A 56,804-nucleotide genomic window follows, 5' to 3' on the forward strand; every position below is an offset into this window, starting at 1 on the left:
GGCGCACGACAACATCGCGAAGCAGTCGGGCCCGTGTGCCTCGATATTGCGGCGGAAGCCTTCGGCGGCCCTGTCGAGCGCCTCCTCCCAGCTCGCCTCGCGCAGCACGCCGTCCTCACGCACCAGTGGACGGGTCAGGCGGTCATAGCTCATGATCCCTCCATTCTGTATACAGCCTACGGTATGAGACTTTCGTTGAGTAGGTCGCTCACCGCGTGGATCGCACGCAGGGTGGGCACCTCGGCCCCGGTCAGGTCGGCCAGTTCCACGACCGCGGCCAGCAGCACGTCCAGTTCGAGCGGCTTGCCCTTCTCCAGGTCCTGAAGGGTCGAGGTCTTGTGGTCTCCCGCCTTCTCCGCGCCCGCCAGGCGGCGCTCGACGGAGACGCCCGGGTCGCACCCGACCCGGCGCGCGACCTCGACGGTCTCGCGCATCATCGCCATGACCAGCTCGCGGGTGCCCTCGTGGCGGGCGATGCCGGCCATGGTGGCGCGGGCCAGTGCGCTGATCGGGTTGAAGGCGATGTTGCCCATCAGCTTGATCCACACGTCCTTGCGCAGGTCGGGCTCGACCGGGCACTTCAGCCCGCCCTCGACCATCGCCTCGGAGAACTCCCGGCACCTGTCCGTCGGCAGGCCGGTCGGCTCCCCGATGGAGAAGCGGGTGCCCTCCAGGTGGCGGATGACGCCGGGCTCTTCAATCTCGGTGGCCGCGTACACGACGCAGCCGATGGCGCGCTCCAGCGGCAGGGCGGCGGTCACCGTGCCGCCGGGGTCGACGCTCTCGATGCGGTAGCCCTCGTACGGCCCCGGCAGGCCGTGGAAGTACCACCAGGGGATGCCGTTCTGCGCGGCGATGATGCTCGTGGCCTCGTGCAGCAGCGGCTCGATCATGGGGCCGGCGGCGGCGTAGCCGTTCGCCTTCAGGCCCAGGAAGACGTGGTCCACCTGGCCGACCTGGGCTGGGTCGTCGGTGGCATGGGGGTGGGCGGTGAAATCGCCCCGGGGGCTGAGCACCCGCACACCGTGGCGGCGGATCGCCTCCAGGTGGTGGCCTCTGGCGATGAGATGTGTTTCGACTCCGGCCTGGTGCAGGGCGGCTCCCACGTACGCGCCGATGGCGCCGGCGCCAAGAACAGCGACCTTCATGCTGCGCTCCGTTCTCGCGTCGGATTGTGCATTCGGTATACAGTATGGAAAAATGCCGGTCAAGGAGTCGCCCATGACTGTTGTCGGGACTGGACTTGATACACGTCGGCTTCCGGCGGAGGCGTCGGCTGCGGGTCACGGCGAGCGCGCCGGGCCGTCTTCCGAGGTCCCGGCGGGTGCGCCCGCCGTGGAAGGGCACGCGATGTCATGGGCGGAGGCGAGGGAGGCCGCCGTCGCGGCCGGGGCCGCTCTGACGCCGGTCGCCGTGGAGGTGCCGCTCGCCGAGGCGTACGGCTGCCGCCTGGCCGCCCCGCTGCGCGCCCTCGTCGCGTTACCGGGCGTGGACGTGGCGGCGATGGACGGGTACGCCGTGGCGGGCGAGGGGCCCTGGCGGGTGGCCGGGCACGTGCTGGCCGGGGGCGAGCCGTACCAGAGGCCGCTGCCGCCGGGCGCCTGCGTCGAGATCGCCACGGGCGCCCCGGTGCCCCGCGGCGCCGACCGCGTCGTGCCGTACGAACACACGAGCCGCGGCGAGAACACCCACGACCAGGACGAGCCGGCCCACGACCGGCGTGACCAGGGCGAGGACCCGCGAGGTCGCCCGTTCCTGGGTGCTGTCGTAGGCGAGCGGGAGCCCTCGCGTCGCCCCCACATCCGCCGTCGCGGCGAGGACGTCGAGCGCGGCGCGGTGGTCCTGGGCGCAGGGGCCGAGGTCACGCCCGTGGTGCTGGCCCTGGCCGCCGGGCTCGGCCACGACACGCTGCCCGTCCGCCCGCGACCCAACGTCGCCGTGCTCGTCACCGGCGACGAGGTCGTGCACGAAGGCCTGCCACGCCACGGCAGGGTGCGCGACGCCATCGGCCCGTTCCTGCCCGGCCTCGTCGAGTGGGCGGGCGGCCGCGTCTCCGGCCGCCTGCGCCTGCCCGACGGGCGGGAGGCGCTGGCCAGGGCACTGACGGGCTGGGCGGTCAGGGGCGAGGGCCGCTGGGCGCCGAAGGAGGCCGACGTGCTCGTGGTCTGCGGCGCCTCCTCCAAGGGACCCGCCGACCATCTGCGCGCGGTGCTCGCGGAGCTCGGCGCCGAGGTGCTGGTCGACGGCGTGGCGGTGCGCCCGGGCCATCCCCAGCTCCTGGCCCGCCTGCCGGGGGCGGGTCCAGGGGCGGGCCCGTTCGTGGTGGGTCTGCCGGGCAATCCGTTCGCCGCTCTCGGCGCGGCGATGACCCTGCTCGTGCCGCTCCTGCGCGGCCCGTCCAGGCAGCTGTCCGCCCTGGCGGGACCGGTGCGGGCGCACGCGCGGGACACCCGGCTGGTCCCGGTGCGCAGGACGGGCCGTGGCGCGGTCCCGATCGGCCACGACGGCCCCGCCAGCCTGTGGGGAGCCGCCCTGGCGGACGCCCTGGCCGTGGTGCCTCCCGGCTGGGACGGCGAGCAGGCCGAGCTCCTCGAGTTGCCGAGAAAGGTCTAGACACGCGGTTCACATGAGGGTAACCATAGCCCTCATACGGTATGCAGTATGCGGAAGACAGAAGGGTCGCTCCCATGTCGGAAACCATCTCCGGTGGTCATCTCGTAGCCAAGGCCCTGAAGGCCGAGGGCGTGGACGTGATCTACACGCTCTGCGGCGGCCACATCATCGACATCTACGACGGTTGTGTGGACGAGGGGATCGAGGTCATCGACGTCCGCCACGAGCAGGTGGCCGCCCATGCGGCCGATGGGTACGCCCGCATCACCGGCAAACCCGGTTGCGCGGTGGTGACGGCGGGTCCTGGCACGACCGACGCCGTCACGGGCGTGGCCAACGCCTTCCGGGCCGAGAGCCCGATGTTGCTCATCGGCGGTCAGGGGGCGCTGAGCCAGCACAAGATGGGCTCGCTGCAGGACCTCCCGCACGTCGACATGATGACCCCGATCACCAAGTTCGCCGCCACCGTCCCGAGCACCGAGCGCATCGCCGACATCGTCTCCATGGCCTTCCGCGAGTGTTACCACGGCGCTCCCGGCCCGAGCTTCCTGGAGATCCCGCGCGACGTGCTCGACGCCAAGGTCCCGCTCGACAAGGCCCGCATCCCGCTCGCGGGCCAGTACCGGGCCTCCACCCGGCAGCAGGGCGACCCGCAGGCGATCGAGAAGCTGGCCGAGCTCCTGCAGCGCAGCGAGAAGCCGTGCATCCTGCTCGGCAGCCAGGTCTGGACCTGCCGCGCGACCGACGCCGCGATCGACTTCGTCAGGGGACTGAACGTCCCGGCCTACATGAACGGCTCAGGGCGCGGCACCCTGCCCCCCGGCGACCCCCACCACTTCCAGCTCAGCCGGCGCTACGCCTTCACCGAGGCCGACCTGATCATCATCGTCGGCACCCCGTTCGACTTCCGCATGGGGTACGGCAAGCGGCTCAGCCCGACGGCCAAGGTGGTCCAGATCGACCTCGACTACCGCACCGTCGGCAAGAACCGTGACATCGACCTGGGGATCGTCGGCGACGCCGGCCTCATCCTGTCGAGCGTCCTGCAGGCGTCGAAGGTCACCGACACCTTCGCCAAGCGCAAGGCCTGGATGGACGAGCTGCGCACGGTCGAGACCCAGTCCTACGACAAGCGCCTGCCGCGCCAGCTCTCCGACAGCAAGCCGATCGACCCCTACCGCCTGGTCCACGAGATCAACGAGTTCCTCACCGAGGACACGATCTACATCGGCGACGGCGGCGACATCGTCACCTTCTCCGGCCAGGTCGTGCAGCCCAAGTCGCCGGGCCACTGGATGGACCCGGGTCCGCTCGGCACGCTCGGCGTCGGCATGGCCTTCGCGATGGCCGCCAAGCAGGCCCGCCGCGACAAGGAGGTGCTGTGCCTGTTCGGCGACGGCGCCTTCAGCCTCACCGGCTGGGACTTCGAGACGATGGTCCGCTTCGACCTGCCGTTCATCGGCGTCATCGGCAACAACTCCTCGATGAACCAGATCAGGTACGGCCAGGCCGCCAAGTACGGCGAGGACCGGGCCCGCATCGGCAACACGCTGGGCGACATCCGCTACGGCGAGTTCGCCAAGCTGCTCGGCGGCTACGGCGAGGAGGTCGGCGACCCGGCCGAGATCGGCCCCGCGCTCCGGCGGGCTCGCGAGTCCGGCAAGCCGTCGCTGATCAACGTATGGGTGGACCCCGAGGTCTACGCGCCCGGCACCATGAACCAGACGATGTACAAGTAGGGGCCTTCCATGACAAAAGCCTTGGAAAACGTCCGAGTCCTCGACATGACCCACGTGCAGTCCGGCCCGAGCGCCACCCAGCTGCTCGGCTGGCTGGGCGCGGACGTCGTCAAGCTGGAGGCGCCCACCGGCGACATCACCCGCCAGCAGCTGCGCGACAAGCCGGGCGTCGACAGCCTCTACTTCACGATGCTCAACTGCAACAAGCGCAGCATCACCCTGAACATGAAGTCCGAGCGCGGCAAGGAGCTGTTCACCGAGCTGGTGAGGTCGGCCGACGTCCTGGTCGAGAACTTCGGGCCCGGGGCGGTCGACCGCATGGGCTTCACCTGGGAGCGCCTGCAGGAGATCAACCCCCGGCTCGTCTACGCCTCGATCAAGGGCTTCGGCGCCGGCAGGTACGCCAGGTTCAAGGCCTACGAGGTGATCGCGCAGGCCATGGGCGGCTCGATGGCCACCACCGGCTTCGAGGAGGGCCCGCCGCTGGCCACCGGCGCCCAGATCGGCGACTCCGGCACCGGCATCCACGCCGTGGCGGGCATCCTGGCCGCCCTCTACCAGCGCGAGTCCACCGGCCGGGGGCAGCGCGTGCAGGTCGCCATGCAGCACGCCGTGCTGAACCTGTGCCGCGTGAAGCTGCGCGACCAGCAGCGCCTGGCCCACGGGCCGCTGCGGGAGTACCCGAACAAGACCTTCGGCGCCGAGGTGCCCCGCAGCGGCAACGCCAGCGGCGGCGGCCAGCCCGGCTGGGCGGTGCGGTGCGCGCCCGGCGGTCCCAACGACTACATCTACGTGATCGTGCAGCCGGTCGGCTGGAAGCCCATCGCGACCATCATCGGCCGCCCCGAGCTGGCCGAGGACCCCGAGTGGGCGACCCCCGACGCGCGTCTGAACAAGCTGGACAAGATGTTCCAGCTGATCGAGGAGTGGACGCTCAACCACGACAAGTGGAGCGTGCTCGACCGTCTCAACGCCGAGAACATCCCGTGCGGCCCGATCCTGTCGACCAAGGAGCTGGCGGAGGACGAGAGCCTGCGCGACGAGGGCATCGTGGTCGCGGTCGACCACCCCGAGCGCGGCGAGTTCCTCACCGTCGGCAGCCCTCTGCAGCTGTCGGACTCGCCGGTCGAGGTCAGGACGCCGCCGCTGCTCGGCGAGCACAACACCGACATCTACGGCTCCCTCGGCGTGAGCGCCGAGGAGCTGGCCGAGCTGAAGACGAACGGAGTCATCTAGTGCGGGAGATCATCGAGAAGGCCCTGGCGGAGGGGCGCACCGCGCTGACCGCGCCCGAGGGGCGGGCGATCTGCCAGCAGTACGGCATCGCCACCCCGGGCGAGGGCCTGGCCACCTCCGCCGCCGAGGCCGAGGCGCTCGCCACCGAGCTGGGGCTGCCCGTCGTCCTGAAGATCGTCTCGCCCGACATCCTGCACAAGACCGACGCCGGCGGCGTCCTGGTCGGGCTCAGGACCGCCGAGGAGGTACGGCAGGGCTACGACACGATCCTGGCCAACGCCCGCGCCTACGACGCCGACGCCCGCATCGACGGCGTGCAGGTGCAGCAGCTCGTCGGCGGCGGCCACGAGGTCATCGTGGGCGCGGTCACCGATCCGACCTTCGGCAAGGTCGTCGCCTTCGGCCTCGGGGGTGTCCTGGTCGAAGTCCTGAAGGATGTGACCTTCCGACTTGCCCCGCTTTCGGGTGATGATGCCCTTGCGATGCTGGATGACATCAAAGCGGCAGAAGTGCTGCGTGGTGTCCGGGGCGCCGAGCCCGCGGACAGGAAGGCGCTCGCGGATCTGATCGAGCGCGTCGGCAGGCTGGTCGACGACCACCCGGAGATCATCGAGATCGACCTCAACCCCGTGTTCGCGAGCTCGAAGGGCGCCGTCGCGGCGGACGTGCGGATCATCGTCGGCGAGCGGCCCGCGCAAGGCGAGAGGCTGAGCAGGGACGTCATCCTCGGCCAGATGACCCGCATCTTCAAACCCCGCTCGATCGCCGTCATCGGCGCCTCCAACGAGCAGGGCAAGATCGGCAACTCGGTCATGCGCAACCTCATCAACGGCGGCTACCAGGGGCGGATCTTCCCGATCAACCCGAAGGCGCCCGAGATCATGGGGCTGCCCGCCTACGACTCGATCGCCGCGGTGCCCTACGACATCGACGTCGCCGTCTTCGCCATCCCCGCCGCCTTCGTCGCCGGGGCGCTGGAGCAGGCGGGGCAGAAGGGCGTGGCCGGGGCCATCATGATCCCGTCGGGCTTCGCCGAGACCGGCAACCACGAGGGCCAGGCCGAGATCGTCGCCATCGCCAGGAAGCACGGCGTGCGCATCCTGGGGCCCAACATCTACGGCTACTACTACACGCCCGAGAACCTGTGCGCGACGTTCTGCACGCCGTACGACGTCAAGGGCAGCGTGGCGCTGACCTCGCAGTCGGGCGGCATCGGCATGGCCATCCTGGGCTTCAGCCGTACCACCAAGATGGGCGTCTCGGCGATCGTGGGCGTCGGCAACAAGGCCGACGTCGACGAGGACGACCTGCTCACCTTCTTCGGCCAGGACGACAACACGCGCGCCATCGCCATGCACCTGGAGGACCTCAAGGACGGGCGCGGCTTCGTCGCGGCCGCCCGCGAGGTCGTGCCGCACAAGCCGATCATCGTGCTCAAGGCGGGACGCACCGCGCTCGGCGCGCGGGCGGCCGGCTCGCACACCGGCGCGCTGGCGGGCGACGACAAGGTCTACGACGACATCCTGCGCCAGGCGGGCGTCGTGCGCGCCCCCGGGCTCAACGACATGCTGGAGTACGCCAGGGCGCTGCCGCTGATGCCCACGCCCCAGGGCGAGAACGTCGTCATCATCACCGGCGCGGGCGGCTCAGGCGTGCTGCTCTCCGACGCGGTGGTCGACGCCGGGCTCTCCCTGATGGAGATCCCGCCGGACCTCGACGAGGCCTTCCGCGCCTACATCCCGCCGTTCGGCGCGGCGGGCAACCCGATCGACATCACCGGCGGCGAACCGCCGTCGACCTACGAGAACACGGTGCGGCTGGGCCTGACCGACGAGCGCATCCACGCGCTGGTCCTGGGCTACTGGCACACCATCGTCACCCCGCCCATGGTCTTCGCCGAACTGATCGCCCGCGTCGTGGGCGAGGAGCGGGCCAAGGGCAACCACAAGCCGGTCGTGGCCTCACTGGCCGGGGACACCGAGGTCGAGGAGGCCTGCGACTACCTGTTCGAGCATGGCGTCATCGCGTATCCGTACACGACAGAGAAGCCTGTGGCGGTGCTTGGCGCCAAGTACCGCTGGGCGAGGGCTGCTGGATTGCTGCGTTAGAGCCGTGACGCAGTGGGGGCGTAATTCGGGGAACCGCGCCGCAGAAGAACCAACCCCCCAGGAGGTCCGTAAGTGGACACGTCGAAAGAACCGGTGGTAGCGCCGCCGGTTGAAGCAGAACGAGTATGGAAAGCGGGCCGGCTGGAGCCGATGCCCATCAGGAAACTGCCAGACGCGCCGCCCTCCGTGCACATCCTGGGGCCGACCGTCTTCCTCGTCGCCCTCGGCGTGGGCATGGGCGAGTCGTACATGTGGCCCAGGCTCGTGCTGCTGTTCGGGCCGGAGATCCGCTGGCTGTTCCTGATCGGCGTCACCCTCCAGGCCGTGGTCATGCTGGAGATGGCCCGCTACGCCATGGCGACGGGGGAGAGCATCTTCTCCGGCGCGGCCAGAGTGTTCAAGCCGCTGATGTGGTTCTTCTTCGTCGTGGCGATCCTGGTCTACATCTGGCCGGGCCACCTGTCGGCGGGCGCGGCGGCGTTCGAGGAGATCACCGGCATACCGTGGACGGTCACGGCCGTCACGGGCCTGATCCTGGTGGGGGTGGTCTTCAGCCTCGCCAAGGTGATCTACAACGTTCTCGAGAACGTCCTGTCCCTGCTCATCGGCGCTCTCGTCCTGGGCACCGCGGTGGTCGCGGCCATGGTGGGCTCCTGGAGCGACGTGGTCACCACGATCACCGGCATGTTCTCCTTCGGCTACCTGCCGTCCGAGGCGCTGACGGCCGCGTGGTTCCCCGTCATCGTGGGCGCCTGCGCCTTCGCCGGCCCGTCGGGCATGCAGCAGATGTGGTACACCCTGCACCTGCGCGACTCCGGCGCCGGCATGGGCGTGCACATCCCCAAGGTGCGCGGCCTGAGGCACGCCGGCGAAGAGGAGGAGATGCCCTCCCGCGGCTTCATGTTCGACACCGAGGACCCGGCCGAGATGGCCAAGTGGAGGGGCTGGCGGCGCTGGGTCACCTTCGACGCCCTCCTGCTGTTCTGGGGCATCACCATGCTGGTCACGATCTCCTTCACGGTGATCGCGCAGGCGGCGGTGCGGCAGAACCCGGCCGTGCGCACCGCCATCCAGGGTGACGACCGCGAGGTCGCGCTGAGCGCCATGTCCGACGCCGTCGCCTCGGCGGGCAGCGCGGTGCTCGGCACGATCTTCCTCGGCTTCATCGCTCTGATCGGCCTCAACGCCACGCTGGGACTGTTCGACTCCTTCTCGCGTGGCCAGGCGGACATGACCCACAACTTCGTCCCCGGGGCGAAGAAGGTGAAGATGTCCTACCTGTACGCGGGCTTCCTGTGGGGCGTGATCATCTTCGGCATCCTGATCCTGCTGTTCGGCCCGGCCGACGGACCGAGCGGGATCCTGGACACGCTGGCGTTCCTGTCGACGTTCGCCATGGGCGCCTACTGCGTGACGCTGCTGCTGGTCAACAACCGCATGCTGCCCAAGCCGATCAGGCCGAAGTGGTGGACCAACGCCATCATCGGCTTCGGAGCGGTGTTCTACCTCGGCATGCTGTTCTACAGCCTGTTCGCCTTCGGCGTGGTCGTGGGCTGATGAACCTACGGCACAGCCTCGAACTCGCCCTTCCCGGGGTGCTGATCGGAGCCGTCGCCGGTGCCATCGCCGGTGGGCTGACCCTCCTCGTGGGGCAGCCCTCCGGCCTGGTGCTGGCCGTACCTCTCGCGATCTTCGGCGGCCTGTACGGCACGCTGCTCGGCAAGGGTTTCTTCCGCCCCGGCGCGTTCGGGCCCGCCGGGCTGTACTGGATGCTCGCCTTCCCCGTCGCCCGGCTCATCCAGGAGTCGCTGACGGGCCTGGGCATGCGCGACGGGGTCCTGCTCTTCCTGGCCTACCAGGCCCTGGTCAGCGTCGGCTTCGCGATCGGCTTCATCTGGATGCACGAGCGGATCATGCCGCACTGGCTGCTGCGCCGGGCAGGTGACAACCCCCGGGCGGCCGCGCTTCTCGATTCCTACGTACAGCAGGCAAGGAGGATCAGCCGTTGAACCTGCCCACCTGGATCTGGCTGGCCACGATCGGGGGGTTCTGCCTGATCCTGGCCCTGGACTTCTACCTGGTGGCCCGCAACCCCCACGAACCGTCGTTCAAGGAGTGCGTGGGCTGGGTCAGCTTCTACGTCGGCCTGGCGGTCGTCTTCGGCGTCGGCCTGCTGGTCCTGTCGGGACCGGCCCACGGCGGGGAGTTCTTCGCCGGTTGGATCACCGAATACTCGCTGTCGGTCGACAACCTCTTCGTCTTCCTGCTCATCATGAGCCGCTTCCAGGTGCCCAGGCAGTACCGCCAGAAGGTGCTGCTCATCGGGATCATCCTGGCGCTGGTGATGCGCGGGGCGTTCATCGCGGCGGGCTCGGAGGCCATCACCCGCTTCGACTGGCTCTTCTACCTCTTCGGCGCCTTCCTCATCTACACCGCGTGGAAGCTGATCGGGCACGAAGAGGAGGAGGCGGAGTTCTCCGAGAACATCGCGCTGCGCACCGTGCGCAGGGTGCTGCCGACCACCGACACCTACCACGGCGCCAAGCTGACGGTGCACCTCGGCCGGCGCATGGTCACCCCGATGCTGATCGTGATGGTCGCCATCGGCACCACCGACCTGCTGTTCGCGCTCGACTCCATCCCGGCCATCTTCGGCCTGACGAAGGAGCCCTACCTGGTCTTCACCGCCAACGCCTTCGCCCTGATGGGCCTGCGCCAGCTGTTCTTCCTGATCGGAGGGCTGCTGGACCGGCTGGTCTATCTCAGCAAGGGCCTGTCGGTGGTGCTGGCCTTCATCGGCGTCAAGCTCATCATGGAGGCGTTGCACCACGACGGCGTGTCGTGGGCGCCGGAGATCCCGATCGTGGTCTCGCTCGGGGTCATCGTCGGCACCCTGGCCGTCACCACGGTGCTCAGCCTGCTGAAGTCGCGCAAGGACAGGCAGGCACAGCCGGCCGAGCGTTGATCAGGCCGCGGGTGGGCGAGGAGTCGCCTGCCCGCGGCCTTCTGCCGCGGCGCTCCACACCTCCAGGTAGCGGTCGGCCTCCTCGGCCGAGTAGTGCTTGCGCAAGGCGGCGCTCAGACCCAGGCCCAGCGCCCGCCCGTCCGCGGGCGCACCGGCAGGATCGGAACGGAGAAATCTCAGTAAGGCATTCATGGATTCATTCTCTGCCCGAGGTGTTACGGGCCAATCTGGAGGACGTTAAATGCTGCGCGGCCTGCGGCGGCGCACCGGTTTCTGCACCGGCTCCACCGGCTCGCCCGCGCGTTGCTCCATGTAGGAGGAGCGGGTGTGCTCGGTGTGCTCGCGCATGATGTGCGCGGCCCGGTCGGCGTCACCCGCCTCGATGGCGGCGATGAGCGCCTGGTGCTCGTCCCATGAGGTCATGCCGCGCTGCCGTGCCACCGGCGTGTGGTACCACCGCACCCGGCGCGCCACCTGGGCGGCCAGCTCGGCCAGCACCTTGTTGCCGGACTGGAGGACCACCTGGGCGTGCAGCGCGGAGTTGGTCGCCACCGCGGCCTCCACGTCGTCGGCCTCCACGGCCGCGCGGCCGCGCAGGCACAGGTCGCGCAGCTCCTGCACGCCCTCGGGGCTGGCGTTGAGTGCGGCCAGGCGGGCCGATTCGGTCTCCAGGAGGGCGCGTACGGCCAGCAACTGGTCGGCCTCCTGCAACGTCGGCACGTGCACGAAGGCGCCCTGCCCTGGATGCAGATCGACCCAGCCCTCGCCACTGAGCTGCTGCAAGGCCTCGCGCACCGGCTGGCGTGAGACGCCGAGCAGTTCGGCCAGCTCGCTCTCCACCAGGTGCTGACCCGGCTTGAGCTGGCCGGAGACGATCAGCTCCTGGATGGCCTCGATGACGCTCTCGCGCAGCGTGGCCGGGCGGGGAATCTTGGCCTGGTCCGACACCAACATCACATGACCCCACTTAACGGTTTGTCGTCGACTGCCTACAGCATACAGTTTGTGAGAAACACTTGGCTGGTGAGGCTCGTCACACGGGAATCGTGGCAGGCAGACGCGGCGCGCGCAGCCGTACGCACGCAAGAAGCGCCACCGCGGCCAGTGCCCCGGCAGCCGGGAGCGCGCCGCCGGCGACCAGGGCCGCCGCCGCGAGCCCCGCGAGTGCCTTGGTGCTGTAGACGGTGGCGTGCAGGTGGCGGTCGCTGCCGAAGTAGTCGTGCGCCTGGCGGGCCACCAGCGGGTAGAACGCGCCGCCGCCCAGTCCGGCCAGGATCGTGCCCAGCCAGAGCGCCGCCCCGCCCGCCTCCGCGCCCGCGATCCCGGCGCCCAGCAGCGGCTGACCCGCCGCCAGGCAGACGAGCACGGCCCCGAGCACCCGGCGGCGGCCGAACCGCTCCGACACCCGCATGGCCACGGCGCGCCCGCCCCCGTTGAGCGTGATCAGCAGTACCAGCGCGCCCCACGACCCCGACCCGGCGACCACGACGACGTCGAACAGCGACACGGCGCCCGCGCACACCAGGATCAGCACCAGCTTGGCCAGCGTCGCCGAGCGCAGCGCCTGGGCGGGCGAGAACTGGCGGGCGGCGCTCGGGGTGCGGCGCAGGATCACCTTGTCCAGGGCGCGGGCGCGCGGGTCGACGGTCTGCGGCCACCACGACGCGGGAGGCAGGCGCAGGTGGCGCGCGGCCGCGGCGATCACCACGAGGGCCAGCAGCGCGGCGGCGGTGAAGGCGGCGGCGCCCGCGGCCGGATCGAGGCTCGCCCACCACACCAGCGGCGCGGCGCCGTAGGCGAAGGCGCCGGTCACCAGGCCCACCCGGGTGGCCGGGCGGTCGGGGTACCAGCAGGAGACGACCTCGGTGCACACGGCGTAGACCAGGCCGCCGCCCGCACCGCCGAGCACGCCGTATCCGGCGAGCACGATGAGCGAGGCGGCCCCCGGGTCCGCCGTCGAGAGGGCGAGGGCGCCCAGGCCCAGGCCGCTGAGCACGCTCCCGGCGGCCAGGGCGGCGCGCACGCTCACGGTGCCCCTGCGTACCAGCCGGAGCGCGGGCAGGGCGGTGGCCGCCTGGCAGATCACCCAGACGACCAGCGGAGTCATGGTCCCGCCCGCGAGCAGGGCGGCGTAGCCGTACTGGAGCGGCCCGACGGCGGCCATGGCAGCCCACGCGAGCCAGAACATGCGGCGGCGGTCGGCGGGGACGGGGCCGAGGAGGTAGGTACGGCCGCGCCAGTCCTTGATTGCATTCTCCATACTGTATGGAATAACCATCGGGCCTCTCCTTGTCGAGACCTAGACGGCGCATATTCCATACGGTATACCGTCTACAAAGGAGGCTTCGAATGGACCTGTTCGAGTACCAGGCGAAGGAACTCTTCCGGCGGCACGGCATCCCCGTCCCCGCCGGCGGCGTGGCCGTCACCGCCACGCAGGCGCAGGAGATCGCCGCATCGCTGAACGTACCCGTTGTGATCAAAGCCCAGGTGAAGACCGGTGGACGCGGCAAGGCGGGCGGCATCAGGACCGCCGCGGGCCCGGCCGGGGCCGCCGACGAGGCGGAACGTGTCCTCGGCATGGACATCAAGGGCCACATCGCCCGTGCCGTCCTGGTCGAGGAGGCGACCGTGCCCTTCGAGGAGCACTACGCCGCCTTCCTCGTGGACCGGGCCTCGGGCGGATTCCTGGCCATGCTATCCGCCCAGGGCGGTATGGAGATCGAGGAACTGGCCGTGAGCGACCCCGGCGCCCTGATCAGGGTGCCCGTCGACCCGGAGGCGGGAGTGGACGGCGCCGTGCTGGCCGCGGCGGCCGGGCTGCCCGAGGCCGCCGGCGAGGTGCTCGACCGCTTATGGGAGGTCATGGTCGCGGAGGATGCCCTGCTGGTGGAGGTGAACCCGCTGATCTCGACCGCCGACGGGCGCGTCGTCGCGCTCGACGGCAAGGTGAGCCTCGACGACAACGCCGCCTTCCGGCACTCGTGGCCGCAGCCGGAACCGGCCTCCTCCCTGGAGGACCGGGCCCGCTCGCGCGGCCTCAACTACGTCAAGCTGGAAGGCTCGGTCGGCGTCATCGGCAACGGCGCCGGGCTGGTCATGTCCACCCTCGACGTCGTCGCCCTGGCCGGAGCGGCGCCCGCCAACTTCCTCGACATCGGCGGCGGCGCCTCGGCCCGCATCATGGCCGACGGCCTGGAGATCATCCTGTCCGACCCCGACGTGCGCTCGGTGCTCGTCAACGTCTTCGGCGGCATCACCACCTGCGACGCCGTCGCCACCGGCATCGTCACGGCGCTCCACTCGCTGGGCGAGGTCACCAGGCCCATCGTGGTCCGGCTCGACGGCAACAACGCCGAGGTGGGACGGCGCATCCTCAGCGACGCCCGGCACCCCGCCGTACGGCAGGTCCCCACCATGGACGGCGCCGCCTCCCTGGCGGCCTCTCTGTCTGGAGGCTCGTGATGGCCATCTTCCTCACCAAGGACAGCCGCGTCCTCGTCCAGGGCATGACCGGCTCGGAGGGCGCCAGGCACACCGCCCGCATGCTGGCCGCGGGGACCGACGTGGTCGCCGGCGTCACCCCCGGCAAGGGCGGCCAGGTCGTCGACTTCGGCGAGCGCACCGTCCCCGTCCACTCCTCGGTCGCCGACGCCGTCGCCGAGACCGGAGCCGACGTCAGCGTGGTCTTCGTGCCGCCGCGCCACGTGCACGCCGCGGTCGCCGAGGCCGTGGCCGGCGCCATCCCGCTGTGCGTCGTCATCACCGAGGGCGTACCCGTGCAGGACACCATCCGCTTCCGCGCCCTGGCCACCGCCTCGGGCACGCGCATCATCGGGCCGAACTGCCCCGGGCTCATCTCACCCGGCCAGTCGTCGGCCGGCATCATCCCCGCCGACATCACCACCGCCGGGCGCATCGGCCTGGTCTCCAAGTCCGGCACGCTGACCTACCAGCTCATGTACGAGCTGCGCGACCTGGGCTTCTCCACCGCCGTCGGCATCGGCGGCGACCCCGTGGTCGGCACCAGCCACATCGACTGCCTCCAGGCCTTCCAGGACGACCCGGGCACCGACGCCATCGTCATGATCGGCGAGATCGGCGGCGACGCCGAGGAACGCGCCGCCGCCTACATCTCCTCCCACGTCACCAAGCCCGTCGTGGCCTACGTCGCCGGCTTCACCGCCCCCGAGGGCAAGACCATGGGGCACGCGGGGGCCATCGTCTCGGGCTCCTCCGGTACGGCCCAGGCCAAGAAGGAGGCGCTGGAGGCCGTCGGCGTCCGGGTCGGCGGCACCCCGTCGGAGACGGCCAGGCTGATGCGCTCGGTCCTCTCGGCGGCGGCCCGATGACAGGCCCGAAGTTCGACGTCAACCTCTCCATCCTCCTGACCCACCTGCCGCTCCTGGAACGCCCGCGCGCCGCCGCGGCGGCCGGGTTCGACGCCGTGGAGCTGTGGTGGCCCTTCGACGGTCCCGAGCCGCCCGACCGCGAGCTCGACGCCCTGCAGCGGGCCATCGAGGACGCCGGCGTGCGTCTGGTGGGACTCAACTTCGACGCCGGCGACATGGCCGCGGGCGAGCGCGGACTGCTGTCGGACCCGGCGAGCTCCAAACGGTTCACGGCCAACATCGACGTGGCGGTCGGCTGGGCGGAGCGGCTCGGCTGCCGGGTGCTCAACGCCCTGTACGGCAACGGGCCGGGCGCCGACCCCGAGCTCGCGCGGGAGAACCTCGCGGCGGCGGCCGACGCGGCCTCCGGGATCGGGGCGACGGTCGTCGTGGAGGCGCTCAACTCCCACGAGAACCCCCGCTACCCGATCACCTCCTCCGCCCAGGCCTTCGCGGTGATCGACGCGGCCGGGCGGCGGAACATCGCCTTCCTGGCCGACCTCTACCACCTGCACCGCATGGGCGAGGACGTGCTCGCCGTGCTGGAGCGGCACGCCGGGCGCATCGGGCACGTGCAGATCGCCGACGATCCGGGACGCGGGCAGCCGTTCAGCGGGCGCATGCCGTACCAGCAGATCCTCCGCGCCCTGGAGGGCTACGACGGCCACGTCGGCCTGGAGTACAAGGACACCTCTCCCGACCCGTTCAGCTGGAGGACACGATGAGCATCGCCTTCATCGGCCTCGGGATCATGGGCAGCCCGATGGCCGCCAACCTCGTCAGGGCCGGATACGACGTCACCGGGTACGACGTCACGCAGGACCGCGTCGACCAGCTGGTCGACCGGGGCGGCCACGCGGCACGGAGCGTGGCGGAGGCGGTCAAGGGCGCCGACACGGTGATCACGATGCTGCCCGACTCGCCCCAGGTCGAGCAGGTGGCGCCGACGATCGTCGACCACGGCGGCCCCGACCTGCTCTACATCGACATGAGCACGATCCGCCCCGACACCTCCCGCTGGATCGCGGGCCAGGGGATCCGATCGCTCGACGCGCCCGTCAGCGGCGGCGAGAAGGGCGCGATCGACGCCACCCTGTCGATCATGGTCGGCGGCGACCCGCAGGACTTCGAGCGGGCGCTGCCCCTGCTGAAGGCGGTGGGCAAGACCATCGTGCACGTCGGCCCCTCGGGCGCCGGGCAGACGGTCAAGGCCGCCAACCAGCTCGTGGTGGGCGGGATCTACGGCCTGGTCGCCGAGGCGATCGTGCTCCTCGAAGCCTCGGGCGTCGACCCCGGCAAGGGCCTCGACGTGCTCGCCGGCGGCCTGGCGGGCTCACGGATCCTGGAGCTGAAGCGCCGCAGCATGGTGGCGCGGGAGTTCGCCCCCGGCTTCCGCATCGACCTGCACCACAAGGACATGGGCATCGCGCTGGCCGCCGCCCGCGAGGCGGGCCTCGCGCTCCCGCTGACCGGCCAGGTCGCCCAGCTGGTGGCCGCCGCCCGCGCCCAGGGACACGGGGCGCTGGACCACTCCGCCCTGCTCAAGGTCATCGAGAGGCTCAACTCATGAACCGTATTCCCTGCATGGAAGCCGTCGTGAGGGTGCTGGAGTCGGAGGGGGTCGACACCGTCTTCGGCATCCCGGGGGCGGCGATCCTGCCGCTGTACGCGGCGCTCCAGCACAGCTCGATCAAGCACATCACCGTCCGCCACGAGGAGGGCGGCACGCATGCCGCCGACGGCTGGGCCAGGGCCACCGGCAACGTCGGGGTGACCATCGGCACCAGCGGACCGGCCGGCACCAACATGATCACCGGGCTGTACACCGCGATGGCCGACTCGATCCCGATGATCTGCGTCACCGGCCAGGCCGCCTCCGGCAAGCTGCACCAGGAGGCCTTCCAGGCGGTCGACATCGTGGAGATCGCCAAGCCGGTCACCAAGTGGGCGGTGCAGCTCAAGGAGCCGGGGCAGGCGCCGTGGATCTTCCGCGAGGCGTTCCGCGTCGCCAGGAGCGGACGGCCGGGGCCCGTCCTCATCGACCTGCCGATCGACGTGCAGCGCGGCACCTGCCTGTACGACCCGGAGCTGGACGCGCCGCTGCCCGTCGAGGAGCCCAGGCCGCTGGCCTCGGCGATCAGGCGGGCGGCCGAGATGGTGCAGCAGGCCCGCAGGCCGCTGATCCTCGCGGGCGGCGGCGTGATCATCGCCGACGCCGCGCAGGAGTTACGCGAGCTGGCCGAGGCGCTGCGGGTGCCCGTCCAGGTGACGCTCATGGGCAAGGGCGCCTTCCCGGAGGACCACGAGCTGTTCGCGGGCATGGCGGGGATCCAGACGCAGACCCGCTGGGGCAACGCCGCCTTCCTCGACAGCGACCTGGTGCTGGCCGTCGGCGCCCGCTTCGGCGACCGGCACACCGGCGATCTGGACGTCTACCGGCGCGGCAGGACGTTCATCCACGTCGACATCGAGCCCACCCAGATCGGCCGCGTCTTCGAGCCCGACCTGGGCGTCGTCGGCCACGCCCGCCCGGTCCTGGCCGAGCTGCGCAAGCACGCCGTGCCCGGCGACCGCGAGAAGTGGGTGCGGAAGATCGGCGAATACCGGCGCACCCTGCTGCGCCGCGACGACTTCGACGAGGTGCCGATCAAGCCGCCCAGGGTGTTCAGGGAGATCAACGAGTTCTTCGGGCGCGACACCACCTTCGTCACCGCCATCGGGCTCTACCAGATCTGGTCCGGCCAGTTCCAGACCACCTTCCTGCCCCGCCGCTACCTGGTGTGCGGCCAGGCGGGACCGCTCGGCTGGGAGATCCCCGCGGCGATGGGCGTCAAGTGCGCCCATCCCGAGCGCGAGGTGGTGGTCGTGGTCGGCGACTACTCCTTCCAGTTCCTCATGGAGGAGGTCGCGGTCGCCGCGCAGTACCGCATCCCGTTCGTCATCGTGATGATCAACAACGAGTACCTGGGCCTGATCCGCCAGGCGGAGATCCCCTACGACATGAACTACGCCGTGGACCTGCACTATGGAGAGGGCGGGATCGACCATGTCAAGGCGATGGAGGCCTTCGGCTGCCCGGCCCGCCGCGTGGACCTGCCGGGTGACATCGCCGGCGCGTTGTCGTGGGCGTCGGCCACGGCCCACCGCGAAGGGCTGCCGGTGCTGGTGGAGGTGATGGTCGAGCGCGAGGCCAACGCGGCCATGGGCGCCTCGCTCGACGCGATCAGGGAATTCGAGCCGCTGCCGGAACTCGTCACCGTCGATTGGTCGGACTGATGAACATCAAGCCAGGGTACGGCTGGCAGGACGCCTACGAGCGCTGCCGCGCGATCGCGCCGGAAGCCTTCCACGACGACCGAGTCCTCAACCACTGGGGCGGATTCTGGCAGCGCGACGGCCGCCCGGCGCCCGCCTTCTCCCCGGTCGACGGCACCGCCATCGCCGGGCCTCCCCGCCTCGACCGCTCCACCGCCGCGCGGGCCGTCGCCGCCGCGGCCGAGCAGCACGGCCAGTGGCGGCACGTGCCTCTCGACGAGCGCAAAGCCAGGGTAGGCGCGGCCGTCGGGGCCATGCGCGCCCATCGCGACCTGCTCGCGCTGCTGCTCATGTGGGAGATCGGCAAGCCGTGGAAGAGCGCCTGCGCCGACGTGGACCGGTGCCTCGACGGAGTGCTCTGGTATCTGGACGAGATCGACCCGATGCTCGCCGGCCGCGCGCCGCTGCACGGGCCGGTGAGCAACATCGCCAGCTGGAACTATCCGATGAGCGTGCTCATGCACGCCATGCTCGTCCAGGCGCTGGCCGGCAACGCGGTCATCGCCAAGACCCCCACCGACGGCGGCCTAGCCTGCCTCACGCTGGCCACCGCGCTGGCCGTCCACGAGGGCCTGCCCTTCACCCTGGTCAGCGGGTCCGGCTCCGAGTTGTCGCCGGTGCTGGTCGCCGGGCGCGAACTGGGCTGCGTCTCGTTCGTCGGCGGCCGTACGGCGGGCACGCAGGTGGCGGCCTCGCTGTCGGACCGCAGGCACGTGCTGGAGCAGGAAGGGCTCAACTGCTGGGGCGTGTGGGAGTACGCCGACTGGGACACGCTGTCCGGCCAGATCCGGGCCTCCTTCGAGTACGGCAAGCAGCGCTGCACCGCCTACCCGCGCTTCGTGGTGCAGCGGGGGCTGTTCCACGAGTTCCTGGAGGCCTACGGGGCGGCGGTGCGGGCGCTGAGCTTCGGCCATCCGCTCGCCGTGCACGATGACGCCGACCCGCTGCCCGAGCTGACCTTCGGCCCGCTGATCAACGCCTCCAAGGCCAAGGAGCTGGCCGACCAGGTCGACGCGGCGATCGCCGGGGGAGGGGTGCCGTTGTTCAGGGCGTCGCTCGACGACGGGCACTTCCTCCCGGGGCAGGATATGTCGGCCTACCTCCCGCCCACCGCCCTGCTCGACCCGCCCCGCTCCTCACCCCTGTTCCACGCCGAACCCTTCGGCCCGGTCGACACGATCGTCCTGGTCGACACCGAGGCCGAGCTGCTGGCCGCGATGAACGCCAGCAACGGCGCCCTGGTCGCCACCCTGTCGTGCACCTCGCAGGCGACCTTCGAACGCCTCGCGCCCGAGGTGCGCGCCTTCAAGGTCGGCCACAACCGGCCCCGCTCCAGGGGCGACCGCGAGGAGCTGTTCGGCGGCCTGGGCGCCTCGTGGCGCGGCGCGTTCGTCGGCGGCGAGCTCCTGGTCCGCTCCGTCACCGAGGGCGCGCCAGGGGAGCGGCTGCCGGGCAACTTCCCCGCCTACACGCTGCTGCCCTGAATGCCCCTAGGGTGAAGCGGCATGTACCGCATCGTCCCGTTGACACCCGAGCTGATCCCCGCCTGGCACGAGGTCGTGGCCGCCACAGCGGCGCACGACCTGCCCGGCGAGCCCCTGCCGACCCCGGAGCAGGTGCACGCCCAGCTGACCACCCCCGGGCTGAACAGCCGCCGGGCGGCGTGGCTGGCGCTGACGCCCGGCGGCGACGCGGCCGGGGTGGCGGCCCTGCGCCTGTTCGACGCCGAAGGGCAGGCGCACCTGTGCGAGCTCGAGGTGCGCGTGCGGCCGGAACGGCGGCGTGAGGGCGCGGGCTCGCTGCTGCTGGAGGCGGCCGTCTCCGCCGCCGACGGCGAGCGGCGCCGCAGCATGATCGGGGTGGCCGCCGACCCGGGTCCCGGCGCGGAGTTCTGCGCGGCGCGCGGCTTCGACCGGGTGCTGACCTTCAGCAACCTGCTGCTCGACGTGACCGGAGCCGACCTCGACGTGGCCGCGCCCGAGGGCTACGAGGCCGTCATGTGGCAGGGCACCGTCCCGGACGAGCTCGCCGAGGCCTTCGCGGCGGCCAAGAACGCCATGAACGACATGCCGACCGGCAAGATGGACTACGGCGTGCAGCGCTGGGACGCCGACCGCGTGCGCTCGATGGCGAAGGTGCTGGCCGACCGCGGCGACACGCTGCTGACGGTGGCGGCACGGCGCGGCGGGGAGCTGGCCGGCTTCACCGAGATCGTCATCCGCTCGGGCGAGACCCGCCGCGCCCTGCAGTACGACACCGTGGTCGTGCCCGCGCACCGCGGGCACGGGGTCGGGCTGTGGCTCAAGGCCGAGATGGTCGGGTGGCTGCGCGCGGAGCGCCCCGGCATCGCCGAGGTCGAGACCGACAACGCCGACGACAACACGCACATGCTCGCGGTGAACAACAGGCTCGGCTTCCGCCTCCACCGCCGATCCAGTGAGTTCCAGCTCTCGCTCAGAAGCTGATCAGCCCGAAGCGGGTGGCGGCGACCAGCACCAGGAAGGTGAGCATCACCACCCGCAGCAGTTTGCCGCCCGTCGTCAGCGACGGCCACGACAGGTAGGCCAGCAGCCCGACGAAGGCGATCACCGGCAGCACCGCCACCCCGCCGAGCCAGCTCTGCACGGCGAAGCCGGCCAGCAGCAGCGCGACCATGGCGACCGGCACGATCCACCGGGGCACCTGGGTGAACAGGTAGGCCATGGGGGTGGCGCTGCGCTGCTCGACCTTCTTGCGCAGACCGGTCGCGCCGGGGGTGAAGAACTGCTCGCCCGGAGGAAGAGAACGTTTCTGTGCGGCCACAGCCCGATGCTAGCGCCGGTCGGCGGTAGCATGGCGGATACGGCGACACCCGCGCCGAACCGCCTCAGGCGGCCGTCCACGCCGGCCGCGGCACCACGGCGGCAAAGGGGACCTGCGAGCCTCGGGATGAGCCTTCGACCGGCCTGACCGTTCAGGCGGACGGAGCCAGGCGGGCGTGGACCGCGGCTCCGCGACGCCGCGAAACGGATCAGGTGTGACAGACAAGAAGCAGCTCAAGGCGCGCATCCGCGCCCGCATGGCCAAGACGGGCGAGAGCTACACCGCCGCCCGCCGCCACCTCGTCGGCGGCGACGAGGTTCCCCGCGACGGCGCCTGGACCTTCCAGGGCGGCCGCCACCCCTACACCTCGGTCGTCGCCCGGCTCACCGGCGTCGCCGAGCCGCTCGTCTTCCTCGCCGGAGGCGGCATCGGCGCGGGCTACATCCTGTGGGAGTTCAAGCATCACGACGCCGCCGTGCTCACCCTCGGCTTCCGCAACACCTGGCAGTACCACGACCGCTGGCTCGACCGCACGCTGGAGCGGCTCAACGTCTCCTACGACACCGAGCAGACGGGCGGGGCCAAGGGCGCGGCCAGGCGCCTGGCCCAGGAACTCGACGCGGGGCGGCCCTGCGTCGTGGTGCCCGACCAGCAGCGGATCGGCTACTGGCGGCTGCCCGGCTTCCTCGACGGGCACGGCGGTCACCCGGTCATCGTGTACGGCAGGGCAGGCGGCGCCCTCAAGGTCGACGACCGGGGGCGGGTGCCGATCCTCGTCCCCGAGGAGCGGATGCAGGAAGCACGCGGCCGGGTCTCCTCCTACAAGAACGCCCTGTGGGTGATCGGCGAGGCCAAGCCCGACCTGGCGTCAGCCGTACGGGAGGGGCTGCGTGACTGCCACCTGCACCTGACGCAGAAGTCCGATTCCTTCTCGCTGCCCGCGTGGCGCAAGTGGGCGCGCACCATGACCGACGCCAAGCACGCCAAGGGCTGGCCGAGGGTCTTCGCCGACGGGCGGGGGCTGGCCGGGGCGCTGCTGTCGATCTGGGAGGGCGTCGAGCCGGTCGGCATCGACGGCGGCAACCTGCGCGACCTGTTCGCCGACGGGCTGTCGCAGGCGGCCGGGCTGCTGGGCGAGGAACGCCTCACCGAGCTCGCGGCGGAGTTCACCCGGATCCACGGCATGTGGCACGGCCTGGCGGAGGCGGCCGTGCCCGCCGAGGTGTACGGCAGGGCGCGCGAGCTGACGGCGGCCATCCGCCAGGCGGTGGCGGAGGAGGGCGAGGCCGGGCAGGCGGAGGCGGCCGAGTTGTGGGAGCTGCGCGCCCGCCTCGACGCCGAGCCCGCGCGCGCGGACTTCGCCGACCTGGGCGCGCGCCTGCTGGCGATCCACGAGGCCGAGACGGCCGCGATCGCCCGCCTCGGCACGATCGTCTGAGGCGCGCCCGGACCGTGGGACGCCTTCACGCGGTGCAGCGGCCCAGGGCCTCCTCGGTGGTGGCGGCCCGTCCTGCCGCCCACTGGGCGTCGTAGACGTCGCCCAGCCGCTCGCGTAAGCCCCGGACGGTGTCCTGCCACTCGAACTCGTCGTCGGCGTTGCGGCAGTCTCCCGTGGCGGTCCTGATGGCCGCGGCGTGGCCGAGCAGCCAGGCCGGCAGCTCGGCCTCGCCGAGGCCCGACAGCGCGTGGGCCAGCCCCTCCATCGAGCGGGCCAGCCCGCCCCTGTCGCCCACCGCGTGCCGCAACGCCACCGCCCGCACGTGCAGCTCGGCCCCGCCCCGATGGTCGCCGCCGTGGTCGAGGATCCTGGCCAGCGCCTCGACCGCCCGCGCCTCGCCCCGCTCGTCGCCCAGGCCGCGGAACTCCTCGATGCTCTCGCGCGCCAGCGACGCCGCCCTGCCCAGCGTCGCGGTGGTCTTGCGCAGCGCCAGCGCCAGGTTGACCCGCAGCAACGCCGTGTTCCACCGGTCGCCCAGCGCGAGGAACCGCTCCAGGCCGCGCTCGAAGTGCTCGGCGGCGGCCTCGTGGTCGCCCTCGTCGAGCAGGATGTTGGCCAGGTTGTTGAACGCGGTCGCCACCCCCGGCGCGAAACCGGCCGCCTCGAACATCTCCAGCGCCCTGCCGTGCGACTCCCGCGCCGAGGCCCTGTCGCCCTGATCCCTGGCCAGGTTGCCCGCGGCCTTGAACGCCAGCCCGCGCACCACCGGCGGGCTGTCGCCCGGCAGGTCGAGCGCCAGCTCCAGCCACCTGCGCCCCTCCGCCAGGCGCCCGTGCATCTCCCAGAACCGCCAGAGCGCGCCGGTGATGCGCTGGGCGCGGGTCGCGTCGCCGAGCTCCAGCGCGTGCGCGATCGCCCTGCGCAGGTTGTCCTGCTCGTCGACGAGCAGGGCCAGCCAGTGCCGCTGCCCGGCCCCGATCAGCTCCCTGTCGCCCCGCTCGGCCAGATCGGCGAACCAGTCGAGGTGACGCAGCCCCATCTCGGCGCTCTCGGCCGCGCCCAGGAGCTCGGCGGCGTACTCCCGCACCGTCTCCAGCAGCACGAACCTGGTGCCGGAGCGGTGGACCAGGCTGTTGTCGACCAGCGTGGCCAGGTCGTCGAGCTCGCAGCCGCAGATCTCCTCCACCGACTCCAGGGTCCAGCCGCCCGCGAACACCGACAGCCTGGCGAGCAGCGCCCGCGCTCCCTCGTCGAGCAGGCCGTGACTCCAGTCGAGGGTGGCGCGCAGCCCGCCCTGGCGGTCGGAGCCCGGGCTGAGCAGCGCCAGCCGGCCGGTCAGGCGGCGCAGCAGCTCCTCGGACGTCAGCACCTTCATCCTGGCCGCCGCCAGCTCCAGCGCCAGCGGGAGCCCCTCCAGCCTGGCGCAGATCCGCGCCACGACCGCGGGAGAGGAGTCCTCCAGGCGCCAGTCCGGCCAGTGGGCGCGCACGCACTGGGAGAAGAGCGCCACCGCGGGGTTGGCGGCCAGCTCCGCCGTACTGGAGGAGGGGTCGGGCGTGCGCAGCGGGCGGACCGCCACCTCGTGCCCGCCGCGCAGGCGCAGCGTGCGGCGGCTGGTGACCAGGCACGTCAGCCCGGGACACTCCGCCAGCAACCCGCCGAGGATCTCGGCGGCCCGGTCCGCCAGGTGCTCGAAGTTGTCGGCGACCAGCAGGCACTGCCGCCCGCGCAGGTGCTCGACCAGGGTGCGGGCCAGCGGCCCCGCGCCGTCGTCGCGCACGCCCGCCGCCTGCGCGACGGCGGCGAGCGCCAGTTCGGGGGTGCCGGCCGCCGTCAGGTCGGCGAAGAAGACACCCTCGGGGAAGGCGGGCGACAGCCGCTGGGCGGCCGCCAGGCACAGCCGGGTCTTGCCGACCCCGCCCAGGCCCGTGAGCGTCAGCAGCCGCACGTCCTGGCGCTCCACCAGCTCGCAGATCGCGGCGATCTCCGCCTCGCGGCCGACGAGCGAGGTGAGCGGCGCGGGCAGCGACAACACGGCCGACAGGGCCGGATCGGCGGCGCGTCCGCGCGCGGTGGCCTCGAACTGCGCGCGCGCCGGGCCCGACAACTCCAGCGCGTCGGCCAGCAGCCGGGTGGTCTCCTTGCGCGCCGTACGGTAGATGGCACGTTCCAGATCGCTGATCGAACGGGCGCTGACCGTGGAACGGTGGGCCAGCTCCTCCTGGGTGAGCCCGACGCTGACCCGCAACCGCCGTAACAGGTGCGCGAAGGACTCCTCGGCCATGCGCTCACGATAAGTCGCGGATGTTCCTGTGAGGGAGCTGTCAGCCGAACTTCATGGTCCACCAGGTTCGCCCTCCCTAGCGTCGAAGGCAGTCGAACCCCGTCGACCAGGGAGGGAACCCATGATCCGCAAGCTCGTCCTCGCACTCGCCTCCGTCGCCCTCGTGCTGACCGCCGCCCCCGCGCAGGCCTCCGCGAACACCGCCTCCACCGTGCGCCTGCGCACCCAGCAGATCGTGCGCTTCGACCAGCTCGCCGGGCAGCAGGCCTGGCGCGGCTCGGCGATGAGCAGGGTCGCCGCGGCGGCCTGGTACTTCTACGACAACGGCACCTTCGCCTTCACCACCACCAACGTGCGCACCGACCTCTACCCCCTGCGCGGCAGGTACCAGGTCAACGGCGACAAGGTCACCTTCTCCGCCAACAACTGGGTGCGCATCGGCGGCAGCAGCGCGTTCACCGAGATGATCGGCAGCATCGACTTCGGCTCCCGCCCGCCGGTGATGCGCCTCAACTGGGCCAGCGGGGCCGGCTACGGCGCCGTCGTCAACGACCGGCGCTTCGGCTCGACCGCCTCCTCCCACTATCAGGTGATCCTTACCGTGGCCCAGTTCTGAGCCCGAGGAGGAGATCGTCTGACATCCTGGACCTGTGCTCGCCGTGATTCGCTACACCGTTCCAGAAGCGCAGTCCCAGGACTTCATGAAGCAGGGACAGCACATCATCGACACCCTCGCCGCCCAGCCGGGCTATCTCAGGGCCCGGCTGGCCCGCTCGGTCGACGAGCCGAACCTGTGGGCCCTGGTGAGTGAATGGGAGGGCGCGGGCTTCTACCGCCGTGCCCTGTCCGCCGCCCGTATGGCCATGTATCCCTTGATGATCTTGATGTTGAACGAGCCAAGCGCCTACGAGGATGTCTACGTACCCGGGCAAGACGAATAGTCGCGCGCGAGGCCGCGGGGGCGTCCCCTAAGCTTGGGTTTCATTCATCCTCCGACCTCCAGCCGGAAAGAGACTCAACCAATGGCACGCCGGACCGACGTCATGGACACCATCGTCAGCCTCGCCAAACGCCGCGGGCTCGTTTACCCGTCGAGCGAGATCTACGGAGGCCTGCGGGCGTCGTGGGACTACGGTCCGCTCGGGGTCGAGCTCAAGAACAACGTCAAGCGCGAATGGTGGCGCTCGATGGTGCAGGGCCGCGACGACGTCGTCGGCCTCGACTCCTGCGTCATCCTGGCCCGCGAGGTCTGGCAGGCCAGCGGCCACGTCGAGACCTTCACCGACCCGCTGACCGAGTGCCAGTCCTGCCACAAGCGCTACCGCGCCGACCACCTCGTCGAGGCCTACGAGGAGAAGAACGGCAAGGCGCCCGAGAACGGCCTGGCCGACATCACCTGCCCCAACTGCGGCAACAAGGGCGCCTTCACCGAGCCCAGGCAGTTCAGCGGCCTGCTGAAGACCTACCTCGGCGCCGTCGAGGACGAGTCCGGCCTGGCCTACCTGCGCCCCGAGACCGCCCAGGGCATCTTCATCAACTACCTCAACGTGCAGCAGTCGGCGCGCAAGAAGGTGCCCTTCGGCATCGGCCAGATCGGCAAGTCCTTCCGCAACGAGATCACGCCGGGCAACTTCATCTTCCGCACCCGCGAGTTCGAGCAGATGGAGATGGAGTTCTTCGTCAAGCCCGGCACCGACGAGGAGTGGCACCAGTACTGGATCGACGAGCGCTTCCGCTGGTACTCCGACCTGGGCATCAACAAGGACAACCTGCGCCAGTACGAACACCCGCAGGAGAAGCTGTCCCACTACTCCAAGCGCACCGTCGACATCGAGTACCGCTTCAACTTCACCGGTTCCGAGTGGGGTGAGCTCGAGGGCATCGCCAACCGCACCGACTTCGACCTCACCGCCCACGGCAAGGCCTCCGGCGTCGACCTGTCGTTCTTCGAGCAGGAGTCGGGCGAGCGCTTCGTGCCGTTCGTCATCGAGCCCGCGGCCGGAGTCGACCGCGCCACCCTGACCTTCCTGCTCGACGCCTACACCGAGGACGAGGCGCCCAACTCCAAGGGCGTCATGGAGAAGCGCACCGTGATGCGCCTCGACCACCGCCTCGCCCCGGTCAAGGTGGCGGTGCTGCCGCTCAGCCGCAACACCGACCTGTCGCCCAAGGCCCGCGACCTGGCCGCGCAGCTGCGCAAGCGCTGGAACGTCGAGTTCGACGACGCCGGCGCCATCGGGCGCCGCTACCGCCGCCAGGACGAGATCGGCACGCCGTTCTGCATCACCGTCGACTTCGACACCCTCGAGGACCACGCGGTGACGGTGCGGGAACGCGACTCGATGGGGCAGCAGCGCATCGCGCTCGACCAGGTCGAGCCCTACCTGCGCCAGCACCTCAACGACTGACCGCAGCACTCGCGAACGGCCCCCTCCTTGGGGGCCGTTTCCGTTTCCGGACGTACGGCGCAGCGGGCGTACGGCGCAGCGGCGGCGCTTGAGCACGGTGGCGCTCACCGCGGCACTGCCTGCTGCCGGGGCGCGGTGGTGGGGCGCTTGGGTGGGCGGGCTTACGCCAGGTGGGTCTCGAACCAGGCCGTCACCTTCTCCCAGGCCTCGGCCGCGGCCTGGGGGTTGTAGCGCTGGCCCGTGTCGTTGAAGAACGCGTGCCCCGCCCCCGCGAAGGTGACGATCTCGTGCGTGAGTCCCGCCTTCTCCAGCGCCGCGCGCGCCGCGTCGCGGGTGGCGTTGACCCGGTCGTCCTGCTCGGCGTAGACGCCCAGCACGGCCGCCTGGGTGCCGGTGAGGTCGGCGCCGCCCGGCAGCGGACCGTAGAAGGGCGCTGCGGCGGCCAGGCGCGGTTCGTCGCTCGCCAGCAGCAACCACGTCATGCCTCCGCCGAAGCAGAAGCCGATCATGCCGAGCTTGGCCCCCTCGGCCCGGCCGGCGATCTCGCCGAGCGCCGCCTTCATGTCGGCCACGAACTGCTCGGGCCGGATCTCGCCCAGCTTGGCGGTGGCCTGCGCGGTGTCGGGGAAGGCCTCGGTGCCGCCGTCGCGGGAGAGCAGGTCGAGGGCGAGCGCCGAGTAGCCCGCCGCGGCCAGCCGTCCGGCCACCGAGCGGGTGTGGTCGTTCAGGCCGCGGTTCTCGTGGATGACCAGGACGGCCCCCTTGGCCTCGGCCGCCTCGGCCCAGGCGCCGCGCAGCGTGCTGCCCTCGGGCCCGGCGAAGGTGATCGCCTCGGTGGGCAGCGGGCTCGGCCCCGCGGGGGAGCCGGTGGGGCTCGGCGCGGCCGTCGCCGGGGTGGTGGCCGGGGTGGCGGCAGGGCTGGTCGGGGCGGCCGTGGTCGTGGCGCTCTGCTCCGGCGCGCCGCAGGCCGCCAGCAGCGCCGTGGCCGCGGGCAGGCCGAGCCCGAGCAGGCCCAGCCTTCGCAGCGCTTCGCGGCGCGGGATGAGCCCTTCGACGTGATCGAGGGCGACTTCCTCGGCGAGGTAGCGATGGAAGGGTGACATCATGTCCGGACCCTGCGCCCGTACACCGAAAAATCGCATAAAGGACGGCGTTACGCCTGTTTTCGCGGTCGCTTGATGACATGTCGTGAAACCCGAGGAAGGGATTTCATGGCACGCATCTGGAAGAGCGCCGCAGCGCTGCTCGTGTTCGCCGGGACGGCCGTCGCCGCCACCGGCAGCGCCGTGGCCGAGCCGTACGAGCCCTATGACCTGGTGATCGTCGTGGACGACTGCCCGGAGCAGCCATGACGGACGCGCGGACCCTCGAGAAGGCCCTGTTCGAGGTCAAGCGGGTCATCGTCGGCCAGGACCACCTGGTGGAGCGGCTGCTGGTGGCCGTCCTCGCGCGCGGCCACTGCCTGCTCGAAGGGGTCCCCGGCATCGCCAAGACCCTCGCCGCCGAGACGGTGGCCCGGGTCGTCGGCGGGTCGTTCCACCGCATCCAGTTCACCCCCGACCTGGTGCCCGCCGACATCGTGGGCACCCGCATCTACCGGCCCTCGACCGAGAGCTTCGACATCGAGCTCGGCCCGGTCATGGCCAACCTCGTGCTCGCCGACGAGATCAACAGGGCGCCCGCCAAGGTGCAGTCGGCGCTCCTGGAGATCATGGCCGAGCGCCAGGTCAGTATCGGCGGGGTCACCCACCGGGTGCCCGACCCGTTCCTGGTGCTGGCCACGCAGAATCCGATCGAGTCGGAGGGCGTCTACCACCTGCCCGAGGCGCAGCGCGACCGTTTCCTGATGAAGGTCGAGGTGGGCTATCCCAGCGAGTCGGAGGAGCTGGCGATCGTCTATCGGATGAGCGTCGACCGGCCGGTGGCCGCACGCGTGCTCGACCCTGCCACGGTCGTCGAGCTGCAGCGGGCGGCCGACCGCGTCTTCGTGCACCACGCCATCGCGGAGTACGCCGTGCGCCTGGTGTACGCCACCCGCGAGCCGTCCAGGTACGGCGTGCGCGACCTCGACCGGCTGCTCGCCTTCGGCGCCTCGCCGAGGGCCACGCTCGGCCTGCTCGCCGCGGCCCGGGCGCTGGCGCTGCTGCGCGGGCGCGAATACGTCCTGCCCGACGACGTGCGGGACCTGGCCCACGACGTGATGGCCCACCGGCTCGTGCTCACCTTCGACGCCCTGGCCGACGCCGTCTCCCCGAGGGAGATCGTCGACCGGGTGCTCGCCGCCGTGCCGCTGCCGGTCATCGCGCCCCAGCAGGAGGTCGCATGAGGTCCTACCTGGCCGCCGAGCCCGCGCTGCGCAGGCTGGAACTGGTCGTCACCCGGCGGCTCGACGGGCTGCTGCAGGGCGAGCATCTGGGGCTGCTGCCCGGACCGGGGAGCGAGCCGGGCGAGGCCCGCGCCTACGTGGCGGGCGACGACGTGCGGCGCATGGACTGGAACGTCACCGCGCGCTCGGCCGAGCCGTACGTGCGTGACCCGATCGCCGACCGCGAGCTGGAGATCTGGGTCCTGCTCGACGCCACCGCCAGCATGGACTTCGGGACCGCCCGGATGGAGAAGCGCGACCTGGCGCTGGCGGCGGTCGCCTCCATCGGGTTTCTGACCCAGCGGCTCGGCAACCGGATCGGCGCGCACCTGCTGCACTCCTCGCTGTCGGTCGTGCCCGCCAGGACCGGTCGTGCCCATCTGATGGCGCTGCTGCAGCGGGTCTTCTCGCTGCCCAGGCAGGGCTCGTCGGTGCCGGGGCTCGGCGCCGCGCTGGAGCGGCTGTCACGCACGCTCGTACGGCGGGGCGTCGTGGTCGTCGTCTCCGACTTCCTCGACCCGCCCGAGGGCTGGGAGCGGGCGCTTCGGCGGCTGGCCGTGCGCCACCAGGTGCTGGCCGTCGAGGTCGTCGACCCGAGGGAGCTGACGCTGCCCGACGTCGGACTGCTGACGCTGGTCGACCCCGAGACAGGGCGGCGCAGGGAGGTCTCCACCGCCAGCGGACGGCTGCGGCGACGCTACGCCGAGGCCGCCGCCGGGCAGCGGGAGGCCATCGCGTCGGCGCTGCGCGGCGCCGGTGCCTCGCACCTGCGGCTGCGCACCGACCGAGACTGGGTGCGCGACCTCGTCCAGCACGTGATGCGCCACCGCCGCCTCGCCAGGGCGGCAGCCGTACCCGCCCAGAGACCGCCGGGTGCGGCAGCCGTACCCGGCCAGGGACCGCCGGGCGGGGGTGACGTGGCATGACGTTGTTGTCGCCGGTGTGGCTACTGCTGCTCGTGCCCGTGGCCCTCATCGCGGTCACCTACGTCGTCATGTCGCTGCGGCGCAGCGCCTACGCGGTGCGCTTCAGCAACCTGGACCTGCTCGACAAGGTGGCGCCCAGGCGGCCGGGCTGGCGGCGGCACCTGCCCGCCGCGGCGCTCCTGGGCATGTTCGTCGTCATGGTCGTCGGCTTCGCCCGGCCCACGGCGGAGGTCCAGGTGCCCAGGGAGCGGGCGACGATCATGGTGGCGTTCGACGTGTCCGCCTCCATGGACGCGACCGACGTCGCCCCCGACCGCTTCACGGTGGCGCGGGAGGCGGCCAGGCAGTTCGTCGAAGGGCTGCCGGAACGTTTCAACCTGGGACTGGTGTCCTTCTCGGGACAGGCCTCCGTGGCGGTGCCGCCCACGACCGACCGGGGGCCGGTGCTCGACGCGCTGGAGCGGCTGACGACCGCGTCGGGGACGGCGATCGGCGAGGCGGTCTTCCAGTCGCTGCAGGCGATCGAGCAGGTCGACACGCAGGACGAGCCGGTTCCCGCGCACATCGTGCTGCTGTCCGACGGCGCCAACACCTCGGGCAGGACCGTGACCGACGCCGCCCAGGCGGCGGCCTCGCGCGGGGTGCCGGTGACGACGATCGCGTACGGCACGCAGGAAGGGGTGATCGAGGTCCAGGGACGGGAGATCCCGGTGCCGGTGGACGGCCCGGCGCTGCGGACGCTGGCCGAGACCGCCGGTGGCGGGTTCTACGAGGCGGCCAGTGGTGGTGAGCTGCAGGCGGTCTACGACGACATCGGCAGCTCGGTCGGGTATCGGACGGAGCGGCAGGAGATCTGGATGTGGTTCGTCGCCGCGGGACTGGTGCTGGCGGCGCTGGCGGCGGCGGGCTCCATGCTGTGGTTCTCGAGGCTCCCATGACCGGGCCTGTGATCGTGCCAAGCGGTGGGCAGAGCGGTGTGCAGACCGGTGGGGCGGGGCCGCGCGGGATCGGGGAGCCGCGTGGGCCCGAGTTCGTGCCCGGTGAGCTCGGCCCGCAGCCCGTCCCCGCTGGCCGGCTCCCTGCGGTAGGTGCGCGTCGCGCGCCCTCGCGCCTCGTGGGCACCGTGCTCGTGGCGGCCCTGGCGGGCGGCCTCACGGGCGGGCTCGCGGGCGCCGGGGGAGCGTACCTGGCCACCCCTCGCGGGCAGGCGCCGGTCCAGGCCCTGCCCAGGGCCGCGCCGCTGCCGTCGCAGAGCGCGCAAGGGCTCAGCGTCACCGCCGCGCGGGTCCTGCCCAGCGTCGTGTCGGTCACCGTCGGCAGGGGCGGCGGCTCCGGCTTCGTGATCGACGCCGCCGGGCACGTGCTGACCAACGCCCACGTGGTGAGCGGCGAGAGCCGGGTGACGGTGATCCTGGAGGACGGCAGCAGGCGCGCCGCGAGCGTCCTGGGCGTCGACGAGGGCGAGGACCTGGCCGTCCTGGAACTGGCCGACACCGCGGGACTCACGCCGGCCGTCCTGGGCCGCTCGTCGGACCTGCGGGTGGGCGAGCAGGTGCTGGCCATCGGCTCGCCCCTGGGCCTGTCGGGCACGGTCACCGGCGGCATCGTCAGCGCCCTCGACCGTGAGGTACGGCTCGGCGGCGCCAGGCGGACGGCCGTGCAGACCGACGCCTCGATCAACCCGGGCAACTCGGGCGGCCCGCTCGTCAACGCCAGGGGCGAGGTCGTCGGCGTCAACACCGCGATCGCGACCGGCAGGGGCGGCGGGAACATCGGGATCGGCTTCGCGATTCCCATCGACCGGGCGGCGCCCATCGCCGAGAGAATCATCAGAAACTAGGAAATATGCGCTTGCTGGTGGTGGAGGACGAGGAGGACCTCGTCGACGCGCTGCGTGTCGGCCTGGTCCGCGCCGGATACGCCGTGGACGTCGCCTTCGACGCCCCGACGGCGCACGAGAAACTCGAGGTCAACTCCTACGACCTGGTCCTGCTCGACCTCAACCTGCCGGGCGGCGACGGTTTCCAGCTGTGCCGTACGGCCCGCGCGGGCGGCAGCGGCGTGCGGATCATCATGGTCACCGCCCGCGACCGCCTGGACGACCGGGTCAGGGGCCTGGACGAGGGCGCGGACGACTACCTGGTCAAGCCGTTCGCCTTCCCCGAGCTGCTGGCCCGCGTCCGGGCCCTGCTGCGCCGCGACACCGGCGGGACCTCGGTGCTGGAGGTGGGCGAGCTGCGTCTCGACACCGCGCGCATGGAGGTCTCGCTGGGCGGCCGGTCGCTGGCGCTGACGCCCAAGGAGTACGGGGTGCTGCACTACCTGATGACCCGCCCGGGGCACGTCGTCTCCTCCGAGGAACTGCTGGAGCACGTGTGGGACGAGCACACCGACCCGTTCACCCACACCGTGCGGGTGACGGTCGGCAACCTGCGGCGCAAACTGCAGACCGAGGGGCTGATCGAGACCGTGATCAGCCGCGGCTACCGGCTGAAGGAGCCCGCATGATCCACACGGTCCGGTTCCGGCTCACGGTGCTCTACTCCACGCTCGTCTTCGGCCTGGCCGCGCTCATCCTCGGCGGTATCTACCTGGCGGTCTCCAACATCACCGACGCCCGGCCGTACTCCGCCGAATACGCCAAGATCGTCAACCGCTCCGGCCAGGTGATCGACAAGCAGCAGGTCGTCCGCCTCACCGAGGTCGACAACGCCGTGCGGGTCAGCACGCTGTCCTCGCTGCGCGACTACAGCCTGGGCATGCTCGGCGGACTGTTCCTGGCGAGCCTGGCGATCGGCTGGATCCTGTCGGGCAGGGTGCTGAGGCCGATCGCGGCCATCACCCGCGCCGCCGCCGAGATCCAGGCGACGGACCTGACGCGGCGCATCGCCCTCGACGGTCCGCGCGACGAGCTGCGCGACCTGGCCGACACCGTCGACACCATGCTCGACCGCCTCGAATCGGCCTTCACCGCCCAGCGCCAGCTCATCGACGACGCCTCGCACGAGCTGCGCAGCCCGCTGTCGATCATCCGCGCCAACGTCGATGCCGTGCTGGCCTCGCCCGAGGCGACCGAGGAGGAGCGCGAACGAGCCGTCGCCATCGTCGACCGGGCCACCACCCGCATGACCCGCCTGGTCGAGGACCTGCTGGCCACCGCGCGCCGGCAGGGCACCGCCTTCGCCGACGCCGACCTGGACCTGGCCCGCGTGGCCGACGAGGCGGCCGAGGAGTTCGCCGCCGTCGCCGCCGGGCGCGCGGTCACGATCCGCCGGCTGCTCGCCTCCGGCCTGGTCATGTCGGGTGACCACGACGCGCTGCGCCGCGCCGTGGCCAACCTGCTGTCCAACGCCGTACGGCTCTCGCCGGGCGGCGGCGTCGTCGAGGTCGTCGCGGGACGCGGGCAGTCGTGGCTCTGGGTCGCGGTCAGGGACGCGGGGCCCGGCATCTCCGACGCCGACCAGCCGCGGGTCTTCGACAGGTTCTGGCGCGGCGAGGCCAGCCGCCGTGACCGGCACACCGGGCTCGGCCTGGCCATCGTGCGGCAGATCGTGGAGTCGCACGGGGGGCGGGTGCGGGTCTTCTCCAGGCTCGGCGCCGGGAGCACCTTCGTGTTGTGGCTCCCGGCCCGCGAGGGGGCGACCTCGGCTCCGCCCGAGCTCAACCCCCTCTAGGCCGCAAGAGTCACGTGGATCTGCGGCGGCAGAAGGCCAGCGTCGCCGCGTAGGCGATCGGGGGCAGCACGAAGATCGCGATCCGCAGGCCGTACGTGATCATGGTCAGGGTCTCGTGGCTGACGGCGACCAGCGGCGTGTAGTCGTCCATGGGCACGTTGAACCAGGTCGCGGCCCAGGCGATCGTGAAGAACGTGATCACCGCGACGCCGAGCGCGGCGCGGTGGGGCATCTCCGACGGCCGGTCGTTGAGGTGGTGCGTGCGCCGGTCGCCGGTCAGGCGGCGTTCGATGAACGGGTAGACCAACAGCACCGCGAAGAACCCGGCCAGCACGAGCACGGGCACGAGCAGCCCGATGTCGATCGGCCCCAGATGCCAGGCGGGCATCAGCCGCAGCAGGCCGTCGAGCACGCCGGAGTACCAGAACGGCTGGGCGGCGATCGGGTGCGACGACATCGTGTAGGCGCCGCTCATCCACACCGGGTTGACCGTGACGAACGTGGCCAGCGCGGTGATGACGGTGAAGGTGCCGAGCGAGGTGATGCCCTGCTTGACGGAGAAGTACGGGAAGAACGGGCCGCCGGTGACGCGGCGCTCGTCGGAGCCCTGCGCGCGCCGCTCGGTGTGCTTCTGCCGCCAGGTGAGCACCAGCGCGTGCAGCGGCACGATCGCCAGCAGGATGCCGGGCACCAGCAGCACGTGGGCGACGAACAGGCGGGGGATGACGTCGCCGGGGAAGCCGCCGCCGAACACCAGGGCCGACAGGTAGGTGCCGACCAGCGGGATCGACAGCAGCAGGCTGTCGGCCTGGCGCAGCCCCGCGAAGGCGACGTTGTCGGCGGGCAGCGAGAAGCCCAGGAACGACTCGAACAGCGCCAGCGCGAACAGCAGCACGCCCAGCATCCACGTCAGCTCGCGCGGGCGGCGGAAGGCGCCGGTGAAGAAGACCCGCAGCATGTGCAGCACGATCGAGAGTACGAAGATCGTCGCCGACCAGTGGTGCATCTGGCGCATCAGCATGCCGCCGCGCACCTCGATGGTGAGCTCGGTGACGCTCGCGTAGGCCGTCTCGGGAGTGGCCTGGTAGAAGAACGTCAGGAAGGTGCCGGTGAGCACCAGCATCACGAAGGAGTAGAGCGCGAACTCGCCCAGCAGGAACGACCAGTGGCCGGGGAAGAGCTTGCGCAGATTGGGCCTGAGCCAGCGGCCCAGCCCGAGGCGGTCGTCGAGGTAACGTGCGCCGCCGGCGGCCGCGTGCGCTGAGCCCGTGGCTAATCGCTCGCGACGGCCCGGCTTCGTCGGCGTGGTCATGAGACCGATTGTGCGCCTCCCGCCTGAGTTGTTCAAGAATTGGTTTACACCAATTGGTCTAATCCAATTCTTGTGCATTGGATTAGACCTTATGGAGCGTGTTGACCTGCGAAAACGGGAAGTTAACGGTTGGGTGCAGTTTCTTTATCTTTTGTGTCGGTAGAGTCCGGGCAGAGTCGTGGAAATTCCCCAGAAGGAGCGCTCGTGGCCAAGTTTGTTTACGACTTCACCGAGGGCAACAAGGATCTCAAGGACCTCCTCGGAGGAAAGGGCGCCAACCTTGCCGAGATGACGAACCTGGGCCTGCCCGTTCCTCCCGGCTTCACGATCACCACCGAGGCGTGCCGCCACTACCTGGAGCACGGTGATCTTCCCGAAGGCCTGACCGACGAGATCGACGCGCACCTGGCCGCCCTGGAGAAGCGGATGGGCAGGCGGCTCGGCCAGTCCGACGACCCGCTGCTCGTCAGCGTGCGCTCGGGGGCCAAGTTCTCGATGCCCGGCATGATGGACACGGTCCTGAACATCGGGCTCAACGACGAATCGGTCCACGGCCTGGCCAAGCAGGCCGGAGGCAACGAGCGCTTCGCCTGGGACTCCTACCGGCGGCTCATCCAGATGTTCGGCAAGACCGTGCTCGGGGTCGAGGGCTTCGAGGAGGCGCTCGACGAGCTCAAGGGCTCCCGGCAGGACACCGACCTCACCGTCGACGAACTGCGCGAACTCGTCCGCACCTACAAGCGGCTCGCCCCCGCCTTCCCCAGCGACCCGCGCGAGCAGATGCGCATGGCCGTCATGGCCGTCTTCGACTCGTGGAACTCCGAGCGCGCCGTGCTCTACCGGCGCCAGGAGCGCATCCCCGCCGACCTGGGCACCGCGGTCAACATCTGCTCCATGGTCTTCGGCAACTGCGGTGACGACTCGGGCACCGGCGTGGCCTTCACCCGCGACCCCGCCTCCGGCCGCCAGGGCGTCTACGGCGACTACCTGTCCAACGCCCAGGGCGAGGACGTCGTGGCCGGCATCCGCAACACCATCTCCCTGCAGGAGCTGGAGGAGCTCGACAAGGGCGCCTACGACGAGCTGATGGCCATCATGGCCACGCTGGAGAACCACTACCGCGACCTGTGCGACATCGAGTTCACCGTCGAGCGCGGCAAGCTCTGGATGCTGCAGACCCGCGTCGGCAAGCGCACCGCCGCCGCCGCCTTCCGCATCGCCACCCAGCTCGTCGACCAGGGCCTCATCGACCTCGACGAGGCGCTGCGCCGCGTCAACGGCGACCAGCTCGCCCAGCTGATGTTCCCCCGCTTCGCCAAGGACGCCGACCGCAAGCTGGTCACCAAGGGCATGAACGCCTCGCCCGGCGCCGCCGTCGGCAAGGCCGTCTTCTCCTCCGAGCGCGCCGTCGAGCTGGCCGCCAAGGGCGAGGACGTCATCCTCGTGCGCCGCGAGACCACCCCCGACGACCTGTCCGGCATGATCGCCGCCAAGGGCATCCTGACCTCGCGCGGCGGCAAGACCTCGCACGCCGCCGTCGTCGCCCGCGGCATGGGCAAGACCTGCGTCTGCGGCGCCGAGGAACTGGAGGTCTCCATCTCGGCCAAACGTTTCACCGGTCCCGGCGGCGTGGAGGTCGGCGAGGGCGACCTGATCTCCATCGACGGCAGCACCGGCGAGGTGTTCCTCGGCGAGGTGCCGGTGGTCGACTCGGCGGTGGTCGAGTACTTCGAGAGAGGCGAGCTGTCCGACGAGCTCGTGACCGCGGTCGACCGGATCATGCGCCACGCCGACTCCATGCGCGCACTGGGTGTGCGGGCCAACGCCGACACGCCCGAGGACGCCTCGCGCGCCAGGCGCTTCGGAGCCGAGGGCATCGGGCTGTGCCGTACGGAGCACATGTTCCTGGGTGACAGGCGGCAGCTGGTCGAGGACCTGGTGCTCGCCTCCGACCGGCAGGAGCGGCAGGCCGCGCTGGACGCGCTGGAGCCGCTGCAGCAAGCCGACTTCACCGGGATCTTCCAGGCCATGGAGGGGCTGCCGGTCACCATCCGGCTCATCGACCCGCCCCTGCACGAGTTCCTGCCCGACATCATCGACCTGTCGATCAAGGTCGCCGCGGGCGACGCGACCGACAAGGACCGCGAGCTGCTGGCCGCCGTCAAGAGACTGCACGAGCAGAACCCGATGCTGGGCCTGCGCGGCGTACGGCTCGGCCTGGTCATCCCCGGCCTCTTCGCCATGCAGGTGCGCGCCATCGCCGAGGCCGCCAAGCAGGTGCCGGGAGCACGCGCCGAGATCATGATCCCGCTCGTCGGCGCCGTCCAGGAGCTGGAGGCCGTCCGCGAGGAAGCCGCCAGGATCCTCTCGGACGCGGGCGTCGAGGCGCTGATCGGCACCATGATCGAGGTGCCGCGCGCGGCCCTCACGGCCGGGCAGATCGCCGAGGCGGCGCAGTTCTTCTCCTTCGGCACCAACGACCTCACCCAGATGACCTGGGGCTTCTCGCGCGACGACGTCGAGGCCGCGTTCTTCTCCCGCTACCTGGAGCTCGGCATCTTCGGTGTGTCGCCGTTCGAGACCCTCGACCGCGACGGCGTCGGCAGGCTGGTGCGCATCGCCGCCGAGGAGGGCCGCAAGGCGCGGCCCGACCTCAAGCTCGGCATCTGCGGCGAGCACGGCGGCGACCCCGACTCGGTGCACTTCTGCCACGAGGTGGGGCTCGACTACGTCTCCTGCTCGCCGTTCCGCATCCCCGTCGCCCGCCTGGAAGCCGGACGTGCGGCCCTGGAAACCGGGGGTTCGGACACGCGCTGACCTGGTGGTGTAGACAGTCCTTCATGGCATACACCGAACACGACCAGGCCAGATGGGTTCCGGAGCCAGGAAACCCCGAGCGCGGCGTGTTCGAACGCGACCGCGCCAGGGTCCTGCACAGCGCCGCGCTGCGCCGCCTGGCCGCCAAGACGCAGGTCGTCGGCCCCGCCGAGTCCCTCGGCGCGGGCCAGCACCAGCCCCGCACCCGGCTGACCCACTCCCTGGAATGCGCCCAGGTCGGACGCGAGATGGGCGCCAGGCTCGGCGTCGACCCCGATCTCGTCGAGACCGCGTGCCTCGCCCACGACCTGGGCCACCCGCCCTTCGGCCACAACGGCGAGGCCGCGCTCGACGAGCTCGCCGCCGGATGCGGCGGCTTCGAGGGCAACGCCCAGAGCCTGCGGCTGCTCACCCGCCTCGAGGCCAAGGTGCTCACCGAGGACGGGCGCAGCGCCGGGCTCAACCTGACCAGGGCGGCGCTCGACGCCTCCACCAAGTACCCCTGGCCGCGCTCGGGACCGGGCAAGTTCGGCGTCTACGACGACGACCTGCCCGTGTTCGAGTGGATCAGGGAGGGCGTCACCGGGCGCGGCGTCAGTTTCGAGGCGCAGATCATGGACTGGGCCGACGACGTCGCCTACTCCGTTCACGACCTCGAGGACGCGCTGCACGCCGGGCACGTCGACGTGCAGGCGCTCCGCTCACCCGCCGAACGCGCCGCCGTCTGCGAGGTCACCCGGGCCCACTACGCGCCCGACGCCACGCTCGCGGAGCTCGAGGAGGCCTTCGGCGGGCTGGTCGCGCTGACCGCCTGGCCGCGCCGCTTCGAGGCCACCCTGGCCGACCTGGCGGGGCTCAAGGCCCTCACCAGCGGCCTCATCGGCCGCTTCTGCCGGGCCGCCCAGGAGGCCACCCAGCAGGCGTACGGCAGGCGCCACCGGGCCCGCCTGGTCATCCCCCGCGCGGCCCGCCTCGAATGCGCCGTGCTCAAGGGTGTCACCGCCCACTACGTCATGAACCGCGACGACCACCACGCCACCCAGGCGCGCCAGCGCGAGCTCATCCAGGAACTGGCCGCCGCCCTCACCCTCGGCGCGCCCCACACCCTCGAACCCGCCTTCCGTCCCGCCTTCCGGCACGCCGCCGACGACGCCGCCAGAACCCGCGTCATCATCGACCAACTCGCCTCACTGACCGACACCTCCGCGACCGCCTGGCATCGGAGAATGAGGCTATGACCACCTACGTAATCGTCGGAGGCGGGCTGGCAGGGGCCAAGGCCGCGCAGACCCTCCGCGAGGAGGGCTTCGACGGCTCGCTCGTCCTCATCGGAGCCGAGCACGAGCGCCCCTACGAGAGGCCCCCGCTGTCCAAGGGATACCTCCAGGGCAAGAGCGAGCGCGAGAAGATCTTCGTCCATCCGGCGGACTGGTACTCCACCCAGGACATCGAGCTGCGGCTCGGTACCGAAGCGGTCGGCCTCGACCTCGACGCCCACACGCTGACACTGTCGGACGGCTCGCTCCAGCCGTACGACAAGCTGCTCCTGGCCACCGGCGCGACCCCGCGCCGCCTGCCGGGACCCGGGCTGGTCCTGCGCACCGTCGGCGACAGCGAAGCCCTCAAGGAGCGCTTCGCCGCCCAGGGCCGCGTCGCCGTCGTCGGCGCCGGCTGGATCGGCCTGGAGACCGCGGCCGCCGCCCGCCAGGCCGGATGCGCGGTGACCGTCATCGAGCCCGCGCCGACGCCGCTGCACGCCGTCCTCGGCGCCGAACTCGGCGAGATCTTCGCCGGCGTGCACCGCCGCAACGGCGTCGACCTGCGCCTCGGCACCGGCGTCGCCGAGGTCGTCGAGTCCGGCGTACGGCTCGACGACGGGACCCTCGTCGAGGCCGACACCGTCGTCGTCGGGATCGGGGCGGCTCCCAACGTGTCACTTGCCCGGTCGGCCGGACTCGAGGTCGAGTCGGGGATCGTGTGCGACGCGTCGCTGCGCAGCTCCCATCCGGACGTGTTCGCCGCCGGCGACGTCGCCGAGCCGTACAACCCGTTGTACGGCCGGCACCTGCGGGTCGAGCACTGGGCGAACGCCCTCAACGGCGGGCCGGCGGCGGCGCGGGCGATGCTCGGGCAGGACGTCGTCTACGACCGGGTGCCGTACTTCTACACCGACCAGTTCGAGCTGGGGATGGAATTCTCGGGCGACACCACCGGGTACGACGAGGTGGTCTACGACGGGTCGGTGGAGAAGCTGGAGTTCGTGTGTTACTGGAAGCGGGAGGGGCGGGTGATCGCCGGGATGAACGTCAACGTGTGGGACGTGGTCGGCGACATCCAGCAGCTCATCCGGGGAGAGTCGTAGGGAACCGCGCCTGGGCACCGAGACCCGATGCCCAGGACACCCACGCCATGTGCGGCCGGGCAGCCCCTCCCTGGCACACCGGGCCGCTCAGGCGCATAGGGCCGCTCAGGGGCACCGGCCGCTCAGGCGGGGAACGTCGTCGGCTGCGCGGTCGGCTCCGGCGTGGGCTGCGGCCGCGGCGGCTCCTCCTCCCGCTCGGCCTTCTTGCTCGGCTTCTTCGCCGAGCACTGCACCGTGCAGCCCGGCGTCTCGCCGACCTTGCCGCGCAACTCGAACGTCTCGTGCCGGGGCGAGAACGTCGCGTTCCCCTCCCGCCACGCGTCGAGGTAGTTCCACGGGTTGACCATGCCCCGCCGCACCCACCAGTAGGCGGGCCCGGTCTTCCACGAGATCGCGAAGTACAGGTTCGGCGCGGTGTCACGAGCGTTGCCGGTGTTGCCCACCGTGCCCAGCCGCTGCCCCGCCTTGACCTTCACCCCGGGCCGGACCCCCTCGTCGATGGTGTCGAGATGCCCGCCGAGATAGCGCACCCCGTCCTCACCGATGATCGTGACGAACCGCCCCTCCCGCGTGGCGCCCGCATCGACGCTCGGCTTCCACCGGTTCTGCAGGTTCACCTCGTCGACGACCCCGTCGACGGGCGAGACGAACGCGCACCCGCGCCCCGCCCAGATGGTCGTCTTCGGCAGCACGAGCAGCCTCTTCTGGTAGCTCGTGCTGCACCCCTTGACGGGGAAGACGTAGGAGTACTTGGAGAGCTTGGGCGGCGGCACCTTCACCGGCTCCTCGGCGGGCGGCTTGATCGCCCCCGCCTGGTGCTCGCTGGTCGGCACCGTCGTCGCCGTCGTCTCCGGGATCGTCGCCGTCACCGACGGGCTCGCCACGGGCGGCGTCTCCGGGGGCTTGGTGGCCACCCCGGCCACGCCCGTGCCCTGGGCACACGCGCTGCTGAGCAGCAACACAGCCGCAAGTCCGCCTATATGCCCCGATCGCATGGTCCTCACCTGTGTCACCGTATCGAACGACAACCTTTACCTTTGTAGCCGACTTGGGGACAGGTCATGACCTCTTTGACTGTTTCACCCTCATCTCCTCGGCCCACCCATGGCTCACCTCCGGGGTCACCCGCCTGCCGCCCACCCGGAAGGCGCTCGCTCCGCTCGCACGCCCTCCTCGGCCCGGGCTGCGCCCGGGCACACCCAGCTGGGGCGGGCTCGGGGCGGGGATTGATTGGCGCCTGGGGGCGGATGGTTTGTGGGCCATTGCCGTGGAGTTGAGAGCGTGGCCAAGCCGTACCTGACCTTGACATCGGTGTTGGGTGCTTGAGGCCGGGGGTTGGGGTCCCACTCCGCCATCGGAGGCCAGCCGCCGGTCACCCCATTGACCTCCGGCCAGAGGAGGGGCCCGGTCGAGCCCCTAACTCCCCGCAGCCCGCTCCCTGAGCACCCGGCGCTGCTGCTCCAGCGCCACCAGCTCCCCGAACAGCCGGTTGTACTCCGCCTGCTCGTCGACCGGATTCAGCCGCTGCATCCGCGACTTCGCCTGCGCGATGGCCCGGTCGACGGCCACGGCCTCGATGGCCGCGAGCATGGCCGAGCCGTACCTCTCCTCCACGTGCGACTCGGCCCGGATGGGGTCGACTGCGAATCGCGTGATCAACCCCCGCGCCGCCTCGTCGGGCGCCTCGGCCAGCAGCGCGTCGACCCACTCGCGCCCGCCGTGCCCGGCCCGGTCCATCCCGCCCGCCGCGACGATGATCTTGTGTACCGCCACATGGTCGGGCGCCGTGAACGCGTCGGGTTCCAGCGTGTCGAACCGCGGCCCCAGCAGTGCGGGCCGCTGGACGGCCAGCTTGATCAGCTCGGCCTCCACCCGCACGTGCGGGTCGACGGGCGCCTGCCGTGGTGCCCGTTGCGGGCGGCCGGCCTGGGCGTTGCCCACCTCGGCGATGCGCTGCATGACGAACCGTTCGTCCATGAAGCCCAGCCACCGGTCGAGGTCGATGGCGTAGCGCTTGCGCAGCCCGACGTCCTTGATGCCCGCCACGATCGGGGCCGCGGCGTCGAGCGCGGCGATCTTCCCCTCGTTGCTGCGCAGGTCGTAGCGGCGGATGGTGCTGCGGATGGCGAACTGGAACAGCGGCTCGCGCGACGCGATCAGGTCGCGCACCGCCGCGTCGCCCTGCTTGACCCGCAGGTCGCAGGGGTCGAGCCCGTCGGCCTGCACGGCGACGTAGGTCTGCGTGACGAACTTCTGCTCGTCGGCGAACGCCCGCAGCGCCGCCTTCTGTCCCGCCTCGTCGCCGTCGAAGGTGAAGATCACCTCGCCGCGGAACTCGGCCTGGTCGAGCAGGAAGCGCCGCAGTACCTTGATGTGCTCTTCGCCGAAGGCGGTGCCGCACGTGGCCACCGCGGTCGGCACGCCCGACAGATGGCAGGCCATCACGTCGGTGTACCCCTCGACGATCACCGCCTGCAGGCGCTTGGAGATCTCCCGCTTGGCCAGGTCGATGCCGTACAGCACCTGCGACTTCTTGTAGAGCGGCGACTCCGGCGTGTTCAGGTACTTGGGCCCGTCGTCGGAGTCGAGCAGCTTGCGCGCGCCGAACCCGATCACGTCGCCGGTGGCGTCGCGAATCGGCCACATCAGCCGCCCGCGGAACCGGTCCATCGGACCCCGGCGCCCCTCCTTGGCCAGCCCGCCCTTGACGATCTCGTCGGCGGTGAACCCCCGCGCCAGAAGGTGGCGGGTCAGCCCTTCCCACTCGTTGGGGGAGTATCCGACCCCGAAGATCTCGGCGTCGGCCCGCTCGAAGCCGCGCTCGGACAGGAACTTGCGTCCCGGCGCCGCGTCGGGCGCCACGAGCCGCTCCATGTAGAACTCCGCGGCCACCTTGTGCGCTTCGACCAGCCGGGCCCGCTCGCCGTGGTCGCGTTTGGGTACGTAGCCGCCCTGTTCGTACTGCAGCTGGATGCCCGCCCGCTGGGCCAGCCGCTCGACGGCCTCGGTGAAGGAGAGGTGGTCGATCTCCTCGACGAACTTGATGACGTCGCCGCCCGCCTGGCAGCCGAAGCAGAAGTACATGCCGCGTTCGGGGGTGACGTTGAACGACGGGCTCTTCTCGTCGTGGAAGGGGCACAGGCCCTTCAGGTTGCCGCCCCCGGCGTTGCGGAGCTGCACGTAGTCACCGACGACCGAGTCGATCGGGGAGCGTTCACGAACTAGTGCGATATCGACGTCACGGATCCGGCCTGCCACGCCAGCGAGTCTATTGGCCCCAGGCGACAGATTCCGACCCATCCGGTACGGCCTGGCATACGCGCAGGACGCGTGGCCTCAGTCGAGGCAGAACTCGTTCCCCTCCACGTCCTGCATCACGATGCAGGACTCGTTCACCCCGTCCGCCTCCAGCAGCCGGACCCGCACCGCGCCCAGCTCCACGAGCCGCGCGCACTCGGCCTCCAGGACGGCCAGGCGTTCCGCGCCCACGAGCCCGGTTCCGGCGCGGACGTCGAGGTGCACCCGGTTCTTGGCGACCTTGCCCTCGGGCACCCGCTGGAAGTACAGGCGAGGCCCCACCCCGGTGGGGTCGCTGCACGCGAACCATGATCCGCGCTCCTCCGGGGGCAGGGTGCGCGCGTGGTCGTCCCAGGTGTCGAATCCCTCGGGCGGGGGCGGGGGGACGTATCCCAGCACCTCGCACCAGAAGCGGGCGACCCGCTCGGGCTGCGCGCAATCGAACGTGACCTGGACCTGCTTCACTGACGGCATCGTTCCACGTTAGCCGGGTTCATTCGTCCTCCAGCCGGCGGGTGGCCACGTCGCCGGCTTCGGTGGTGCGGCGCAGGAAGGTGGCGATCAGTTCGAGCTCGGACTCGGTGTAGTCCGCGCAGATCTGTTCCATCTGCTGGTTCATGCCCGAGAAGAGCTGGTACAGCTCCGCGTTGCGCTCCTTGCGCGCCCGGATGGTGACGGCACGCCTGTCGGGGCTGTCCGGGTCGCGTTCGCGGGTGATCCAGCCGCCGCGCTGCAGGCGGTCGAGGACGCCGGTCATGGTCGCCGGGTGCAGCCCGGCGCGGCGGGCCAGGGCGCTGGGGGTCAGCGGGCCGTACCTGTTGAGCAGGTCGACGCAGTTCCAGTCGACGTCCTTGAGCTCGGCGCGGGCGCCGAAGCGGCGGTTGAGGAGCGACAGCTGGATGTTGAGGTCGCGCAGGGCCTCGCGGACGTCGGTCACGAGCCTGCGGCGGTCCCTGGAGCCGGGTGTTACGTAGCTCATATTGTATGACTCTCGTATTAAGTCGTATGGTTTCCATATGATACGACACACGGAAGAGCTCGTCCTGGTCACCGGAGCCACCGGCCTGGTGGGACGGCCGCTGGTGGATCTGCTGCTCGCGCAAGGGGTCCGCGTCCGGGCCGTCAGCCGGCGGCCCGAGGAGGCCGGGCTGCCCGACAAGGTGGACGTCGTCGCGCCAGGGGCCGGGATGTTCGAGGGGGTGGGCAGGGTGTTCCTCAACCCCCGGGCCGTGGGGCTGGAGGCGGCGGAGTTCCTCGCCGAGGCCCGCAGGGCCGGCGCCGCCCGGGTGGTGGCGATGTCCGCGCTCAACGTCGACCACCCGCTGGAGCAGCAGCCCTCACGGCAGCGCGGAGACTTCAACAAGGAGAGCGAGCAGGCGGCCGTCGCCTCGGGGCTGGACTGGTGCGCGCTGCGGTCCGGCTACTACGCGGTCAACACCGTCAGCCAGTGGGGGGCGCAGATCCGGGCCGGCGACGTGGTGCGCAGCCCGTTCCCGGAGGCGGCGTGGGCGCCTCTGCACGAGCGGGACCTGGCCGAGGTGGCGGCGCGTGCCCTGCTCGGCGACGAACTGCTGGGACGGCGGCCGGTGCTCACCGGGCCCAGGGCGCTGACGCAGCAGGAGATGATCGAGGCCATCGGGACGGCGGCCGGCAGGCCGCTGCGGTATCAGGCGGTCCCGGCGGAGGCGGCCGAGCAGGGGCTCGTGCGCCAGGGGTTCTCCGAGGGGGCGGCCCGGGGGTTCATCGCGATGCAGGGACTGTCATACCTGCAGCCGGGGCTGGTCTCGCCCGAGGTGGAGGAGATTCTCGGGCGGCCGGGACTGGGGTTCGAACAGTGGGCCGCCGAGCACGCGGCGGACTTTGACCGGGCGATTCCGGCGCATGCCGTACGTGATCCGCGCGGCCCTAAACGATGATCTCTATCGCCATTCCCTGTCGACCGGAGGAGAATGCGGAAGAACGCACGCACCAAGGCCGCCCTGGCCGCTCTGACCTCGGACGACCGCGCAATAGGCATTACTTTCCTGATCAAACTCCGGCCAAACCTTGCCCAGATATCAATTTGGTAATGATGCAGGGCTTACCTTCTGTGACAAAAATAGGTCTGCCATTTTCACTTACCAATACTGCAGACTGTGTCCCGTGGGTGCATCGGTGCTGCCAAGTGGACCGCCTTCGGTAGATCAGGTGGCGGACCTCGTCGCGAAAGGAAGGGAGCGCGGAAGCGTAACCGTCGATGACGTCGCAGCCGCGCTTGACCGATCCGAGCTTCCCTCCGACGCGCTGGAGCGTGTCGTGCGGATGCTCGCCGAGAACGGCGTGGAGGTGCTCGAGCCTCAGGGCGACGAGGACGTCGTCCGCGCCGATGAGGAGGACGTAGGCAAGCGGGCGCCGACCAGCGACCTGGTCCGTATCTACCTCAGGGAGATCGGCAGGGTCCCGCTGCTCACCGCCGAGGAGGAGGTGGAACTCGCCAAATCGATCGAGGCCGGACTCTTCGCCGAGGACAAGCTCGGCGGCGGTGTCTCACGGCTGGCCTTCCCGGAGTTCAGGGAACTCGTGTGGGAGGGAACCAGGGCCAAGCAGCGGCTGATCGAGGCCAACCTGCGGCTCGTCGTCTCCATCGCCAAGCGCTACGTCGGGCGCGGCATGCTCTTCCTGGACCTGATCCAGGAGGGCAACCTCGGCCTGATCCGCGCGGTGGAGAAGTTCGACTACACCAAGGGCTACAAGTTCTCCACCTATGCCACGTGGTGGATCCGCCAGGCGATCACGCGAGCGATAGCGGATCAGGCGAGGACCATCCGGATCCCCGTGCACATGGTGGAGACGATCAACAAGCTGGTCCGGGTGCAGCGGCAGCTGCATCAGGACTACGGCCGCGAGCCGACGCCCGAGGAGATCGCGAAGGAGATGGACCTTCCGGTCGACCGCGTGGTGGAGATCCAGCGCATCGCGCAGGAGCCGGTCTCGCTGCAGTCGCCCATCGGTGAAGAGGACTCCGACCTCGGTGACTTCATCGAGGACGCCGATGCCGTCGTACCCATGGAGGCCGCGGCCTTCATCATGCTGCAGGATCAGCTCGACGACATCCTGGCCACGCTCTCCGACCGTGAGCAGCGCATCATCCAGTTGCGCTTCGGGCTGGCCGACGGCCATCCGCGGACGCTCGAAGAGGTCGGACGCGAGTTCGGCGTCACCCGCGAGCGCATCAGGCAGATCGAGTCCAAGACCCTGGCCAAGCTCCGGCATCCGACCAGGGCGCAGATGCTGCGCGACTACCTCGACTGACGAGGCCGCCTCGACTGAGGGGGATCCCCCGGCCGCCATGGCCGGGGGATCTTTTCGTCCCGGGCGCGCCCCTTCCCCGCGTGGCCCGTCCCGCGTGCGCCCCTTCCCCCGCGTGGCCCGCCCCGCGACAATCGGCCCTATGCCGCCCCTCCCGCGCCGACGGTTACGACTCACCGCGCCAGGAGGCGCCGCCACCTTCCTCACCCTCCCGCGCCGCTGGTTGTGGCTCGCCGCCCTGGCCGGCGCCGCCGCCTGCCTCGCCCTCCTGACCCTCGCCCACCCTCTCCCCGCGGCCGCCCTGGCGGGTGTGGTGGCGGGCGCGCTGGGCACGCTGGCCGCCGCCCGCCGTACGCTCCTGGACAGGCAGGCGCAGACCGTCCGCCTGACCGCCCAGCTCCAGAGCCGCGCCGACCAGGTCAGCGCCCTCGGCCACGAGCTGAAGACGCCCCTGAGCACGATCAAGGCCGCCGCCGACATGCTCCAGGAGGGCACGCTGACCGGCAGGCAGGCCGACTTCCTGCGCATCATCGACCTGCAGTGCGCTCAGGTGATCCACCTGTGCGAGAGCCTGCTGATCCACGCCCGCCTGGAGTCGGGCCTGTTCGAGCCGGCCTTCGAGCAGGCGGACCTGAGCCGCCTGACCCGCGAGGTGGTCGCGGCGATGCGGCCGCTGTGCGCGCAGAACGACCAGCGCATCACCCTGGACACCCCGCAGGTCACACCCGAGGTGCGGGCCGATCCGAGACTGCTGCAGGCGGCGGTGACGAACCTGCTGGCGAACGCGAGCCGCTTCACCACGGTCGGCGGGCGCATCGCCGTACGGGTCGCGGTGATCGACACCGGCATCGCCCTCTACGTCACCGACGACGGCGCCGGCATGACCCGCGAGCAGCGCAGGGCGCTGTTCCGCCCGTTCGCCACCAGCCGGCCGCTCGGCGACGGCACCGGGCTCGGGCTGGTCCTCACCAAGACGATCATCGAGCTCCACGGAGGCGCGATCATGGTCGACACCGCGGCGATGAAGGGCACGACCATCCTGGTCACGGTGCCCCGATGAGGCGGGCGGTGGTCCTCGTCGTCGACGACAACCCGCAGATGGCGATGATCGTCGCGATGGCCCTGGAGACGGCCGCCTTCGACGTGCTGGTGGCGCACGACGGCGCCACCGCGCTCAACCTGCTGAACACCACCCGCGTCGACCTGGTGGTCCTCGACATCACGATGCCCGCGATGGACGGGCTGACCGTCCTGGGGATCATCCGCACCCGCTGGGCGCAGCTGCCGGTGATGTTCCTCACCGGCCGCGACAGCCCCGACGACGTGGTGGCCGGCCTGGAACGGGGCGCCGACGACTACGTCGTCCTGCCCTTCCATCCGCGCGAGCTGACCCTGCGGGCCAAGGCCCTGGTACGGCGCAGCGGCCGCGACGACCGGGTCATCCGCAACGGCAAGCTCACCATCGACCTGGCCGGGCGGGAGGCGTACCTGAACGGGCGGCGGCTGGAGCTGAGCGATCTCGACTTCGTCGTGCTGTCGATCCTGGGCAGGCATCGCGGCACCCCCGTGAAGTGGAGCGACCTGTGGGAGCAGGCCTGGCAGACCGTCGACCTGCACGGCGCCTACGACGTGGTGAAGTCGCAGATCTACCGGCTGCGCATGAAGCTGGCCGCGGTCGACCCCGGCACCGTCTACATCCGCACGATCAGGGGCGTCGGCTACCTGATGCCGATCTTCGGGGAGGGCGGCGGTGAAGGTGACGGCGGCCTCACCTAACCTCACCCGCCGTTCACCGCGGGCCCGGCGCGCGAATCTACCGTGAGGCCATGAAGAGGACCTTAGCCATCCCCATCGCCCTCACCCTGGCGAGCGCCGCCTGCTACGGCGGCGGCAAGGACCGGATCACGATCGCCTGCGGCGCCCACGAGCAGTGGTGCGCCACCATGACCCGGCGCTTCACCGAGCAGACCGGCATCGAGGCCGGCTTCGTGCGCCTGTCGAGCGGCGAGGCGATGGCCCGCATCAAGGCCGCGCGCGGCAAGCCCGAGTTCGACGCCTGGCACGGGGGCCCGGCCGACGGATACGAGGCGGCCAAGAAGGAGGGCCTGCTGGAGCCGTACCTCTCGCCGGCGGCGGCGCGGATCAAGCCCGAGTGGCGCGACCCGGGCGGTGCGTGGACCGGGGTGTATCTGGGAGTCCTGGGCTTCTGCAACAACCCGGACGTGCTCGCCGAGACCGGGCTGGAGCCGGTCACCAGCTGGCGGGCACTGCTCGACGAGCGGCTGCGCAAGAACGTGGGCGTTGCGCATCCGGCCACCTCGGGCACCGGCTACACGGTGTTGTGGACGCAGGTGGCGCTCGGCGGCGGCAGCCAGGACGCGGGCCTCGACTACCTGCGGCGCCTGCACCCGAACGTGCTGCAGTTCAACAAGTCGGGCAACGCCGCCGCCCAGCAGGCGGGCAGGGGCGAGGTCGGGGTGGGGATCGTCTTCTCCCACGACTGCGTCGCCCAGCAGCAGCAGGGCTACGCCAAGCTGCGGGTGACCTTCCCGGAGGAGGGCACGGGCTACGAGATCGGCGGCGTCGCGGTGATCAAGGGGGCGCGCAACCCGCAGGGGGCGCGCGCGTACGTGGACTGGGCGCTCAGCGCCGAGTCGCAGCGCCTGGGGCCCACGGTGGGCTTCTACGCGCTGCCCACCAACGCCGGGGTCACGCCCGACTCCAAGGCGGCCGACCTGTCGAAGATCACGCTGGTCGACTACGACGTGCCGGGGGCGGGGCAGGCCAAACCGGGGCTCGTCCGGCGGTTCGAGGACGAGATCATGGCGGCCTCGTGAGCCGCGACCGCGGCGGGCGCCTGCCGGTCAGGGTCGCCATCGGGGCGGCGTCGGCCCTGGTCCTGGCCGGCACCGTCTACCCGCTGGCCAGCGTCCTGGCCGAGGCCGCCACCCCGGCGGCCCTGCCGCGATACGCGCGCCTGACGTCGGCCTCCGACCTCGGCATTCTGCGCAACACGCTGGTGCTCGGCTTCCTGGTCGCCACCGCGGGCACCGCGCTCGGCCTGCTGTTCGCGTTCGTCCAGACCCGCCTGGACGTGCCGGGCAAGCGCCTGCTGCACTGGATCGCCCTGATCCCCATGGTCAGCCCGCCGTTCGCCGTCGCCACCGCGACGGTGGTCCTGTACGGCAGGCGCGGCCTGATCACCCACGGCCTGTTCGGGCTCGACTACGACATCTACGGCCTCGACGGGCTGGTCCTGGTGCTGTCGTTGTCGTTCTTCCCCGTCGCCTACCTCGGCCTGCTCGGCATGATGCGCGCCCTGGACCCGGCGATGGAGGAGGCGGCGATGAACCTGGGCGCCTCCCGGCGGCGCGTGTTTCGCACGCTCATCCTGCCGCTGCTGGCCCCCGGCCTGGCCGCCCCGTTCCTGCTGCTGTTCGTGGAGGCGATCGCCGACCTGGCCAACCCGCTGGTGCTGGGCGGCGACTACGTGGTGCTGGCCAGCCGCGCCTACCTGGCGGTGACGGGGGAGTACGACACCACCTCGGCGGCGGTCTACAGCCTGGTCCTGCTGGTGCCCGCGATCGGCCTGTACCTGGCGCAGCGCCACTGGGTGGGACGCAAGGTGCGGGTCACCGTCACCGGCAGGCCGGCGGGGCGGGTGCACCTGGTGAGCGGCTGGGCGCGCTGGCCCTTCTACGGCCTGGCGGTCCTGGTCGCCCTGGTCATCGTGAGTCTGTACGGCACCGTGCTCGCGGGCTCGGTGACCGAGGTGTTCGGCGTCGACTTCACGCTCACGCTGGACCACCTGCGGGTGGCGCTGGGCAGCGAGGCCATCGCCGACACCACCGTGCTGGCGGCGGTGGCCACGCCCATCGCGGGACTGGCCGGGCTGGTCATGGCCTGGCTGGCCGTACGGCATCTGCGGGCGGGGTCGGGCTGGCTGGACTTCGCCGGCACCCTCGGCATCGCCGTACCCGGCACCGTGCTCGGCATCGGCTACGTGCTCGCCTACCGCTCCGACCTGGAGATCGGCGGCGTCACCGTGCTGCCGGGGCTGGTCGGCGGCGGCGCGGTCGCGGGCGGGTCGCTGGCGATCGTCCTGGCCTTCGTGGTGCGGAGCGTCCCCGCGGGGCTGCGAACCGCCACCGGCTCGCTGGCCCAGCTTCATCCCAGCATCGAGGAGGCCTCCACGGGCCTGGGCGCCCGGCCGTTCCAGACCTTCCGCAGGATCACGCTGCCGCTCATCAGGCCCGCCCTGCTGACCGGGCTCAGCTACAGCTTCGCCCGCTGCATGACCTCGATGTCGACCATCGTCTTCCTCGTCACCCCCGACACCAAGATCATCACGGCGCAGGTGCTGAGCGCCGCGGGCATGGGCTACTACGGCGTCGCCTTCGCCTACTGCACCGTGCTCACGGTGATCGTCCTGGCCAGCCTGGCCGCGATCAGAAAGGTGGTCGCATGACCGGCCTGCTCCGGCTCGAGAACCTGACCAAGAGCTTCACCTGGGACGCGCCTCCCGTCGTCGACGATGTGAGCCTGGAGGCGGCGCCCGGCGAGTTCATCACCCTGCTCGGCCCCTCGGGGTGCGGCAAGACCACGACGTTGCGGATCGTCGCGGGCTTCGAGACGGCCACCTCCGGCCGGGTGCTGCTGGACGGCGTGCCGCTCGACGACGTGCCGGCCCAGCGCCGCTCCATGGCCATGGTCTTCCAGAACTACGCCCTCTTCCCGCACCTGTCCGTCTTCGACAACGTCGCGTACGGCCTGCGCCTGCGCGACCGCACCCGCGCCGAACTCACCGAGGCCGTGCGCATCGCCCTGACCAGCATGAACCTCGTCGGCCTCGAAGGGCGCCACCCGCACGAGCTGTCGGGAGGCCAGCAGCAGCGGGTCGCCCTGGCCCGCGCGATGGTGGTGCAGCCGCACGTCCTGCTGTTCGACGAGCCGCTGAGCAACCTCGACGCCAAGCTGCGCGGAGCGATGCGCGCCGAGATCCGCCGCGTGCAGAACCTGCTCGGCATCACCTCGCTCTACGTCACCCACGACCAGGACGAGGCGATGGCCATGTCCGACCGCATCGTCGTGCTCGACCGGGGCCGCGTCGAGCAGATCGGGACGCCGGCCGAGATCTACCTGCGGCCGGCCAGCGTGTTCGTCGCCGACTTCATCGGCAGGGCGAACTTCCTGGAGGTGCCGGCGTCGATGACGGGCGGCCAGGCCATCGTGACCGTGCTGGGCCGCCGCCAGATCGTCGCCGCCCACCCGCTGCTCACGGGCGACTCGACGGCGTTGCTGATGATCCGGCCCGAGTCGGTCCGCGTCACCCCGACGGCCGTCGAGGGCAACGGGAGCGTCCTGGGCGTCACCTTCCACGGGGCCAGCGTCGACTACCAGGTGGAGACCGCCGGCGGCACGCTGACCTGCACGGTGGCGGGGCCGCATCCCGGCGAGCTGCTGGCGGAGGGCACCAACGTCAACGTGTCGTTCGCCGCCGACCGCGCGTACGCCCTGCCCCGCCGCTGACCCCCCATCGCCGGAAGGGGGAGAGGTCAGCGGGGGAGCGCACCGCCGATCGAGTGCTCGTCGTCGGCGGGCTCGTAGTCGAGCCGGGCCGCCAGCGCCTCGGCCGCGCTCCGGTACTCGCCGGCCCGGTCGAGCAGGCCCATCCGGTGGCAGGCCTGCGCCAGGTCGCCGAGGATCGGCAGGCTGAGGTCGGGGGTGTACTGGTCCCGGCTCAGCTCCAGGGCCGCCTCCCACCAGGAGATCGCCTCCTCGGCCCCGACCGTGCGGAAGCGCACCGTGCCGATGCCCGCCAGGCCGCGGATCTCGCTGCGCCGGTCGCCCACCTGCCTGCTGGTGCGCAGCGCCTGCTCGAACCGCTCCATGGCCTGGTCGAGGTCGCCGCCGAGCAGGTGGGTGGTGGCCAGCTCGACGAGGGTGACCGACTGGCTCTGCAGCGAGCCGGTCTCCTCGGCCAGAGCCAGGAGCTCCAGCTGGGCCGTCAGGGCGCGGTCGAACCGGCCGGTCCTGGAATGGGCGCGTGCCAGGCCCCATCGGGCCAGGACCTGGGCGAAGAAGTCGTCGTGGGCGAGCGACAAAGCCAGGGCGCGCTCGCACTCGCGCTCGGTCTCGTCGAGCCTGCCCAGGTTGAAGTGGGCATCGGCCAGGTAGACCCGCGAGACCGCCTCGGCGTGGTGCAGGCCGAGGCGGTGGTAGTGCTCCACCACGCACTCCCGCAGCCGCAGGGCCTGCCGTCTGCGGCCCTGGACGGCGTAGTAGGAGGCCAGGCTGGAGCTGGTGGCCGCGACGCCGAGATCGTCGCCCGCGGCCTGCGCCGCCGCCACGGCGACGCTGTGCGTGTCGATCCACGCCTGGTCGTACCCACGGATGAAGAACAGGTGCTGGAGTTCGTGGCAGATGCGCCAGGCGTGCTCGGCCAGGCCGTCGGCGGCGGCCCTGCGCACCGCGGCCACCAGGTTGGCCCGCTCGCCCTCCAGCCACGCCCACGCCTGGTCCACCTCCTCGAACGGCGGCAGCGGCACCGCCGCCGCGAAGGCGGACGGAGGCAGGAACGGCGGGCGGAACCAGTCGACCACGTCCATGGCGGCGCGCGCGGAACAGGCGTACCAGTCGAGCAGCCGGGTCAGCGCGGCCCGCCGCTCGCCCGGGTCGTCCTCCGCCTGCGACCGCTCGGCGGAGTAGGCGCGCAGCAAGTCGTGCAGGAGGTGGCGTCCGGCACCCGCGTCCTCGACGAGGGAGGCGCGGCGCAGGTCCTGCAGCAGGCGGCGGGCCACGGCCTCGGACAGGCCGGCCAGGTTGGCCGCGGCGTGGACGTCGAAGTCGGGGCCGGGGGCGAGCGAGAGCAGGCGGAACAGCCGGGCGGCGGGTTCCCGCAGCGCCCGGTAGGACCAGGAGAACACCGTGCGGACGTCGGCCAGGGGGTCGCCGTGCGCCTCCAGCAGGTCGAGCCGCCCGCTCTCCTCGGCGAGCGCGTCGACGAGCTCGCCGAGGGCCATGCCGGGATGGTCGAGCAGGTGCTCGGCGGCGATCCGCAACGCCAGCGGCAGCGCGGCGCAGTAGGCGACGACGGCGCGGCGTGCCTGCGGGTCGCTCCCGGCGCGCTCGTGGCCCAGGAGCCTGCCCAGCAGGTCGTCGGCCTCGTCGTGGGACAGCGGGCTCAGGCGCAGGCGGCGGGCACCGTCGCGGGCCACCAGGCCGGGCAGGCTGTCGCGGCCCGTCACCAGGACCAGGTGCCCGGCCGTACCGGGCAGCAGCGGGCGGACCTGCTCGGCGGTGCGGGCGTTGTCGAGGAGGATGAGCATGCGCTTGCCGGCCAAAACGCTGCGGTAGAGGGCGGCGCGCTGGTCGGGGGAGTGCGGCACCGTCTCGACGCCCAGGCCGCGCAGGAGCAGGTCGAGGGCGGCGCCTGGCGACAGCGGGTCGAGCGGGTCGTAGCCGCGCAGGTTGAGGTGGAGCTGGCCGTCGGGGAAACGCCCGGCCGCGCGGTGCGCCCAGTGGACGGCGAGTGCGGTCTTGCCTACGCCTGCCGTACCCGAGACCAGGCAGACGACGGGCGAGTCGCCCGGCTCCGCGGCGAGCTCGTCGAGCCGGGCGACGGCTTCGCGCCGCCCGGTGAAGGCCGGCACGTCGGGCGGCAGCTGGCGTGGGACGGGAGCCCGGCCGGTGACGACCGCGGCGGGAGCGGGAGCCTGGCCGGTGACCACCGCGGCGGGTGCGGTGGCGTCGCCGGAGAGGACGGCCTGGTGCGCACGCGCCAGCGCCTCGCCCGGCTCGATCCCGAGCTCGTCGAGCAGCAGCCGGCGGGCGCTCTGGTATTCGGCGAGCGCCTCCGACGTACGGCCGGCGCCGTGGAGGGCGGTGATCAGCTGCCCGCGCAGGTGCTCGTTGAGCGGGTGCGCCGAGGTGAGCTGCCTGAGCTCGGCGACCAGTTCGGTGTGCAGCCCCAGCCGCAGGTCCACGTCGATGCGCCCGGACAGGGCGGCCAGCCGCTGCTCCTCCAGCGGGCCGCCCTCGCTCGCCTGGAGGTCGGGGCGCACCCCCACCAGGGCGGGGCCGCGCCACTGGGCCAGGCCGCGCCTGAACGCGGCGGACGCTCCCGCCAGGTCTCCCGCGGCCGCGGCGGCGCGGGCGGCGGCCGTCTCGGTGGCGAACACGTCGAGGTCGGACTCGCCCGGCCGCACCCTGAGCAGGTAGCCGGCCGGCGTTCCCGCCAGGTCGGCGGGGTCGGGCAGCAGCCGCCGGATCGCCCACAGGTGCGTGTGCAGGCGCCGCAGCCCGGTCGGCGGGACGTCCATGCCCCACACCGCCTCGAGCAGCCTGCCGGGCGGCAGGACCGTGTTGGCGTTGATCACCAGGACGGCGAGCAGGCTGCGGGCCTTCAGGCCGGGCACGGTGAGCGGCCGGCCGTCGCTCAGAAGCTCCACGGGGCCCAGAATCCGAAATCTCACGCACCCTCCTTCAGGGAGATCATGGGGGTTTGGCCGGGTTTGAGACAAGGGCTTGACAGGATCGAGAGCGGCCAGTGTGACCATTGTTCCCGAGGATGGAAAGAAGCCCGATTGTTGCTTTGACAAAAGGGCTGACTTTGCGGGGAACACGACAAGCCGGGGCGGGCGCGAGGACACCACTCCGGCTTGTCGCGCTCGTGTGCATCCAGAGCTCCGGCCTGACCGGTGTAATGACATTAATCAACAGAAAATGAGACTGCTGGGCCATCGGGAAAGCCGGGCCTATTGCCGTCCCGCTGTCAATCCCGGGACTTCGGCCGGGCGCGCAGGTGCGCCCGCTCTCCCTGGGTGCCGAACAGGCTCAGGAACTCCACCGCCTCGTCGTCGGCGGGGCCGAACCAGTGCGGCACGCGGGTGTCGAACTCGGCGGCCTCGCCCGGTTCGAGCACCAGGTCGTGCTCGCCGAGCACGATCCTCAGCCGCCCGTTGAGCACATACAGCCACTCGTAACCCTCGTGGGTCTTCGGGTCGGGCGACCGGCGCGGGCTGTCGGGTGAGATCACCAGCTTGAACGCCTGGATGCCGCCCGCGCGGCGGGTCAGCGGCAACATCGTCATGCCGTGGCGGCTGATCGGCCGCAGGTGGATGCGCGGGTCTCCGGTCGGCGGGGCGTCGACGAGCTCGTCGAGCGTTACGCCGTACGCCCTGGCCAGCGGCAGGAGCAGCTCCAGCGTGGGGCGCCGCACCCCGGACTCCAGGCGCGACAGGGTGCTCACGGAGATGCCCGTCGTCGCGGCCAGGTCGGTCAGCGTGATGTCGCGCTGGGTGCGCAGCTCGCGCAGGCGGGCGCCGACCGCGTCGAGCGTGATGTTCAGGTCGTCCTCCATGACTCCAGTTTGCCAGATCGGCAACGAAGTTTGCGAAATGCGTGGGTAGGTTCGCATAGTGGACGCGGAGGTGGTCGAGATGACCGATGAGCTGAACAGCAGC

50 protein-coding genes and 1 pseudogene (2 of these 51 cut by a window edge) are annotated in these 56,804 nt (G+C 71.3%); 36 read left to right on the forward strand and 15 right to left on the reverse strand.

Annotated features, from left to right (window positions below):
- Together HNR30_RS02440 and HNR30_RS02445 are read right to left on the reverse strand one after the other, a co-directional pair.
- Positions 1-153, reverse strand: the start of a protein-coding gene (locus tag HNR30_RS02440) for a molybdopterin oxidoreductase family protein (RefSeq protein WP_181607974.1). It extends 1,740 nt beyond the left edge of the window; only the first 153 of its 1,893 coding nucleotides appear in the window; the start codon lies at positions 151-153; its stop codon lies beyond the left edge, outside the window.
- 23 nt (positions 154-176) lie between these two features.
- Positions 177-1,148, reverse strand: a complete 972-nt coding sequence (locus HNR30_RS02445) for a 2-dehydropantoate 2-reductase (RefSeq protein WP_181607975.1) — start codon at positions 1,146-1,148, stop codon at positions 177-179.
- 202 nt (positions 1,149-1,350) lie between these two features.
- On the opposite strand from HNR30_RS02445, the gene HNR30_RS02450 reads away from it, so the two are divergent.
- The 7 genes from HNR30_RS02450 (at position 1,351) to HNR30_RS02480 (ending at position 10,661) form a co-directional block, all read left to right on the forward strand.
- Positions 1,351-2,613 carry a molybdopterin molybdotransferase MoeA gene (locus tag HNR30_RS02450; protein ID WP_181607976.1) on the forward strand — a complete coding sequence of 421 codons (1,263 nt, stop codon included), beginning with the start codon at positions 1,351-1,353 and terminating at the stop codon, positions 2,611-2,613.
- Between the two features lie 74 nt (positions 2,614-2,687).
- Positions 2,688-4,352 (forward strand): thiamine pyrophosphate-binding protein, encoded by a 1,665-nt coding sequence (locus HNR30_RS02455; protein WP_181607977.1) that lies wholly within the window; start codon positions 2,688-2,690, stop codon positions 4,350-4,352.
- 9 nt (positions 4,353-4,361) lie between these two features.
- On the forward strand, positions 4,362-5,588 hold the full coding sequence (frc, locus tag HNR30_RS02460; protein ID WP_181607978.1) for a formyl-CoA transferase: 1,227 nt from the start codon (positions 4,362-4,364) through the stop codon (positions 5,586-5,588).
- Positions 5,588-7,696, forward strand: a complete 2,109-nt coding sequence (locus HNR30_RS02465; protein WP_181607979.1) for an acetate--CoA ligase family protein — start codon at positions 5,588-5,590, stop codon at positions 7,694-7,696. The genes frc and HNR30_RS02465 overlap by 1 nt, the downstream gene beginning before the upstream one ends.
- A 150-nt stretch (positions 7,697-7,846) precedes the next feature.
- On the forward strand, positions 7,847-9,253 hold the full coding sequence (locus tag HNR30_RS02470) for an Nramp family divalent metal transporter (protein ID WP_181607980.1): 1,407 nt from the start codon (positions 7,847-7,849) through the stop codon (positions 9,251-9,253).
- Positions 9,253-9,705 (forward strand): hypothetical protein, encoded by a 453-nt coding sequence (locus tag HNR30_RS02475; protein ID WP_181607981.1) that lies wholly within the window; start codon positions 9,253-9,255, stop codon positions 9,703-9,705. Before HNR30_RS02470 ends, HNR30_RS02475 begins: the two co-directional genes overlap by 1 nt.
- Positions 9,702-10,661, forward strand: coding sequence for a TerC family protein (locus tag HNR30_RS02480; protein WP_181607982.1), 960 nt, complete (start codon positions 9,702-9,704; stop codon positions 10,659-10,661). Before HNR30_RS02475 ends, HNR30_RS02480 begins: the two co-directional genes overlap by 4 nt.
- On the opposite strand, the gene HNR30_RS02485 is transcribed toward HNR30_RS02480, so the two are convergent.
- The 3 genes from HNR30_RS02485 to HNR30_RS02495 form a co-directional block, all read right to left on the reverse strand.
- On the reverse strand, positions 10,662-10,853 hold the full coding sequence (locus tag HNR30_RS02485; protein WP_181607983.1) for a hypothetical protein: 192 nt from the start codon (positions 10,851-10,853) through the stop codon (positions 10,662-10,664).
- 45 nt (positions 10,854-10,898) lie between these two features.
- Positions 10,899-11,615 (reverse strand): GntR family transcriptional regulator, encoded by a 717-nt coding sequence (locus tag HNR30_RS02490; protein WP_181607984.1) that lies wholly within the window; start codon positions 11,613-11,615, stop codon positions 10,899-10,901.
- Between the two features lie 79 nt (positions 11,616-11,694).
- Positions 11,695-12,921: an MFS transporter gene (locus tag HNR30_RS02495; protein WP_181607985.1), complete on the reverse strand. Its 1,227-nt coding sequence runs from the start codon at positions 12,919-12,921 to the stop codon at positions 11,695-11,697.
- A gap of 89 nt (positions 12,922-13,010) precedes the next feature.
- On the opposite strand from HNR30_RS02495, the gene sucC reads away from it, so the two are divergent.
- Genes sucC through HNR30_RS02530 form a run of 7 tightly spaced genes read left to right on the forward strand, consistent with a single transcriptional unit; the run spans position 13,011 to position 20,832 of the window.
- The gene (gene sucC / locus HNR30_RS02500; protein WP_181607986.1) at positions 13,011-14,126 is read left to right on the forward strand and encodes an ADP-forming succinate--CoA ligase subunit beta; all 1,116 of its coding nucleotides are present in this window, start codon (positions 13,011-13,013) and stop codon (positions 14,124-14,126) included.
- On the forward strand, positions 14,126-15,013 hold the full coding sequence (gene sucD, locus HNR30_RS02505) for a succinate--CoA ligase subunit alpha (protein ID WP_181607987.1): 888 nt from the start codon (positions 14,126-14,128) through the stop codon (positions 15,011-15,013). The genes sucC and sucD overlap by 1 nt, the downstream gene beginning before the upstream one ends.
- Complete coding sequence (locus HNR30_RS02510) at positions 15,010-15,777, forward strand: hydroxypyruvate isomerase family protein (RefSeq protein ID WP_181607988.1); 768 nt, start codon at positions 15,010-15,012, stop codon at positions 15,775-15,777. Before sucD ends, HNR30_RS02510 begins: the two co-directional genes overlap by 4 nt.
- The gene (locus tag HNR30_RS02515; protein ID WP_181607989.1) at positions 15,774-16,622 is read left to right on the forward strand and encodes a 2-hydroxy-3-oxopropionate reductase; all 849 of its coding nucleotides are present in this window, start codon (positions 15,774-15,776) and stop codon (positions 16,620-16,622) included. Before HNR30_RS02510 ends, HNR30_RS02515 begins: the two co-directional genes overlap by 4 nt.
- Complete coding sequence (gene gcl, locus HNR30_RS02520) at positions 16,619-18,328, forward strand: glyoxylate carboligase (RefSeq protein ID WP_181607990.1); 1,710 nt, start codon at positions 16,619-16,621, stop codon at positions 18,326-18,328. The genes HNR30_RS02515 and gcl overlap by 4 nt, the downstream gene beginning before the upstream one ends.
- Positions 18,328-19,851 carry an aldehyde dehydrogenase family protein gene (locus tag HNR30_RS02525; protein ID WP_220133144.1) on the forward strand — a complete coding sequence of 508 codons (1,524 nt, stop codon included), beginning with the start codon at positions 18,328-18,330 and terminating at the stop codon, positions 19,849-19,851. Before gcl ends, HNR30_RS02525 begins: the two co-directional genes overlap by 1 nt.
- 21 nt (positions 19,852-19,872) lie before the next feature.
- Positions 19,873-20,832, forward strand: coding sequence for a GNAT family N-acetyltransferase (locus tag HNR30_RS02530; protein ID WP_181607992.1), 960 nt, complete (start codon positions 19,873-19,875; stop codon positions 20,830-20,832).
- Here the strand turns inward: HNR30_RS02530 and HNR30_RS02535 are convergent.
- Positions 20,822-21,169 (reverse strand): DUF6703 family protein, encoded by a 348-nt coding sequence (locus tag HNR30_RS02535; RefSeq protein ID WP_181607993.1) that lies wholly within the window; start codon positions 21,167-21,169, stop codon positions 20,822-20,824. The two genes, HNR30_RS02530 and HNR30_RS02535, sit on opposite strands and share 11 nt — an antisense overlap.
- A gap of 214 nt (positions 21,170-21,383) precedes the next feature.
- Between HNR30_RS02535 and HNR30_RS02540 the strand changes: the two genes are divergently transcribed.
- On the forward strand, positions 21,384-22,607 hold the full coding sequence (locus tag HNR30_RS02540) for a BtrH N-terminal domain-containing protein (RefSeq protein WP_181607994.1): 1,224 nt from the start codon (positions 21,384-21,386) through the stop codon (positions 22,605-22,607).
- 25 nt (positions 22,608-22,632) lie between these two features.
- On the opposite strand, the gene HNR30_RS02545 is transcribed toward HNR30_RS02540, so the two are convergent.
- On the reverse strand, positions 22,633-24,891 hold the full coding sequence (locus HNR30_RS02545; protein WP_181607995.1) for an ATP-binding protein: 2,259 nt from the start codon (positions 24,889-24,891) through the stop codon (positions 22,633-22,635).
- Between the two features lie 121 nt (positions 24,892-25,012).
- Here HNR30_RS02545 and HNR30_RS02550 point away from each other — a divergent pair, with 121 nt between their 5' ends.
- From HNR30_RS02550 to HNR30_RS02560, 3 genes are all read left to right on the forward strand, one after another.
- Positions 25,013-25,507 (forward strand): hypothetical protein, encoded by a 495-nt coding sequence (locus tag HNR30_RS02550; protein WP_181607996.1) that lies wholly within the window; start codon positions 25,013-25,015, stop codon positions 25,505-25,507.
- A 34-nt stretch (positions 25,508-25,541) separates the two neighbouring features.
- Positions 25,542-25,832, forward strand: a complete 291-nt coding sequence (locus HNR30_RS02555; RefSeq protein WP_181607997.1) for an antibiotic biosynthesis monooxygenase family protein — start codon at positions 25,542-25,544, stop codon at positions 25,830-25,832.
- A gap of 81 nt (positions 25,833-25,913) precedes the next feature.
- Positions 25,914-27,299: a glycine--tRNA ligase gene (locus HNR30_RS02560; RefSeq protein WP_181607998.1), complete on the forward strand. Its 1,386-nt coding sequence runs from the start codon at positions 25,914-25,916 to the stop codon at positions 27,297-27,299.
- Between the two features lie 161 nt (positions 27,300-27,460).
- Here the strand turns inward: HNR30_RS02560 and HNR30_RS02565 are convergent, their stop codons facing one another.
- Positions 27,461-28,405, reverse strand: a complete 945-nt coding sequence (locus tag HNR30_RS02565) for a dienelactone hydrolase family protein (protein ID WP_220133145.1) — start codon at positions 28,403-28,405, stop codon at positions 27,461-27,463.
- Between the two features lie 105 nt (positions 28,406-28,510).
- On the opposite strand from HNR30_RS02565, the gene HNR30_RS02570 reads away from it, so the two are divergent.
- From HNR30_RS02570 to HNR30_RS02600, 7 genes are all read left to right on the forward strand, one after another.
- Entirely contained in the window at positions 28,511-28,651 is a 141-nt protein-coding gene (locus HNR30_RS02570; protein ID WP_181607999.1) for a hypothetical protein, read from the forward strand.
- Positions 28,648-29,625, forward strand: a complete 978-nt coding sequence (locus HNR30_RS02575) for an AAA family ATPase (protein WP_181608000.1) — start codon at positions 28,648-28,650, stop codon at positions 29,623-29,625. Before HNR30_RS02570 ends, HNR30_RS02575 begins: the two co-directional genes overlap by 4 nt.
- The gene (locus HNR30_RS02580) at positions 29,622-30,590 is read left to right on the forward strand and encodes a DUF58 domain-containing protein (protein ID WP_181608001.1); all 969 of its coding nucleotides are present in this window, start codon (positions 29,622-29,624) and stop codon (positions 30,588-30,590) included. Before HNR30_RS02575 ends, HNR30_RS02580 begins: the two co-directional genes overlap by 4 nt.
- Positions 30,587-31,528 carry a VWA domain-containing protein gene (locus HNR30_RS02585; RefSeq protein WP_181608002.1) on the forward strand — a complete coding sequence of 314 codons (942 nt, stop codon included), beginning with the start codon at positions 30,587-30,589 and terminating at the stop codon, positions 31,526-31,528. Before HNR30_RS02580 ends, HNR30_RS02585 begins: the two co-directional genes overlap by 4 nt.
- A gap of 176 nt (positions 31,529-31,704) precedes the next feature.
- Positions 31,705-32,430, forward strand: coding sequence for a S1C family serine protease (locus HNR30_RS02590; RefSeq protein WP_220133146.1), 726 nt, complete (start codon positions 31,705-31,707; stop codon positions 32,428-32,430).
- A 5-nt stretch (positions 32,431-32,435) separates the two neighbouring features.
- A complete protein-coding gene (locus tag HNR30_RS02595; protein WP_181608004.1) occupies positions 32,436-33,098 on the forward strand; it encodes a response regulator transcription factor in 663 nt (220 codons plus the stop codon).
- A complete protein-coding gene (locus HNR30_RS02600) occupies positions 33,095-34,264 on the forward strand; it encodes a sensor histidine kinase (protein WP_181608005.1) in 1,170 nt (389 codons plus the stop codon). Before HNR30_RS02595 ends, HNR30_RS02600 begins: the two co-directional genes overlap by 4 nt.
- Positions 34,265-34,274: 10 nt before the next feature.
- Here the strand turns inward: HNR30_RS02600 and HNR30_RS02605 are convergent, their stop codons facing one another.
- Positions 34,275-35,576 carry a cytochrome b gene (locus HNR30_RS02605; RefSeq protein ID WP_181608006.1) on the reverse strand — a complete coding sequence of 434 codons (1,302 nt, stop codon included), beginning with the start codon at positions 35,574-35,576 and terminating at the stop codon, positions 34,275-34,277.
- 204 nt (positions 35,577-35,780) lie between these two features.
- Here HNR30_RS02605 and ppdK point away from each other — a divergent pair, with 204 nt between their 5' ends.
- Genes ppdK through HNR30_RS02620 form a run of 3 tightly spaced genes read left to right on the forward strand, consistent with a single transcriptional unit; the run spans position 35,781 to position 40,755 of the window.
- Entirely contained in the window at positions 35,781-38,393 is a 2,613-nt protein-coding gene (ppdK, locus tag HNR30_RS02610; RefSeq protein ID WP_181608007.1) for a pyruvate, phosphate dikinase, read from the forward strand.
- Positions 38,394-38,416: 23 nt separating this feature from the next.
- On the forward strand, positions 38,417-39,631 hold the full coding sequence (locus HNR30_RS02615; RefSeq protein ID WP_181608008.1) for a deoxyguanosinetriphosphate triphosphohydrolase: 1,215 nt from the start codon (positions 38,417-38,419) through the stop codon (positions 39,629-39,631).
- A complete protein-coding gene (locus HNR30_RS02620) occupies positions 39,628-40,755 on the forward strand; it encodes an NAD(P)/FAD-dependent oxidoreductase (RefSeq protein WP_181608009.1) in 1,128 nt (375 codons plus the stop codon). Before HNR30_RS02615 ends, HNR30_RS02620 begins: the two co-directional genes overlap by 4 nt.
- Before the next feature lie 122 nt (positions 40,756-40,877).
- Here HNR30_RS02620 and HNR30_RS02625 read toward each other — a convergent pair whose 3' ends face one another.
- From HNR30_RS02625 to HNR30_RS02640, 4 genes are all read right to left on the reverse strand, one after another.
- A complete protein-coding gene (locus tag HNR30_RS02625; protein WP_312894192.1) occupies positions 40,878-41,717 on the reverse strand; it encodes a M23 family metallopeptidase in 840 nt (279 codons plus the stop codon).
- A 454-nt stretch (positions 41,718-42,171) separates the two neighbouring features.
- Entirely contained in the window at positions 42,172-44,013 is a 1,842-nt protein-coding gene (gene dnaG / locus HNR30_RS02630) for a DNA primase (protein ID WP_181608010.1), read from the reverse strand.
- A 78-nt stretch (positions 44,014-44,091) separates the two neighbouring features.
- Positions 44,092-44,526: a VOC family protein gene (locus HNR30_RS02635; RefSeq protein WP_181608011.1), complete on the reverse strand. Its 435-nt coding sequence runs from the start codon at positions 44,524-44,526 to the stop codon at positions 44,092-44,094.
- Positions 44,527-44,545: 19 nt separating this feature from the next.
- On the reverse strand, positions 44,546-45,031 hold the full coding sequence (locus HNR30_RS02640; protein WP_181608012.1) for a MarR family winged helix-turn-helix transcriptional regulator: 486 nt from the start codon (positions 45,029-45,031) through the stop codon (positions 44,546-44,548).
- Between the two features lie 37 nt (positions 45,032-45,068).
- Here HNR30_RS02640 and HNR30_RS02645 point away from each other — a divergent pair, with 37 nt between their 5' ends.
- The 7 genes from HNR30_RS02645 to HNR30_RS02675 all read left to right on the forward strand — a co-directional run bounded on the left by HNR30_RS02645 (position 45,069) and on the right by HNR30_RS02675 (position 52,869).
- A complete protein-coding gene (locus HNR30_RS02645; protein WP_181608013.1) occupies positions 45,069-45,968 on the forward strand; it encodes an NAD(P)H-binding protein in 900 nt (299 codons plus the stop codon).
- A 271-nt stretch (positions 45,969-46,239) separates the two neighbouring features.
- Positions 46,240-47,343, forward strand: a complete 1,104-nt coding sequence (gene rpoD / locus HNR30_RS02650) for an RNA polymerase sigma factor RpoD (RefSeq protein WP_376771722.1) — start codon at positions 46,240-46,242, stop codon at positions 47,341-47,343.
- A gap of 139 nt (positions 47,344-47,482) precedes the next feature.
- On the forward strand, positions 47,483-48,400 hold the full coding sequence (locus HNR30_RS02655; protein ID WP_181608014.1) for a sensor histidine kinase: 918 nt from the start codon (positions 47,483-47,485) through the stop codon (positions 48,398-48,400).
- On the forward strand, positions 48,397-49,116 hold the full coding sequence (locus HNR30_RS02660; RefSeq protein WP_181608015.1) for a response regulator transcription factor: 720 nt from the start codon (positions 48,397-48,399) through the stop codon (positions 49,114-49,116). Before HNR30_RS02655 ends, HNR30_RS02660 begins: the two co-directional genes overlap by 4 nt.
- Positions 49,117-49,166: 50 nt before the next feature.
- Positions 49,167-50,177, forward strand: coding sequence for an ABC transporter substrate-binding protein (locus HNR30_RS02665; protein WP_181608016.1), 1,011 nt, complete (start codon positions 49,167-49,169; stop codon positions 50,175-50,177).
- Entirely contained in the window at positions 50,174-51,808 is a 1,635-nt protein-coding gene (locus HNR30_RS02670; protein ID WP_181608017.1) for an ABC transporter permease, read from the forward strand. The genes HNR30_RS02665 and HNR30_RS02670 overlap by 4 nt, the downstream gene beginning before the upstream one ends.
- Positions 51,805-52,869 carry an ABC transporter ATP-binding protein gene (locus tag HNR30_RS02675; RefSeq protein WP_181608018.1) on the forward strand — a complete coding sequence of 355 codons (1,065 nt, stop codon included), beginning with the start codon at positions 51,805-51,807 and terminating at the stop codon, positions 52,867-52,869. The genes HNR30_RS02670 and HNR30_RS02675 overlap by 4 nt, the downstream gene beginning before the upstream one ends.
- Before the next feature lie 26 nt (positions 52,870-52,895).
- Here the strand turns inward: HNR30_RS02675 and HNR30_RS02680 are convergent, their stop codons facing one another.
- Complete coding sequence (locus HNR30_RS02680; protein ID WP_181608019.1) at positions 52,896-55,814, reverse strand: AfsR/SARP family transcriptional regulator; 2,919 nt, start codon at positions 55,812-55,814, stop codon at positions 52,896-52,898.
- 299 nt (positions 55,815-56,113) lie between these two features.
- Entirely contained in the window at positions 56,114-56,701 is a 588-nt protein-coding gene (locus tag HNR30_RS02685) for a helix-turn-helix domain-containing protein (protein ID WP_181608020.1), read from the reverse strand.
- 79 nt (positions 56,702-56,780) lie between these two features.
- On the opposite strand from HNR30_RS02685, the pseudogene HNR30_RS50590 reads away from it, so the two are divergent.
- Positions 56,781-56,804: pseudogene (locus tag HNR30_RS50590) on the forward strand (NAD(P)/FAD-dependent oxidoreductase) (its annotated part continues 1,005 nt past the right edge of the window); the annotation flags it as partial.

Source organism: Nonomuraea soli, from assembly GCF_013761175.1.
GTDB classification, from domain to species: Bacteria; Actinomycetota; Actinomycetes; order Streptosporangiales; family Streptosporangiaceae; genus Nonomuraea; species Nonomuraea soli.

Excerpts from the sequence above, each read along its gene's own strand:
- HNR30_RS02565 (WP_220133145.1), bottom strand. The coding sequence starts at position 28,405 with ATGATGTCACCCTTCCATCGCTACCTCGCCGAGGAAGTCGCCCTCGAT.
- HNR30_RS02485 (WP_181607983.1), bottom strand. The coding sequence starts at position 10,853 with ATGAATGCCTTACTGAGATTTCTCCGTTCCGATCCTGCCGGTGCGCCC.
- HNR30_RS02490 (WP_181607984.1), bottom strand. The coding sequence starts at position 11,615 with ATGTTGGTGTCGGACCAGGCCAAGATTCCCCGCCCGGCCACGCTGCGC.
- sucD (WP_181607987.1), top strand. The coding sequence starts at position 14,126 with ATGGCCATCTTCCTCACCAAGGACAGCCGCGTCCTCGTCCAGGGCATG.
- HNR30_RS02530 (WP_181607992.1), top strand. The coding sequence starts at position 19,873 with ATGTACCGCATCGTCCCGTTGACACCCGAGCTGATCCCCGCCTGGCAC.
- HNR30_RS02570 (WP_181607999.1), top strand. The coding sequence starts at position 28,511 with ATGGCACGCATCTGGAAGAGCGCCGCAGCGCTGCTCGTGTTCGCCGGG.
- HNR30_RS02615 (WP_181608008.1), top strand. The coding sequence starts at position 38,417 with ATGGCATACACCGAACACGACCAGGCCAGATGGGTTCCGGAGCCAGGA.
- HNR30_RS02655 (WP_181608014.1), top strand. The coding sequence starts at position 47,483 with ATGCCGCCCCTCCCGCGCCGACGGTTACGACTCACCGCGCCAGGAGGC.
- gcl (WP_181607990.1), top strand. The coding sequence starts at position 16,619 with ATGAACCGTATTCCCTGCATGGAAGCCGTCGTGAGGGTGCTGGAGTCG.
- HNR30_RS02595 (WP_181608004.1), top strand. The coding sequence starts at position 32,436 with ATGCGCTTGCTGGTGGTGGAGGACGAGGAGGACCTCGTCGACGCGCTG.
- HNR30_RS02510 (WP_181607988.1), top strand. The coding sequence starts at position 15,010 with ATGACAGGCCCGAAGTTCGACGTCAACCTCTCCATCCTCCTGACCCAC.
- HNR30_RS02585 (WP_181608002.1), top strand. The coding sequence starts at position 30,587 with ATGACGTTGTTGTCGCCGGTGTGGCTACTGCTGCTCGTGCCCGTGGCC.
- frc (WP_181607978.1), top strand. The coding sequence starts at position 4,362 with ATGACAAAAGCCTTGGAAAACGTCCGAGTCCTCGACATGACCCACGTG.
- HNR30_RS02645 (WP_181608013.1), top strand. The coding sequence starts at position 45,069 with ATGATACGACACACGGAAGAGCTCGTCCTGGTCACCGGAGCCACCGGC.
- HNR30_RS02600 (WP_181608005.1), top strand. The coding sequence starts at position 33,095 with ATGATCCACACGGTCCGGTTCCGGCTCACGGTGCTCTACTCCACGCTC.
- HNR30_RS02605 (WP_181608006.1), bottom strand. The coding sequence starts at position 35,576 with ATGACCACGCCGACGAAGCCGGGCCGTCGCGAGCGATTAGCCACGGGC.
- HNR30_RS02470 (WP_181607980.1), top strand. The coding sequence starts at position 7,847 with ATGCCCATCAGGAAACTGCCAGACGCGCCGCCCTCCGTGCACATCCTG.
- HNR30_RS02445 (WP_181607975.1), bottom strand. The coding sequence starts at position 1,148 with ATGAAGGTCGCTGTTCTTGGCGCCGGCGCCATCGGCGCGTACGTGGGA.
- HNR30_RS02495 (WP_181607985.1), bottom strand. The coding sequence starts at position 12,921 with ATGGAGAATGCAATCAAGGACTGGCGCGGCCGTACCTACCTCCTCGGC.
- HNR30_RS02525 (WP_220133144.1), top strand. The coding sequence starts at position 18,328 with ATGAACATCAAGCCAGGGTACGGCTGGCAGGACGCCTACGAGCGCTGC.
- HNR30_RS02550 (WP_181607996.1), top strand. The coding sequence starts at position 25,013 with ATGATCCGCAAGCTCGTCCTCGCACTCGCCTCCGTCGCCCTCGTGCTG.
- HNR30_RS02660 (WP_181608015.1), top strand. The coding sequence starts at position 48,397 with ATGAGGCGGGCGGTGGTCCTCGTCGTCGACGACAACCCGCAGATGGCG.
- HNR30_RS02450 (WP_181607976.1), top strand. The coding sequence starts at position 1,351 with ATGTCATGGGCGGAGGCGAGGGAGGCCGCCGTCGCGGCCGGGGCCGCT.
- HNR30_RS02575 (WP_181608000.1), top strand. The coding sequence starts at position 28,648 with ATGACGGACGCGCGGACCCTCGAGAAGGCCCTGTTCGAGGTCAAGCGG.
- HNR30_RS02675 (WP_181608018.1), top strand. The coding sequence starts at position 51,805 with ATGACCGGCCTGCTCCGGCTCGAGAACCTGACCAAGAGCTTCACCTGG.
- HNR30_RS02580 (WP_181608001.1), top strand. The coding sequence starts at position 29,622 with ATGAGGTCCTACCTGGCCGCCGAGCCCGCGCTGCGCAGGCTGGAACTG.
- HNR30_RS02635 (WP_181608011.1), bottom strand. The coding sequence starts at position 44,526 with ATGCCGTCAGTGAAGCAGGTCCAGGTCACGTTCGATTGCGCGCAGCCC.
- HNR30_RS02640 (WP_181608012.1), bottom strand. The coding sequence starts at position 45,031 with ATGAGCTACGTAACACCCGGCTCCAGGGACCGCCGCAGGCTCGTGACC.
- HNR30_RS02620 (WP_181608009.1), top strand. The coding sequence starts at position 39,628 with ATGACCACCTACGTAATCGTCGGAGGCGGGCTGGCAGGGGCCAAGGCC.
- HNR30_RS02515 (WP_181607989.1), top strand. The coding sequence starts at position 15,774 with ATGAGCATCGCCTTCATCGGCCTCGGGATCATGGGCAGCCCGATGGCC.
- HNR30_RS02665 (WP_181608016.1), top strand. The coding sequence starts at position 49,167 with ATGAAGAGGACCTTAGCCATCCCCATCGCCCTCACCCTGGCGAGCGCC.
- HNR30_RS02455 (WP_181607977.1), top strand. The coding sequence starts at position 2,688 with ATGTCGGAAACCATCTCCGGTGGTCATCTCGTAGCCAAGGCCCTGAAG.
- HNR30_RS02560 (WP_181607998.1), top strand. The coding sequence starts at position 25,914 with ATGGCACGCCGGACCGACGTCATGGACACCATCGTCAGCCTCGCCAAA.
- sucC (WP_181607986.1), top strand. The coding sequence starts at position 13,011 with ATGGACCTGTTCGAGTACCAGGCGAAGGAACTCTTCCGGCGGCACGGC.
- HNR30_RS02475 (WP_181607981.1), top strand. The coding sequence starts at position 9,253 with ATGAACCTACGGCACAGCCTCGAACTCGCCCTTCCCGGGGTGCTGATC.
- HNR30_RS02685 (WP_181608020.1), bottom strand. The coding sequence starts at position 56,701 with ATGGAGGACGACCTGAACATCACGCTCGACGCGGTCGGCGCCCGCCTG.
- HNR30_RS02545 (WP_181607995.1), bottom strand. The coding sequence starts at position 24,891 with ATGGCCGAGGAGTCCTTCGCGCACCTGTTACGGCGGTTGCGGGTCAGC.